Source organism: Oceanobacillus sp. B139/18, from assembly GCF_055524595.1.
On the sequence record NZ_JBVFXI010000005.1, the window covers coordinates 288357 to 346027 of the forward strand.

The window sequence follows — 57671 nt, forward strand, 5'->3', positions numbered from 1 at the left end:
GCCACAGCAATAGCTACGCCTTCCTGGATCAATCGTTTACATAAGTGCTGTATTTTTTCCTCTTCTAAAATAAGCGCTGTATTTCTGCTTAGTGCAGTAACAGAGTTGATTGCGAGATTCACGAGGAGCTTATACCAGACCTCATAACGATAATCCGGGCTTAATCGGATGTCGAGGTCACTTGCGGCAATCACCTCTTTTAATTTTTTCGTCACTGGATTTTCCGGTAAAATCAAGATTCTGTCACGAAAATGCGTAACAACCTGCTCTTTCTTCTGTGCGCTAATATAGACAACCGCCTGGTATGCATTGGGAATGTGAAATTTATCCAACTGTCCATAACCATTTTGACAAAGAATACAGACTGTATTTTCATGCGTCAGCTTATCTAAATAAGGCATAATCCCCTCCAGCTGTGTTCCTTTCACAGTGATAAATAAATAGTCAATCACTGTTTCCGCTTCAGAAATAGCTTCGACAGGAAAAGCAGCCGTTTCCGATGCGGACGCTCTTTCTATATAAACTTCCCCTGCTTTCCTGCCCAAAAAAGTCACCTGATAGCCGCTGATATGTAATGATTCCCCGATAACAGAACCAACGGCACCTGGACCGATAACTCCAAATGTATCCATTTTTAATCCTCCACCTTTTCCTCAAGCTAATAACTTGCCATTGTGAATCTATACAGATAATTTTATAATAAGAAGAACAATAAAAATAGTAGGTGATTTAGAAGTGAAATTCCTTCATGATTTCATGAACATGAAAAGTAACGGAGAAAAAATGACAATGCTTACAGCGTACGACTACCCAAGCGCGAAGCAGGCAGAGCAGGCTGGAATAGAGACGATTCTTGTCGGAGACTCTCTCGGCATGACCGTCCTTGGCTATGAAAGCACAGTCCAGGTGACGATGCAGGACATGAAACACCACGCGAAAGCCGTACGCAGAGGCGCAAGAGATACCTTTATGGTCGTTGATATGCCCTTTGGAACAGTTGGTATAGATGATAAAACAGATATGGAAAATGCGGTGGAATTATATCAAGAAACAAATGCGAATGCATTGAAAATGGAAGGAGCTCATACTGCTCCCTTAATCAAAAGATGCACCCAAAGCGGCATCCCGGTCGTTGCTCATCTCGGACTGACGCCGCAGAGCTTCGGTATCACCGGCTATAAGCTTCAGGCAGCATCCAAAGAAGCAGCTGAGGAGCTTATTGCAGATGCCAAGCTGATGGAACAAAGCGGAGCCGTGATGCTGGTATTAGAAGCTATCCCAAGTGACCTGGCAGCGACCATCACAAAAACGTTATCCATTCCGGTTATCGGCATTGGCGCCGGGGCAGATACAGATGGACAGGTCCTTGTTTATCATGATGTGTTAAACTATGGCGTCGACCGCAAACCAAAATTTGTGAAGCGTTATGGAGACTTTACAACAGGTGTAGATGCATTAAAAGCTTATCATGAAGAAGTAAAAGCAGGATTGTTCCCTTCCCCTGAATTTACGTATAAGAAACAAATTATGGATGAGGTAGACGCATGACGCAACGAATTACAACAATACAAGAAATGAACGCTATCATACGAACATTAAAAAAAGAACAAAAGCAAATCGGTCTGGTACCTACAATGGGCGCCCTACATGATGGCCATTTAACGATGGTAAAAACCTCGTTGAAAAACAATGATGTCACCGTCGTCAGTGTATTTGTAAACCCGCTTCAATTTGGCCCGAATGAAGATTTTGATGCCTATCCCAGAGATATCGAGAGTGACCAGGCAAAACTAGAACCGCTTAGTGTTGATTATGTATTTTATCCAAGTGTAGAGGAGATGTATCCGGACCCGCTGGCTATTTCCTTAAAGGTAAACCGCATGGCTGAAGTGCTGGAAGGAGCAAATCGTCCAGGACATTTCGACGGCGTTGTAACGGTCGTCAATAAGCTGTTCAATATCATTCGTCCCGATTTCGCTTATTTTGGTAAAAAGGATGCCCAGCAGCTTGCCATTATTGAAAAAATGGTTGCCGACTTTAATCACCCCATCGAAGTTATCGGTATTGATACGATACGGGAAGCAGACGGTCTTGCCAAAAGCTCCCGCAATGTCTATTTAACCGAACAGGAACGAAAAGAGGCCGTTCACTTATACCAAAGCTTAATCAAAGCAAAAGAATTGTATGACACCGGCGAAAGAAACAGCGCGGTTTTGATTAATACCATCCAAGCCCATCTAACCAAAAACACTTCTGGGAATGTAGAGGATATTGCTGTCTACAGTTACCCGGAGTTAGTGGAGCAGCCGCAAATCACCGGTCAGATTTTTATATCCCTGGCTGTGAAATTTTCCAAAGCCAGATTGATTGATAACATTATTTTAAAAGGAGACAACCATGATTAGAACAATGATGAATGGCAAGATTCACCGCGCACGCGTGACCGAAGCCAACTTAAATTATGTCGGCAGCATCACGATTGATGCCGACATTTTAGATGCTGTTGATATCCTGCCAAATGAAAAAGTGGCTATTGTAAACAATAACAATGGGGCACGCTTGGAGACCTATGTCATTGCCGGCGAACGCGGGAGCGGAAAAATCTGCTTGAACGGTGCAGCAGCCCGGCTCGTACAGATTGATGATGTGATTATTATTATCTCTTATGTGCAGTTAGATCAGGATGAAGTAAAAACACATACACCTAAAGTGGCTGTGATGAATGAGAAGAATGAAATTGTGGAATTGATTGAAGAGAAGGAAAATCAGCTGGTTTTATAATTGCTGCTTTGAAGGATTTGCCGATTGGTAAGTCCTTTTTTTGCAGTTACTTCACATTTCCCAGAGTCCTCTAGAATCTACACAAATTAGTCATTTTATTTTCCTTCACAGGCAGGAATTATATTGTAAAATAGAAGTAATCTCTTATGAAAAAACGTATTGGCTGCTTTTCTTGGCAGCATTTCATTTAAAGCTGAAGTAGGTGTTATGATGAAAAAAGCATTTTTTGTCAGCTGCGGATCCTTATCACTGGGACTGGGTATCATCGGTATAATTTTACCCCTATTACCTACGACACCATTTTTATTATTATCTGCAGCATGTTACGCGAAAAGCTCAGAAAGATTATATCATTGGCTGCTTGAAAATAAATATTTTGGCTCTTATATCAAAAATTACCGTGCAGGAAAAGGCATCCCATTAAAAATAAAAATCACTGCTGTATCGGTTTTATGGTTATCCTTATCCTTTACCATCGTTTTTGTTGTTCCACTCGTTGCCGTAAAAATCCTGCTTGCACTGATTGGAGCCTACTTTACAGGATTTATCCTGAAACAAAAAACACTTCAAAAGCATGCTGTCTAGAAATGGCGTACCTGTTGCCATAAAGGATGGCATGCTGTTTGTATTTGGAGGTGACGGACAGTATGACATTTTATGAAATACTCGTATTTATACATATCTTTTCTGCCATTTTAGGGATGGGACCTGGTTTTGTGATGACGCCAATTGCTAAAAAGGCTTCTAACATGACAGAACTGCGGCATGCGTATGCCCTCCGTAACAAATTGCATCAATTCGTCATGATTGGCGGTACCTTGTTACTCGTTACCGGATTATGGATGGGGTTTTTAAATACATACCTCTTTCAGCAAGGATGGTTTTGGATCAGCCTCATTCTTTTTTTACTTGCTCTCGTGTCTGGTCCGACGGTATTAGTTTCCAGCTCTAAGCCGATTAAGGCATTGTTGAAGGAGCATAAAGGAGAAGACATTCCAGCAGAATACTTCATTTTGTCTAAACGGCTATTTTTCTATGAGCATCTTATCAATACGCTGTTTTTAATTATTATTGCATTGATGATTACCAAGCCTTTTTGAGTTTTATGGAAAAGGGGGTATTTTTCTATCTGACTGGGATTTCCTCAGTCTTTTTTCATGTTTGAAAAAGGAAAGATGCGGGGTACTTTTATATAAAAGGAGGTATATAGTGGGAAAAAGTATAAAGATAACTCTATCCGCTGTCATTTTAATTGGAATCATCGGCGCCGTTTATTATTTCTTTTACTACACTTCAAACATGACAATGGATGAAGTCATTTATGAAGAAAGCATCGACAGTAATGAAGACGGTCTGGATATGGAAGCAGGATGGTTTGATTAAAAACTTTAAAGCCATGGGGCATAACCGTAGTGCTTTAAATATGTATAACATCAAAAGAAGAAAATAATCTTAAATACTTCTTTTGATTGGGTTTGTATATATTAATAAAGGGAAGTAAATAAAAAGGATTAATTTAAAGAGGGAACATGTATCGCCTATTTAAGGACGCTTGCAAAAATATTATGCGGTGCAATCATAGGATTTACATTACTTCTCATCTATCATTGGTTGACTGACCTGGCGCTTGCTCTTCAAGACACAGTAACGACCGGGATTATTGCTATAGTTTTAATTTCTATTATAGGAATAATTTATACATTTATAAAAAATAAAGTTACTGATTAGCTTTTTTCATGAATTTCCCAATAGTTAATGTAAATGAATAAAAATTTAATTTTAAGACTGTAAACCCCAACTCTATTTACACCTATTCTTTTTAAATCACCAACTATTAAATTTTCATGAATTAAGAAGGAACTGCTACACAATCGGTTACCCTGATTATGCAAAAGCCCCTTCTTCTAAAAATAATTCTACAGTCGCTTTAACAATTCCGCCGGTTCCACCAGTTACAATAGCAATTTTCCCATCTAGTTTACCACTCATTTGGATGCCTCCATAAAATGATTCCTATCGTTTCACCGTAACACTTCACAAATATTCCTACAAATAGTAAGGGTTCTATCAGCTTCATCTTGAGCAAGTATCATCTTGAATGAAATGCAATCAATTTACAGAGAATAATTAGAGGGTATACAATAAAAATAGGAAAACATTTAACTTCTTGGACAAAGTTATAACGAATCACTTGAATAGGAGAGGATTTCACATGAAGTCTACTTCAGAAAATAAATTACAAGGAAGCAACAATCGCTCCTTTCTGCTCTATTTCATCATAACGGGATTTATCACCACCATCTTATCTTTCTTTTTCATGGGGAGAGCTATTGCTGAGGGAGATAATGATTATTTTGGCCTGAATTTCTTTTTACTCATTGCTGTCTGGGGTTTGGGAGCAATTTTATACTATTTATTTAAAATTAAAAGAGTCGGCCTCTTTATTTCAATCCTTCCCATTGTTTTTTATATATGCAGGTTTATACTCTCTTTTTTCATATAAAGTGAAACTGCAATCAGCGGGGTTTTCTTTTCATCCCCCACTGCGATAAAATATACCGTCGACTTTATAAAGGAAAAGCAGCGTACTCTCTATTGGGAGTACGCTGTTTTTCCACAATACTTCTTCTTAAAACAATTCCTGAGAAGATACAGATAAGTGAAGAAGGTTTTATTCTATATTCCTAGCCCTTCACTTGCTTGTTCTCTCTCCGCTTTTCCCGTTCAGATAAAATATACGCACATGCCGCATCTCCAGAGATATTAAGAGATGTTCGCAGCATATCAAGAATACGGTCGATACCAATAATTAATGCGATACCCTCCACAGGCAGACCGACCTGATTCAGCACCATGGCCAGCATGATCAAACCAACTCCCGGCACACCAGCCGTACCGACACTTGCTAAGGTAGCAACAAGCACGACCATTAAAAGATCAATCATCGTAAGCGGCAAATCATATACCTGGGCAATAAATACGGTCGCAACAGCCTGCATAATTGCCGTACCATCCATATTAATGGTTGCTCCCAGCGGCTGGACAAAGCTGCTGATTTCTTTTTTTACACCAAGATTTTCTTGTGCAGCTTTCAACGATACAGGAAGCGTTGCATTGGAACTGGCTGTGCTAAATGCTACTGTCATCGCAGGAAAGAAGCCTTTATAGAATGTAATTGGATTCCTTCGCCCCAAGAACCAGATAGCCAGAGAGTAAATAAGCAACGCATGTAGAAGCAGCCCTGCAATAACGGTTAACATATAACTTAACATGGAATCAACTGCATCCAGGCCGGCACCGCCAATTGCTGATGCAATAAGCGCAAAAGCACCATATGGAGCAAATCGCATTACCAGCATAACAAGCCAGCCTAAAATATCGTTTGCTTGTTCAAATAAGTTAAAAATACCTTTTGTCTTTTCATTTAAATAAGCTAAGGCCACCCCGATAAACACGGCAAAGGCAATAATTTGCAGCATCTCCCCAGCAGACATAGCCGCTATCGGATTAGCCGGAATGATACTAACTAATGTTTCCATAATCGGCGGTGCCTCGCTCGGTGTAAAGTCACCCAGGTTAGATGTTTCAAATATACCCGTTCTCCCTGGCTTTACCAGGTAAGCTAATGCTAAACCGATACTGATGGCAATCGCCGTAGTTGTTAAAAAGAAAGTAATCGTAAAAACACCGATTCTCCCCAATTTTGCCGGCTCGCCAAGACCTGCCGTCCCCAAAACAATGGACACAAATACCAACGGGACAACCAGCATCATAATGAGATTAATAAATATTTGACCAACCGGGTCCAGCACATATCTGTCCAAAGGACCAAAAAAACTTTCAGGAGCAAATGTCAGAGCCATCCCGGCCACGGCACCAGCTACTAATGCGATAAGTATATTTCTGGTTAGGTTGTTAGCTTTCATCATCAGACACCCTCTCTAATCAAATTGAACTCCACAAAAAAGAAAGCGCTATCATAAAATAAAAAGCTAAATGATTCCATTTAAAGCCTATCACCTGAAACGGTCGCTGCCAGGTTCAACTAATAACTACATAAAGTATTAAAATTTGTTTCCATATAACCAAAAAAATGTAGCCCCACTCTAGATGACGAGTGTTTCTACATTTTATGAATATCTTTTGTCATATATTCCGGTTCTAATCATTAACATTTAGAAAATGCTTATCTGCTCTCCAATGGTTTTTATTAATATAAAACATTAACCAATCTGATTCACGAGTTTTTTAAATTATTCAGCTTATACTGGATTGTTACTACTCCAGTTCCCCCCCAAAAAACTACTTAAACCGAATCACATAAGCATCCAGAAATATCCGGGCCAGCACCTGCAGCGGCAGACGCGAACGCACCTCATAGTCCGGGAAAAAGCTCTGCTTCGACTTATAGCCCAGCAAATTAATATCACATAACTGAAACAGACTGCTTTCCTTATTTGTCGTCAGCAAAATCGTTTTTACATTATTTCGCTTGCAAAATTGTGCCGCTTCTACTAATTCTTCTGTTTCCCCATTTAGCGATACAAAGATAACTAAATCATCACGCGTAAACTTTTTTGATTTAATACGAATAATATTCGGGTCGGTATGCTCTTCACAATGCTTTTCCAGCAGCTGCAGTTTCACCGCCATCTCATTGGAGATATGCTCCGAGAAGCCTCTGGCAAATATCGTAATTTTTTTACTATATTTCACTGCAACTAAAGCATCTTCGATAATGGAGGAATCCAGATAATTAATGGTATTCGTTACTTCCTCCTGATTCTTGAAAATAGCAGATTGGATTTGAGAATCAATATTTTTTATTTTCTCCAATGCTCCCGGGAATTGCTGTGACTTCTCAGAAACAAATTGAAATTTAAAATCTGTAAACCCCCGGTAGTGGAGTTTTTTCATGCATCGGACAATCGTGGATGTGGAAACATTTGCTTTCTCACTTAACTGGGTGATGGAAATCTCCCCCATTGTCGCATGATGTGATTCAATATAATCCAATAAATGCTTGTCACTGCTGCTTAATTCATTGTAATAATGCTGAATCCGCTGTTGGAAATTCACGCTTAACACCCGCCCTTTTCGAATATCCTTTTGAAATCTTTTTCATCTATTTTCTAACTATACCACATATAATGCAAACATTTTCATTTCATGACGTGTCATACTTTAAGTAAGGAAGGATGATGAACCATGATTTATACATGCACGTTAAATACAGCGATTGACATGTTCATCGAAATGGAAGATTTTCTTCCGGATAAGGTGAACCGAAGCATATACGATGAATTCCAGCCAAATGGCAAAGGAGTCAATATATCCATTATTTTAAAAAAGCTTGGCGTCCCCTCGACAGCTATCGGTTATATAGCAGGGTTCAGCGGGCATTATATTCAGGATGAACTAAACCAAATGAATATCGACACTGATTTTACGGAAGTTGATGGTGTCACAAGAATTAATGCATTTGTAAAATCCAATCAGGGTGAGTACAAAATTGTTAATGGCGGTCCGGAAATTACAGATGTAAAAATTGATGAATTAATAACTAAAATTGCCGGATTTACAAAGGATGACGTGTTATTTGTGTCAGGCAGCCTGCCGAAGGGCGTAAATCCATCCATTCTGGTTTCCATCGCAAAGCATGCTTCTGATATTGGATTTCGATTGATTTTAGATATAAGTCATCCGATCTTAAGTGAATTAGTTCACTACCGGCCTTACTTGATCAAACCGAATGACGAAGAGCTGCAGGCCTTGTTTCCAGAGGAGGAACTCGACTCAGAACAAGCAATATTGAGAGCAGCTCAAAAATTAGTAGATCAAGGCTGTCAAAATATATTAGTTTCTCTGGGAGGCGAAGGTGCTTACTTTGTTAATAAAGACACAATGCTCTACTGTCCAGCACCAAAAGGGGAGGTCGTGAATACCGCCTGCTCTGGCGATACGATGCTGGCTACCTTTTACAGCACCTTACAGACCAGTTCCCCCGAAGCAGCATTGAAAAAAGCTGTAGCGGCAGGTTCTTCAACGGCTTTCCGCTCTGGATTAACCGATTTTGAGGATGTCGATCAATTGATGCAAAACTTAAAAGTACAAGTAGTAACCATTTAAAAGAAAGGATGAACATCATGACATATCGTTTTTTAGGCGTTACTGGCTGTCCAACAGGAATTGCGCATACGTTTATGGCTGCAGAAGCACTTGAAAAAACAGCAGCAGAAAAAGGCGTTTCCATCAAAGTCGAAACACATGGACAAAGAGGAACAGAAAATCAGTTTACTGCTCAAGAAATCAAAGACGCAGAAGTCATTATTATTGCTGCAGATAAAAACGTGGATATCGACCGTTTTCATGGCAAAAAAGTAATCAATGTTTCCGTTTCAAAAGGTATTAAAAACCCTGAGGAATTAATAGATAGAGCTATATCAGGGAATGTAGCGGTCTATAAAGGTTCGGGTGAAGCGGCGCAATCGAATGACGACAGCAATCAAGAATCAGCCAGCATATGGCATCAGCTTTATGTACATCTGATGAATGGTGTCAGCCATATGCTTCCTTTAGTTGTTGCCGGCGGGGTGATGATTGCTGTTTCCTTTATGTTTGGAATTTATTCAGCTGACCCTGAATCGTCTCAATATAATGTTATTGCCGAACAAATGAATACCATCGGCGGATTAGCAATGGGATTGATGGTTCCTGTTTTAAGTGCTTATATTGCACAATCCATTGGTAATCGACCCGGCCTTATTATTGGTTTTATTGTCGGTATGATTGCTGATACAAACGGCACCGGATTTTTAGGAGGAATTGTTGGCGGCTTCTTAGCTGGAGGCCTTGTTTTACTGCTTATGAAAGCACTAAAGAACCTGCCAAAATCATTAGATGGTTTAAAAGCTATTTTTTTAATTCCGGTTCTCGGTATCTTTATCGGCGGATTTGCGATGTGGTATCTGTCTGTTCCGATGGAAGCAATCAACCAGGGAATGATGGACTTCCTAAGCAGTTTCCAGGATTCTAACCCGATCTTATTAGGGTTGATTGTAGGTATTATGAGTGCATTTGATATGGGCGGCCCCGTCAACAAAGCGGCCTATGTAACAGGTACAGCACTTCTGGCACAAGGTAATTTCTTATTTATGGCAGGTGTTTCTGCGGCGTGTATCGTTCCGCCGCTCGCAACCGGATTCTCGGTATTATTTGCGAGACGCAGCTATAACCAGGCAGAAGCAAGTGCCGGCTATGTCAACTTTCTATTAGGTTCAACGCATATTACAGAAGGCGCGATACCTTTTGCAGCAAAACGTCCGTTTACCATTATCCCAATTATCATGGTAGGTTCTTCTATCGCTGCCATGCTGACGTATATGTTTAAAGTAGAAGTCCCTGCACCGCATGGCGGATTTATCGTTCTGCCTGTGGTCACTCATGCCTTCTTATGGGTCTTGGCAATTCTGATTGGTGCGCTGATTTCCGGATTCTTAATGGCATTAGAACAAAAAAGACATCAACGAAAAAGCAATCCTGAGCAAGCGGCTGCGCCAGTACAACAAGAAACACCTGCGCCACGTGAACAGGGGGAGCTTTTAGAAACAAACCAAATTTATCTGCAGCAAAAGCTTCACTCAAAAGAGGAGGTTCTGGCGTTTATAGCAGATAAAGCTGCAGCATTAAATATTGCAACAGATGCAGAAAAAGTAGCAAGCGGTCTGCAAAAAAGAGAAGCAGAAGGCTCGACAGGTATGGAAAACGGAATCGCTATTCCTCATGTAAAAAGTGAAGTAATCCAACAAGCAAAATTAATGGTCGTTCAATTGACAGAAGGCATTGATTGGCCTGCAATGGACGGAAAACCAACAGACTTTGTTATCAGTATTCTCGTACCAGATGGAAGCAGCAACGAACATTTAGATATCTTATCGGCTCTTTCCAGAAAACTGATGAATCAAGATTTTATTAACCAGCTAAAAGCTTCTCAATCCGAAGCGGAGATAAAAGAATTATTACTTGGAGGCGTTAAAAAATGAAAAATTTAAAAAAACTCATAAATGATCAGGGGATTATTTCTGCACTTGCTATTGACCAGCGTGGTGCACTAAGAAGAATGATGGGCGAGGATATTTCCGGCGAGCAGATTTCAGCCTTCAAACAGATTGTTTCTGAAGAACTGACTCCTTACGCTTCTTCTATCCTGCTTGACCCTGAATATGGATTAGCAGCAGCAAGGAAAAGAGATGAAAATTGCGGATTAATATTGGCTTATGAACAAACAGGCTACGACAAACAAGAGCCTGGACGTTTTCCGGATTTAATTCCGAATTGCTCTGTCAAAAACCTGAAAGCTGCAGGCGCTGACGCAATTAAATTATTGATCTATGTGGATGTAGATGAAAGTAAAGAAATCAATGAAGCTAAAGAAGCTTTTGTAGAACGCGTCGGCAGTGAATGTGTCGCAGAGGAGATTCCATTTTTCTTAGAAATTCTTACCTATGATGATTCGATTGGCAATGAAAAGGGATTGGAATTTGCTAAAGTAAAACCGAAAAAAGTGATTGAAGCAATGAAACGCTATAGCGAGTCAAGATTTAACGTGGATGTGTTAAAAGTAGAGGTTCCTGTCAATATGAACTTTGTGGAAGGCTATGCAGAAGGAGATACAGCTCAAACCCAAGCGGAAGCAAAAGCTGTTTTCAAAGAACAGTCTGAAGCGACCAGCCTGCCATTCATCTTTTTAAGTGCAGGCGTTACACCGGAATTATTCCAGGAAACATTGCGTTTTGCCAAAGAAGCGGAATCTGCCTTTAACGGTGTTCTATGCGGCAGAGCAACTTGGAGCGGCGCAACATCTGAATTCAAAAACGTGGATGGAGAAGCTGCTGCGAAATGGCTGCAGACAGAAGGCATTAAAAATATTCAGGAACTGGATAAAGTGGTTCAAGAAACAGCTACATCTATTTCCTAACAAAGGTAGAAAAAGCTCAGTGTGCACACTGGGTTTTTTCGTCATATCCTTTCTGTTTCTTATTGATAGTATGTTATTATTCAGTTTGTTGCATGCTACTAACGATGGAACGATATTATCGCACGTGTTAAACGGATCATTTTGATTTTTGAACTTCCTATTATAAGGAGCGGAATCCATGCCTAAAAAATACATTATTATCAGCAGCATCCTTGCTGTTATCATCATTATCCTGCTTGCACTTATTTTCTTCTTTAAAATATCCTTTACTTCCCTGCCAACAAATCTGCCCGTTGTTTTAACAGAAGTTCTGACCACGGAAGGGGAACGGAGACATGTTGATTCGATTCGTCTTACAAAATCGGACTCCAGTCACTTAGATAGCGATGAGCCTGTACAATCAGAGAATGAGAAAGAAATTGTATTGGATCAATCAAATGATATCACCCGAATGCTGATTGAAGATGTCCATATTTATCAGGGCGGACGGATTACAAGCGACAGCCCGGAATATACCGCAGAAATGAACCTGTCTGATGGAGATACGCTCTATCTATACCTCTCCAATGAATACATACGGGTTGTTCCGTCAGATCAGGAAGGAAGGCTATACAAAGTATTGGATACGGAAAATGCTGTTTATGCCTATTTTCACGCTTTCTTTGAAGAAGACGAAGGCTAGTTTGCTCGGCTGCGGCATAATCGATGTCTTCTTTTCTGTGACCAGTCTTATTGAATATATCGAATGAAGGTCCCTGCATAAGCAAATAATGATATGTTTATACAGGTTTCCCCTCTTTGTACGAGGTAATTATAATGTTATTTTAATTACCTCGTACACCATTACTTGCAGAAAAAACAAATATATTACCCTTCATTTAATTGATAATATTTTCTTTTCTTCTTTCCTTGCACCAGCATATTGGAGAATAGACCCAGACCTAAAAACAAGAACGAGCCCACAATATAAACCAATCTAATGTCCATCATTTCAGCTGCTATTCCAATGATTAATGTCAACAAAATAATGCATACCGCTTCGATTAGTCCAAAAATCATTGAAAAACGCCCCATAATCTCTACAGGTATATTATTTTGATAAAAGGTCAGGAAGCCCGTGTTGGCGAAAGAAAGCGCACATGTCAGCAGGAAGAAACCGATTGCCGCTGCTGTAAAATCTGTTGAGAAAGCAAAAACCAAATAACCAGCAGGCGTACCTATTACCCCGAGCCCCATCAGCATATTAATTTTTAAGTACTTCGCAAACATCGCATTTATCAAAGAACCAGCTATAATCCCTGCTCCTGCAATACTAACTAAAAAGCCATAGGTGCTTTCATCCAACAATAGCACCTCTATTGCAAAAGCTGCCTCTAACGAGTCCAGCCCTGTCATAAAAACTGTTACACCCCCAAACAGAATATAAATCAAGGTAATATATTTATGATTGCCGCTATATGCAAGAATCTTCTTCCAATCATGAATGACAGAATGGATATCGATTCTATCACTTATTTTCCCCTGTTCATGCAAATTGGGAAGGAAAAGGATTATCATGGCAGAAATACATAATGCAGCAGCATTTATAAATATAGCAAAGGAAGGACTGCCGACCATAAACAATGCCCCTGCAATCGACGGTCCTAAAATAAACCCGCAGGAATTAATAAAGTTACGAAGGGCATTGAACCGCTGACGGTCTCCTTTTGGAACCAATTTGGTCATGTAGACAATAGAGGCCGGCTCAAACACCGCACTGGCTACATTAATTCCAAATACCAACACATAGATGAGCAATAAGGAATCTAAAAAAGGAAGTATACCTATAAGGCCTGCCCGAAATACATCTAATCCGATCATCATGTTCTTTTGATTCCAACGGTCAATCATGGTACCGGCCCAAAAATTGGTGAACATTGCTGCCAACGGTATCAAAATATATAACACAGAAACCGCAAGCGGAGAGCCCGTCATTTCCAAAACAATTAAATTTAATGCAATCAGGTATATCCATGCTCCCAGATTAGATACACCAATTCCCGTTAACAATAATGAGGTGTTTTTCCACCTTTCCCAAGTCCCTTCCATTCCATCTCTCCTTTTTTAAGCTTTTTTATAAAATAAAAAAAGCCCGCGCCCTCAAAGTTATCTCAACTTTGAGGACGGGACTTCTTATATCACAGAAGATCGTGGTGCCACCTCATTCTGTTTCTGCATCGCTGCAGAAACCTCCATAAGCAACAGCAAATCATTGCTTTTCTCGATAACGGGAGCACCGGCACATCATCATATAACAATCCAATGTGCAGCTACGAGGCTTGCTTCAATATAGTTCCGCATCCTCCTTTTCAGCTTCCGGAGTTCTCTGTTATGCTTCCCTTATATTTACTCTTCTCTTCAACGCTTTTGATAGGATGTATCTCGAGTTTAGAAATATTATACATGGTTCCATAAAAATGACAAGTGTTATTTTATCACAGAGAAGAACAAAAACTCCGACTGAACGAAGTTTCGTTTCAAACTTCTATTTCCGAAATATTATAAAACTATTGACTTAAATTGTGTAATGGCTCACTGTTTAAGTATAGAATGATTCGTATACTACTTTAAAGGATGTGTTAAAAATGACAGCAAATCATGGAAAAGTAAATCGCGTTGTATTGATTGGAGCCGGGTCTGTCGGTGTCAGTTATGCATTTTCACTTATAAACCAGGGTATTACAGAGGAATTAGCTATTATTGATTTATTCGCAGATAAAGCGCTTGGAGATGTGTGGGATCTCAACCACGGGAAAGCGTTCGCCCCATCTCCAACCAATGTTTGGCTGGGAGAATATCAAGACTGTAAAGATGCAGATATTGTTTGTATTTGTGCAGGAGCAAACCAAAAACCGGGTGAAACACGCTTAGACCTCGTTGAAAAAAACATGAAGATATTTAAAGGGATTGTGGATGATGTGATGGAGAGCGGCTTCGACGGTATTTTCCTCATTGCAACCAATCCTGTAGATGTCTTAACGCAAGCAGTTATTGAATTCAGCGGTTTCCCTGCTCACCGTGTTGTCGGAAGCGGAACAACCTTAGACTCTTCCCGTCTTCGTTATAAGCTTGGAGAGTATTTCGATATTTCTCCGAAAGCAGTTCATGCCTATATTGTCGGTGAACACGGGGATACAGAGCTCCCGCTTTGGAGCAGAGTAACCATTGGTCCTGTTCCCCTGCAAACGTATTTAGATAATCATGACGATTATAACGCAGAAGACCTTGACCAGATTTTTGTAGAGGTTCGGGATGCAGCTTATCACATTATTGAGAAAAAAGGCGCTACCTTCTATGGTATTGCCATGAGCTTAGCACGAATTACCGAAGCCATTCTAAGAAACGAAAATATCGTGTTGACAACAAGCAGTTATTTACAAGGTCAATATGGTGCAGAAGACGTATGCATCGGTGTTCCATCTATCATTAACCGTTCTGGCATCCGTGAAATTATTGAAGTGCCAATGAATGAAGAAGAACAGGAAAAATTTGCTCATAGTGTTCAAACGTTGAAATCTATTTATGAGCCTGCGATTAAGCGCATATAAAGTTTAAAAAACGTAATGTGAGAAAGGTTTTCCCGCCTCACATTACGTTTTTTATTTACTCATCATCTACATCAGCAACAACAGTTTGCTGATAATCAATTAAAATAACAGAACGTACTCCAGCTTCTTCCGCGTCCCCTTTTTCAATCGGGCTGACATAATGCGAAACTGCCGAATCCTCCACACCATAAGATTCCAAAGGCTTGGTAATCTCAAAAATCTCTATCACATCATCCTGATTGACTGTATCAAACGTTTCTCCTGCCGCTTTAGGAATACCAATAGCGTTCGTACCGCCTTTGACATTTTCTCTTTTAATTAAATGGGCAAAGGTAAATGGTTCTCCGTCCTGATGAAAGCAGTTCGGGGAAGAAACAGCCTTATCCGTATCATTTTGTACGTACAGCTTTACAAAATGTACGCCGGCATGAATCGGCATAATCCGGTCTTCTTCCTTCCAAAACGTTTCATGATAATCAAACAGAATAATTTTTTCCAATAGCTTATTATTCTGTATTTCCTTATCTATACAAGGGAATTCCCGATAGGAACCCGGATATTCCGGATTAAATTTCCCTTGGAAGTACGCAGAGTATTCCTCCCCATCCTTCGTCAGCGTTGGCAGCCATTCAATCTGACCAGAAGTTGGCAATACCAAAGCGCGTGAATATCTTCTATAACGATTTAAGTCTTTTGCATATTCATCGATAGGCAGATCCTCGAAATAATCCAATAAAGCTTGGTAATCTGCTTCTATTCCTTCATAGTCTAATTGCTGCATTAAATCATACCGCGCATAGCCATTCTTTTTTAAATTGCTCATCTATATTACTCCTTTTATCTTCATCGGTTTGCTTAAAAAATGGAATCCAAGTTATTATTTTAGATGATTTGAGTTGAAAAGACAAATGGAGCAAGGGGTATGTAGATGATGTAACCATATTAGCAATTACCGAATCGGTACTGCAGAAATCTCTTTTCAAACTTAGCGTTTGTTAAATGAAACCAAAAAGCGAAAAACCCCACAGATTGAAACTAGTTTGTGAGGTCTTGTCAGCATTAAAATCATAATTCACTTAGCATTACTGCGGTTTTTCTAGCGGATGAGTGGTAGGCAGCCATAGCTACTTCCAAAGCTCTTAATCCATCTTCTCCTGTAATAAATGGATCTTTGTTTTCTTTGACAGCCTGGATAAAATTCTCTATCAATCCCTCATCCATATCATCTCCCCAGAAATTCCATTTAACGCCCTCTGAACTATATACATCCAGCTTCTGGGCAAAAGCATCCACAGAGAGCGTTCCTTTCGTTCCTATTATTTCTAAGGTAACGTCTCCCCAAGTTGGATAATCCTTATTACGAGACCAGCTGCAATCCAATGTCGCAAACATACCGTTATCAAATTCCATGGTTAACAGCCCAGTATCATCTATCTCCCCCTCGGATAGTTTATCATCTATTTCAGCGTATACCTCTGTTACTTCTGCGTTAGTAAACCAACGAATAAGGTCGACTACATGAACAGTATGATCGATAACTGCCCCTCCGCCAGATTTCTCTTTCTGCACAAACCATCCTCCAGGATTAGTCCCTCTATTTGTACCTTTAACAGCAATAATATTCCCTAAATCCCCCGTGTCTATCGTTTGTTTCGCATTTTGCACAGGTTTATTAAACCTTACCGGAAATGCAGTTTGTAAAATCACGCCTTTTTCCCGGCAAATCTTAATCATTTCTTCCGCATCCTTCACATTAGAAGACAAAGGTTTTTCGCATAGTACATGCTTATCATGATTCGCTGCAGCTTTGACGTGTTCAAAATGCTTTTGATTCTCTGATGTAATAATCACAGCATCAATCGGTTCCTTTAATAAGTCATGATAATCCGAAAAGTATTTGGTATTAAACTGTTCCGCTGCGTCTTTCCCTCTCACTTCCTCTTCATCAGCAATACCATGTAACTCTATCTCCGGCAAATTGTTTAAAGCATTTGCATAGCTATACGCATGTCCATGAGCAAAACTAATAATACCTACCTTCATTTTACCCCCTCCAAACTGGAAAATTGTTTAAGATAAACCGGCTCTCCCGACTCAATCGATTGTAAAGCAGCTAATGAAATCTCTAGCGCTTTATAGGCGTCTTCTGCGGTCACTCTCGCTTCCTTTCCTTCTTTAATACAAGAAATAAAATGCTCTATTTCAAGATAATATGGACTATACTGCGTTGGACTGGACGGAACCGCTACCCCTACAACCTCATCAACTGATGCGCTTTTTTCTACTACGACAGGGCTCACCGAAGTACTATCATGTTGAATTATCCCTTCCTTCCCTGCAATTTCTAACTTCGTATGGAAGTTCTGATGTGCCCAGGTACCTTCTACATGAGCAATTACTCCGTTTTCAAATCGAAGTGTGACTAAGGAATATTCTAATTTCCCAGCCGCTCTTCCTCTGCTTGTTTTTGCATATACACGCTCTACTTCTCCAAAGCACCATCTTAAAAAATCAAAATCATGAATAACTGTGTCTAAAATCAAACCTCCGCTTTTAATAAAGTTTGCATACCAGTCATTAGAGGCATTTGGAAATGCTCCTCCTCTCGTTGTTCTTGCAATTACCGGCTGGCCTATTTTTTGTGAATCTACTACTTCTTTCGCCTGTACATATTCTGGAAAAAAGCGTACCACATGGCCTACGAATAAGCGAACTCCCTGCTGTTCACAGAAATCGATCATCTCTCTGGCATCAGCCAGATGGCGGGCCAAAGGCTTCTCGCAAATAACGTGAAATTTATCTCTCGCCGCTTGCAAGACTGTCTCTTTGTGTAAAGGAGTAGGCAAACAAACAGATACGACATCAATATCCACAATCTGCTGCTTCGCTTCTTCATAAGAAGAAAATGCTTTAGTCCCACACTTGTCAGCCAATTGAGCAGCCTTTTCAAAATTCACATCAACAATTCCACATAATGTTACATCTTTCATTTCTGTATAAGCAGCAGCGTGGGCATTTCCCATTGTCCCTGCACCTAAAACTAAAATATTCATTTTTGTGCACCTCTTTCTATTAATTATCTTCTAACGCCTTGTAAAGCAATTCCTGAAACTAGATGTTTCTGTAAAAGAACAAACATAATCAGCATCGGAATAGTAGATAGTACAGCACTCGCCATCAGCAATGGATAATCCGTCGAATATTGCCCCTGAAATGCTGCAATACCTACTGACAGCATTCTCGTTTCTTCTGAATTCGTCATAACTAAAGGCCAAAGAAAATCATTCCAAGAAGCGAGGACCGTAAATATACCTAATGCAATTAATCCTGGTGTCGCGTTCGGCAAAATAATGCGCCAATAGATTCCAAAAAAGGAACACCCATCAATCGTTGCCGCCTCATCCAGCTCTTTCGGTATTCCTAAGAAAAATTGTCTTAACAGGAAGACGCCGAATGCGCTGAACATACCAGGAACAATCAAAGCATAAAAGGTGTCAATCCAGCCCAGAGACGTTAAAATTCCATAGTTTGGAATTAGAATAATTTGCATTGGCACCATCAAAACAGATAGGACTACAATAAATATGACATTTTTTCCCGGAAAATCCATTCTTGCAAAGGCAAATGCAGCCAATGAGCACAAAATTAACTGTCCCAATGTTCTTCCTAAGGTGACCATCAGCGTATTAAAGTAATATCTCATCATATCGATACTTGCAAAAACGTCAAGGTAATTCTCTACTAGCCACTCTTCAGGAAAAATGGTAATCGGCACTTGCATTGCTTCTCCAAATGATTTTAGAGAAGTTAACACCATCCAAAGAAATGGTGTTACCATAATCACTGCACCAATAATCAGCACCAAATGAATCAACCACTTCTTATTCATACGCTTCCTCCTTATTATCCGTCATAATGCACCCATTTCTTTTGGAACGCGAACTGGAAAATAGTAATGAGTAGTATCATTAAAAACAGCAAAAATGCTTGTGCAGAAGCATAGCCCATTTGCGAATACTCAAACCCTGACTCATAAACTCCATATACAAGTGTACGCAATGGTTCTAATAAGACATGGCTGTCGCCGATCATGATGAATATCAGATCAAACACTTGTAAAGAGCTGATTATTCCAGTGATAAACACGAAGAACAATGTCGGTGTTAACAGAGGAATGGTTATCGTAAATAATTGTTTTAATTTTGAAGCGCCATCCATTTCGGCAGCTTCATAATAGGTTTCTGAAATCCCCTGCAAACCTGCCAGGATTAAAATAATGTTGTTTCCTACTGTCATCCAAACATACACAACAATAACCGATATTAACGCAATATTAGGATTGAACAGCCATGCAGGCTGCGGTAAATGGAGTAAGCCTAGTATATAATTAAGCAATCCATAATCTGTGTTGTATAACCACTTCCAGACCATCCCAACAGCAACCGGCATCGTTACCACCGGCAGAAAATAAAGGGTTCTATAGACGATCATTCCTTTAATCTTTTGATTCAGCAATATGGCAATCCCCGTGGCCAGCATCACCGCTAACGGCACGGAAACCAGCGTAAATACGAGTGTGTTAACCATGCTTCTGATAAAAGAATCTGTTTGAACCAGCCTTATCAGGTTGTCCAAACCAATAAACTCGGGAGGGTTAATCCCATTCCAGCTAGTGAAAGACAAGCCAAAAGAAGCAAGAGCCGGCATCAAATAAAATAGGAAGAGCCCTAGTACAACAGGAGCGATAAATAGATAAGCCCACATCGCTTCCTTACGCTTACGCCTGCTTCTTTTCGGTTTCATAAGCACGTTTGAATCACTCATTCATTAGAAACTCCCTTCTTACAGAAAGATTTTTATTCATTTATCTGTTCTGATTCCAAGATGATATCCATCTCTCTGGCAACATTGTCCAAAGCTTCCTTCATTGATTTATAGCCCAAAAATGCTCCTTGAACTTCTGCCTGCTCAATATCCTGCCACTGTATTGTGTTTTGGGAGACAGGGTAGGGAAATGAAACTTCCTGTGCGTCGATAAATACCTGTAAATCCAATTCAGGCATGGAATCTACCCATAAATCACTCATGGATTCCTGAGCTGGGATACTAAAGCCTGATTCAGCAATAAACTGATTCCCTTTTTCGCCAGTCAAATGCTTGATTAAATCCCAAGACAATTCTTCTTTCTCGGTGTCCCCATTCATAGCCCAGCCAATCCCATGTGCAATAGAGCCCTCTTCCTTTCCTGCCGGTAATGGAGCTACTCCTAAATCATCCCCAAGCTCACTGTAAAACATCTCCGCGTTCACAGAGATTTCAGGATGCATTGCTATCATTCCTGACATAAACATATCGCGGGGATGGTTTTCAATTTGTGTCTGTACAGATGGTGAAATCCCCTTATCTATCAAATCCTGTGTAAAAGTAAGCGCTTCTTGCGCTTCTGGTGAATTAAAACCTGAATGGGTCTTGTCTTCATCAATCATGTAGCCGCCAGCCTGTGGAATTAAGTTATAATAGCCAGCCTGGTTACTTACAACATAGGCTGTATATCCATAAACTCCCTCCTCCTGATCAGCCAAGATATCTCCCTTTTCTTCAATATCCTCCCATGTCCAGGTTTCATCCGGATATTCCAAACCAGCCTCATCAAATAGTCTTTTATTATAAAACAAACCTACAATATCCGAGAAATATGGTGCAGCGTATAAGTGATCTTCATGAGAATATAAATCTATCATAGAATCGAAATAGGCATCCTTGGAAAAATCACTATCTTCTTCAATAAATGGCTCCAAATCTTTGATTAGCCCATAAGAGGCATATTCAGAAAAATTAGGTCCATTCATCCAAAAGACATCTGGTCCGCTCCCTCCCCCTATACTGGTTCGTAATTTCGTGAAATAGTTGGCATAAGGTGTATAGGTTACGTTCACCTCAACATCTGGATGCTCCTTATTAAATTCTTCAATAGAGGCATCCACTGCACCGCTTATGTTTTCATCCCACAAGGCTACTTCCAGCGTTTTTTTACTGCCGCCTTCTGTATCATTTCCACAACCTGTTAAGATACCGACTAATGTAATCATTAGAAATATGGTGCATACTCTTTTCCCCATTCTATCTCCTCCAAAAGGGTTTAATAATGTTTTGCCAGGTATATAATGAGCCACAACTTGTTTGACAGCATTTTCAAATCACAGCCTTCGACAGAAAAAAATGAATGTCCTCCTTCATAGCAAATTCACACGCTTTCGTGAAGCGCTTTCAAAATCTTTTAACATGGTGACAGCCTCTATTGATTATCACTTCGATAAAACAGAATTACTTATTCAGCTTCCTGTTTTAGTGATTAGAATTACATTGTCTGTTTTTTGAGATTCATTAGCCGCCAGAGTTGCCTCTAAAGTTTTCAAGCCATTCGTATAATCTGATAGAATGTTTTCTGTCCTTCCAGTCAAAATCGCTTCAATAAACGCATTATCTTGTTCTTCATAGAAATCAACTTCTGAACTATAGGTGATTACATTCTCCTCTTCAAAGATAGTAAGCTTTGTTCCATCAATCATTACGCGAAAATTCTTCCCTAATAATTCTACGCCCATACGATGATCCTTTTGAGTGAAGGAACAGTCTAAATGTCCAATAGCACCATTTTCGAATGTAAAGTTGACGGAACTCACATCTGGAATATCAATATCCTCAATATCCTCTGATACTCTTAATGCCATATTGGCATAAACCTTCTTAAAATCTCCGTTTAAGTAACGAATAAGGTCCACGATATGCGTAGCCTGCTCTACCAATTGTCCTCCTGACTTTGACATCGTACGGTACCAGGGAGTTTCCACAAAAGAAGATAGGTAATACCCGCGTACCATAGCTATTTCTTTACCTGCTAAATATTCTTTGGCCTTCTGCACAGTATCCAAGTATCGTAAGCAATAACCAGTAGCGCAAATAACACCTGATTTCCGAATAACCTCCTGTTTCGCGTACACCTCTTTCATATTTAGCCCGACAGGTTTCTCAACCATTAAATGAATTCCTTTTCTCACTATTTTTTGCTCCAAGTCTTTGTGGGCAAATGGTGGAACACAAAGGAAAACAACATCCAGCGTTTCTTTTTCTAACATATCATCCGCATCCGTATAAGCTCTTGCTCCTATTTCTTCAGCTGCCCTAACTGCATTTACTTCGGCAATATCACAGACTGAAATAACATCTACACTTTTGTGCTTTTTCAAAATATTTAAATGAGTAGCTGCAACTCCTCCTATTCCAATAAACCCTGCTTTTAATTTCTTTATTTTCATCTCCTCCTATCAACCTGCGTCAATAATTAATTCAATATGTTTGGCAGTATCGGCTGCTAATGCTTTCGTATCCAGCTTATATGGAGATAATTCTGCGGTAAGCGGACCCTTATAACCTAAATCTTTTAATGCTTTGCTAACTGCCTGCCAGTTAACATCTCCAGCTAATAACGGAACAAATCCTGTAATATTTCCCACGCTTGTATTGAAATCTTTGACATGAACTTTACAGATGCGGCTGCCTAAAATTCGTATCCACTGCTCTGGATAACCAAACTGAAGAACATTTCCTATATCAAAATATACGCCAGCATATTCAGAATCTAATTCATCCACATAACGGGACATCTCTAGCGGAGAAAGTAAAAATTTATTCCACACATTTTCAATCCCTATATGTACCTGGTGCTTTTCTGCCAGCGGCAACACTTTCCGCAGCTCCTTTTGACTGCGTTGATAGCATTGATCATAAGTAACTTCCTCAGATACAATGCCTGGTACAACAAGTACTGTATCCACATCCATTGCAGCTGCTAATTCAATTTGCTTTTCAACGATGGCTCTACCCTGTGCTCTGACAGCCTCATCTGGTGAAGATAACGGAAACTGCCATAATAATGCTGTAGATATACTTTTAATTTCCAAATCATATGTTTCTATGAGACTTTTAATTTTTTTGGCATCATCTGACCTTGAGTCCACCGTTAAACCAATTCCGCCTGAGGGATTCACATTTAATTCAACTGTTTCAAAACCAGCTTCTTTGCTATATTCCAGTACTTTCTCCAAACTAGTCTCTTCCGGATAACACCATTGATTAATACCCTTTAACATACGATTCCTCCTACAAATTTGTTTTTAATCCACGATTGTCATGTGTAAGCTTAAATTGAAATTTATCTTGAAGTAAAACAGAAGCAGCACCAACCATTTCAAATTCTTTTCCTAATGATGATGTGGTAATATCCACATCTTGATAAAGCGTTTTTAACGTTTTGTCTTTGATTTTTTGCTGTACAGCGTCTATCAATATTTGATTTTGGTTGGTAACATCTCCACCTAATATAATTACTTCCGGATTAAAGAGGTGAACTAAATTAACTACTCCCGCTGATAAGTATTCAGCAATTTCATCATTAATTGCAACAGCCAAGTTATCCCCAGTATTCACTGCTTCAACAAATTCAGACGGGGTAATAAACAGCTTGTCACTTGTTAAATAAGTTGTTAAAATAGTTTCTTTTCCTGCCTCAATCTCTTTCATTATTTTCTTCGATGTAGCTGGCCAGCTTATATAATTTTCGATGCATCCTTTATTTCCACAACTGCAAAGCTCACCATGATAATCAATACTGGTATGGCCAAATTCACCAGCTCCTCCACTTTCACCGCGGGACAGCATGTTGTTTACAATAACGCCGGAACCAACACCTTCGCCAATCGTTATATAAATGAGATTCTCCACCTCTTGAAAATGACCAAAATTCTTCTCAGCTAAAACGTATGCATTTGTATCATTATCAAGCCAAGTTGGCAGATTAAAATGCGCTTCAACCGAATCCCGCAGGTAAACATCCTCTAATAACAAAACTGGATTATAATGGACTACACCTTTTTTAGAATCAACAATTCCTTGAATAATCAGCGAAATACCAATACATTGTCTATCGTCCTGCTGTGCAGCGTAGAAATCCTCCAATAATTGAAGCAGATAATTTATTAAATCTGCACCTGTATAACCGTTAGTAGGATATACCTTTTTCATATTTATCTTTGCTTCCAAATTCATATCCGCAATTGTTATTTTAGAATAAGAAATAGATACACCGATTAAATAGTGGTTATCTGGTGAAAAGTTCAAAAGAATCGGCTTTCTCCCACCACTGGACGTTCCTGTGCCACCTTCTACTACATAGCCTTCATTGATGAGCTCAGCTACAGCAGATGTGACAGTGGTAGGGCTGAGCTCATTCTTTTTAGCAATTTCACTTCTCGATATAGAGCCATATTTTCGAATTGTTTCTAAGATGATAGAACGATTTAATTCTTGTATCAGCTTCAGATCTCCAGTCCTCTTCATAGTTATTCACATTCCTATCTATATTGAAATAATCACTTTTATAAATTTGAATTCCCCCAAGATTCATCTAAGCTAAATGCTATTGTTTTATAAACCCTTAAGAATAAATTCACTTTAAATATATGAACAAACATTACTTTTTCCAATGGAATTATTAAGTATAGAAACTATAGCATTTAATTGTAAGCGTTGTCAATTAATTTTTAGAATTTTTTAATCAGTCAATTATTTGAGTTAATTAATGCCTGCTATAGTAGCAGATCAGAGAAGGATATAGCAGCATCATAATGAGGTTGAGATTCTGAGCAATAAAATACTAAAACAACTCCATCTGTTCCGAATCATTTTCCCCATCTTTTTTTACTCAATCTTTTTTAAAACGATAGGTGTAGACAAAAATGGTATAAAATCATTAAAAACTACCTCTATACTTGGTAAATCCAAGTATAGAGGTAGTTCAGGAAAAATACTGTATATTCTATTTTTCTTAGCTCGTCATTCAACACTTTGATAAAACTTAAATCTATTACTTATCTTTTAAAGTGATACAATAATTACCATTTCACAATTTTTGAATACTAGGATATATTTTTTAATGCTCTTTCTATAAAATTTTTACTTTCTTGATTCAGACTTTCATACGGTCCGAGAGAATCACTCTGTATATCAAAACCTTTGAGTTTAAGGCCTTCTTTTATCACAGATAGTATTTGATAATCCTGATTGTATATCTTAGTCAGTTGAATAATCTGCTGACTATAAATCTTTATTTTTTCTAAATCATTAGATTTAAAAGCCTCGTATAATCCAACAAATAATTCTGGGGCTATATTTCCGGTACCAATAATTCCACCATCTCCTCCAAAAAATAACGTACTAGTTAAATGCTCATCATACCCGCATAGAACAGAGAAATATGGGAACTCATTCTTAACTTGAGTGATAACATCTTTTATATGTGTTATCGAGTTAACAGTTTCTTTTATTCCAACGATATTAGAATTCCTCTTTACTAACGTCTTTATTAAAGAAGGGGAAAGATCCTGACCAGTTCTATCAGGGAAATTATATAATATCATAGGAATAGAAATACTATCAGCTATAGATTCAAAATAATTTAAGAGCTCTACATTATTCAATTTAAAATAGTATGGATTAATAGATACAACACCATCTCCTCCAACTTTTTCCACAAACTTGCTTAAGTGAATTGATTCAGTAATTGTATTGCTTCCTGTACCAATTAATACAGGCACTCTTTTATTTACGTAATTCACAACAAAATCTGTAATTTCTTCTTTCATTTTTAAACTCATTTGGCTAAACTCGCCAATACTTCCCAGAAAGAACAGACTATCTACATTAGAATCAATTAAATAGTCAATTATTAGCTTGGCTACATCTTGGTCAAAGTTTCCTTCCTTACTAATTGGCGTTACTACTGGAGGAATAATCCCGGAGAACTTATCCATTTTCTCAACTCCTCAAACAAAATAGAAGTTTATTAAATCGCTAAATTCTTTACATAGGTTTTCTACAATCTTTTTACCAGTTTCTTTATTTGCTACAGAAGGTTTTCCAATTTGTCCGCCTTTACTATAACTTTCAAAGGGCTTGTATATACTAATTTTATTTGGAGCAAACATATCTACATTATGAAACGGCTGAACAGGCAACATCACATCTTGAATAGAATCCCTTCTCACATCATCTTCATTAAAGTAATACTTTAATGAAGTTTCCAGTTCTCCTGCATGCGCCATTCCATTTACTGGCGACTGTCTTATTTCATCTATCTTATCACTAAGCAAATCCCAATAAGTAAAATACACCATCTGAAGATTTTTATACTTTAATTGGATTTCATCTAGAATAGTTTTCAAAATTGAAATATTTCCACCATGACCATTGAGTAATATAATCTTATTTATTTTATGTTTCAATAAACTTTCAACAATATCAGTAATAACGTATACCATTGTTTTTTGTCTAATACTTATGGTACCGCAAAAATCCAAATGATGGTGAGAAAACCCGGTCCATACAGTTGGCGTAACTATTATATCTTGTATACAATTTTCCGCTAAAGATTTTGCAACTTTTTCTACCAAGTCCATATCTGTGTCCAAAGGTAAATGGGCGCCATGCTGTTCCAGTGCACCAACTGGAATAATTATTATGGGGTCTTTTTTATTAATAACATTCTGTAGCTCATATGTGGTATAGTCACTTAATAAGTACTTATCCAAGATTATCACCCCCTAATTTAGTAAAGCTTTAAAACGCTGCTCATCAATATTGGAGCCACTTCCTATCAAAACGGTTTTTTTCTCTATATTGATTTTACTTTCTATTATGCTAGCTAAAGTAACTGCTCCCGCTCCTTCAACTAATAGTTTTCCTAAAAATAAAAATTCCTTTATTGCCTTCTCAATTGTATCTTCTTTCACAGTTACAATATCATCTACCCAATGTTTCATCATATTGAATAGATATTTTTCAGGTTGTTTTAATGAAAGCCCATCTGCAATCGTATTGGGCTTCTCTATGTTAACAAGATAGCTTCTTTTCCAACTTTTGTAATAAGCGTTCGATTTTTCGGGCTGTACACCTATAACTTTCATTTCTGGTTTTAATGATTTAAGAGCAATAGCTATTCCAGATATAAGGCCTCCACCGCCAATTGGTACAATCACTTGATCTATATCTGGCATCTCTTCCAATATCTCCAAGCCAATTGTACCTTGACCTGCAACAATTTCACAATCTGCGACAGGGTGTATATAATAATAGTTTTTTTCACTAGATATTTTCTGAGCCTCTTTGTAAGCTTCATCATAATTTTCCCCATGAATAATAACCTCTGCGCCTAGTCTTTCACAAGTCAAAATTTTAATTTGTGGCGTTTGTTCTGACATTACTACCGTGGATTTTAAGCCTAACAGCAAGCTGGAAGATGCCAGACTAATGGCATGGTTCCCAGCTGAAGCGGTAATACAATGGCTAACCTGTCCATCTTCTTTTGCCTTTAAAATCTTGTTTAATGCCCCTCTTATTTTAAAAGAACCAGTAGGCTGTAATCCTTCTGGTTTTATATAAATAGGAAAGCCATACTTCATATTTAATATTTCTGAAGTTATCACTTTTGTAGACACATCCACATATTTTTTTATCCTTGTTTCTGCTTTCTTAATATCATTAATTGTAGGATTTTCTAAGCTCTGACCTAGCACGTTAAGCATCCTCCTAAATCAATCGGTTAAGTTCTTCCATAACTGGTTCAATAATCGGAATGGTATAACTTTCATTAATAGTATTCATATCCTTTAGCCCATTTCCAGTTAACAGCAATGTTACTGAAGCATTTTTTATATTTTCCAATTTTGAAAATTTTTCAAACCCAGCAAGTGCAGCTGCTCCAGATGGTTCAACAAATATCCCTTCATCCTTAGCAAGATTTTCTTGTGCCCTTATGATTTCTTCATCCGTAATACTTAAACATGCCCCATTGGATTTACGAATCGTATTCAACGTATAAGTCCCATCCTTCGCATATCCTCTTAAACCGTCTCCAATCCCGCCAGCAATAGTTTTAGGATCTGGTTCAGAAATTACATATACTTCATTATTTTCAAAAGCTCTTGAAATTGGTGAACATCCTTCTGCTTGGATACCAACCATTTTGGGGATGGGGTCATTTTTTCCATATATCTCTTTTAACTCCTTAAAACCTTTATAAATACCGACTAACAGTGGTCCGGCACCGATAGGAACAATAACATAATCAGGCCAATTATCTGATTGTTGATTAATTTCATAAGCTACACCTTTATCTCCCTCCCACGTATAAGGATTGATAAAAGTTGTTGTTAAATTATATACTTTTTCTTCCTCACTGTATTTCAGAGCCAATTCAAAACTATTACTATATGGTCCTTTAACTTTAATAATATTAGCTCCGTAAAACTGAGATTGTTTTACTTTCTCATCAGGTGTACCCTCCGGGACTAAAATAGTGGAGCTCAAACCGAATTTAGCAGAATAGGCAGCAACAGATGCTGCACCGTTTCCACTTGATGCAACAATTACTTTTTTATAACCAAAATCTAAAGCTTTCTGTATGCCTGCCGCAACAGGCCTGTCTTTAAAAGACCCTGTCGGGTTCATAAATTCACACTTGCCAAAAATCTTATTTTCTCTTAATCGATTAGAAGTCTTACTAAGCTCTAACAGGGGAGTATTTCCTTCTCCAAGAAGACTTTCAATTTTTTCATCGTGAAAAATATATTCTTGTTTCATTCCAGCTATAGACTTTGTCAGGTTTTTGTATTGAACTTCCAGAATTCCATTGCATGACAGACAATTATAAATAGGTCTTGGATTAAATTCTCTTTTACATTCAGTACAGCTTAAAAAGTAATTCAAAGACATATAATCATCCCTTATTGTTTAATAGACTTATACAAATCTCAATAAATAGTTTCCCAGCCTTGATTACCTCTGATTTGTGAACACGTTCATTAACAACATGAGCTTGACTTAAAGAGCCAGGCCCAAATATAATTGTAGGTATTCCTTTATTTATGGAAAAAAAAGGCGCTTCACATGTTGCTTCAAATGATTTAATTTTAACTTTTTCATTATATTTTTTTGTAGTATCATAAATAAATTTCACAAAATGATGATCTTTTTCAATCAGGCTAGCAGGTAAAAAAATATAATTTTCCAGTTCAAAATCTACTTCGCCCTCGTGGGTTAATATTTTCGTATATTCTTCATTTACTTCCTCTATGGTTTCCCCAGGAAGCAATCTTCTGTCTATCTCAACAATACACTCATCGGGTATAATATTACCTGCTGTACCACCATGAATAGTGGTGACATTACTTAATGCGCTCCCTAAAAATTTATTTATCTTCTCTTTCTTTATTCTTCTTCCCCAATCAAATAAAAGAGGCAACAAGCTATTCATTTTTTCGATTGCATTATCTGGATGCGCAACATAACAGGAGTGACCTGCAATTCCTCTCGTTTTTAAATTATATCTTGCTGTTCCTCGGTGTCCAATTGCAATATCAAGGTTAGTCGGTTCACTTATGATTGCATAATCCGCTGAAATATCTTCTTCTAAAAATTGTTTCATTCCTAAATTACTTATTTCTTCGTCTATATTAAAAAAAAGTATTAGTTTTCCTTCTTTTGGATAGCCTGATTTTTTTAAACATATAGCAGCATATAACATGGAAGATACTCCCGCCTTCATATCTGATGCGCCTCTCCCATAAATATACCCTTCTTCATCTTCGTAAGCGCTAAAAGGATTATGCTCCCAACCTTCTCCTATCGGTACTGTATCAATATGGCCGTTATAAATTAAAGTTTTCCCTTCCACTGAACCTTCTAATTCCGCATAAACATTTGGCCTTTTATCATTAATATAAACAAGTTTATTTTTTATTCCCTCATTATTTAATATATTTTGAATTTTTTTCGCTATCCCCTCTTCATAATTCCCTGGATTTTCACTTGGTATTTGAACAAGTTCTTTAAAAATTCTAATCTGTTCCTTTTCATTATAATCGTCTATAAGCTTTTCAATAGTTAGATTCAACACGTATGAAAGACTCCTTTTTAATAATTTCTTCCTCTTGCATCCACTTCTATTGATTTTAATCCTTTTCCATCATCTATAAACACTTGATTAAATAGATTGGGAACAACACAAGCATGATTAGGAATTATTTCGATTTCATCTCCAATTTCCAATTTTTCTTTATTTGAATCATATTCAATAAAACCATGTTCTTCATTTAATTTTAGAAGCTTTAAATTGGGTCTATTATATATATAGCCGTATTCATCACCTTTTAATGGCTGATCAGATGTCAATGCTTTTGATCCTGCATCTATAGTCGCTTTACCGGGTAAAGGCTTGCTAACAACTTTAGCTATAACTTTAAGTGCACACTGTTCTATTTCTACTATTCCTAAATGAACCGCATTCATATCGAAAAAGATATAGTTTCCTGCTCTGGATTCTGTTATACCCTCAAGTTGTTCAGCCTCCATGGATGAGACAGTTGATCCACCTGATAAAACGTCCACTTTTATACCATGTTTTTCTAGCTTTTCTCTTTCACTTATTAGAATAGAAGCTTCTTTTTTGGCATGTTTTGCATGCAAACTATTTTCATATTGATAAATATGACCATAGTAAGTAAAAAGACCTTTAAAAGTTAACCATGGGTTACTGTTTATTTCTTCCACAAAAGATAATACATCTTCCGATTGGATGCCTTCCCGATGACCTCCGCTATCAACATCCACAAGGATATGAAGAGGGCGTTCGAGACGTTCTCCCACCTTCGCTAATCCTTCTATCCCAAGTTTGCTGTCAACAATTGTTATAAACTCAACATCATGGCTATGGAGAACATTGTAAAGCTTTTCCCAATGTTCATCTCCTATTAAAGGCATAGCTAAAAGGATATTCTTTATCCCTCCTTTAACCATGACTTCCATCTCAGATAAAGAAGCACAAGTAACTCCTATCGCTCCCATATCCAGTTGTAATTTAGCTAATTCAATATTTTTGTGTGGCTTTATATGTGGTCTATGATCAATATCATATTTTCTTAATTGATTAATCATAAACTGAATATTGGATTTTACTTTATTTAAATTAATTTTCACATAAGGGGTAATCATATAAAATCCATACTCCTCTCTAGAAGAATAAATTTGGAATCCATAAAGTTAGTTCGGGTATAAAGGTTATCAACATTACTACTGCAATACCTGTTACACCAAAAGGTATTAAATCTTTTATGGTATCTTCCATTTCTACTTTTGCTAAGTGTAATGAAATAAATAGTGTGGTCCCCACAGGAGGTGTAAATAGACCTAATGCTAATGTTACCAACATAACCAACGAGAATTGAATAGGTTCCATCCCCATACCAGTTGCAATCGGAAAAAATATTGGGATAAAAATAAACAAGTTAGGTACTAAATCCATAACCATTCCAAATAAAAACATAATTAACACCATAATTATCAATAAAGTCCAGTTCGGCAACCCAGAATCAAGTAAAGCATTCGATATTAATTGTGGGACTCCTTCATTAATCAATACCCAAGTGAAAATAGAAGCTGCACAAACAATAATCATTACTGACGCCGTAGAATATACACTATCTCTTAATGCAGCTAAAAAATCTCTCCATTTTAATGAACGATAAACAAAAAACGCAATTATAGCTGCATAGATCGCTGCTACTGCAGATGCCTCAGTTGCTGTTGCCACCCCCATCACAATTACTGCTATTAAAACTAGCGGTAACAATAATGCCCATAAAGCATTTACAAATGATAAAACAATTTCCTTAACAGTAGTTTTTTCACCCTTCGGATATCCTCTTCTAATTGCTATAATAATTGTGACGGCTAGGTATGTAAAACCTATTAGAAATCCAGGAATGATACCTGCTAAGAACATTTCTGCTACAGAAAGGTTTGCTAACCATGCAAGAATAATCATTGTACTGCTAGGTGGAATAATAATACCTACAACAGAGCTAGTTGCATTAATAGCCGCTGAAAAAGAAGCAGAATATCCTTTTTTCTTCATTTCTGGAATCAATACACTTCCTACAGAAGCCGCATCAGCTACTGACGAACCTGATACACCGGCCATTCCCATACTTGTCACAACAGATACGCATCCTAGCCCACCCGGGAGTCTTCTAACCAAAGAGTCTGCTACGTTAATTAATTTTTGAGCTATCCCTCCATACACCATCAAATTCCCAGCTAATACAAAAAAGGGTACTGCCAGAAAAGCGAAGGATTGAGTATTAGAAAAGAATCTCTGTGCCACAGTAGAAAGCGGAATCCCTTCAACCAAAATGAAAAAAATCGATGAAGCACCCATTGCAAACGCAATTGGAGTTCCAATTACGATGAGAAGGAAAAAACTAATTATCATTAACCAAATCATCGAGCTCCTCCTCCTTGTCTTTATTCAATATAATTTGAACAATCTGTGCTATTATTACTAAGGAACTACCGGCAAATGATACAACCATGGAAAAGTATAGCCAAAATCTCGAAACATTAATGATTGGTTCCATAATGTTTGCCACATCATTCGATAATCTATAACTTGAAAATAACATCAATACTGAGAAAAAAAGCATCACTAACTTATTAATCAATTTAACACCTTTTTTAGTCTTAGAAGGAAGTTTATTTAACAAGAAATTAACGGAAATATGCTCGTTGTTTCTAGTTGCACCAACAATTGCTAAAAATACCATCCAGGGGAAAACTACTCCTGTTAACGGTGTTACAAAAATTAAAGAAGTATTAAATAAGGCCCTGCTAAGAACTTCAAAAGCTACAAGTAATGTTAAAATCACTAATAATATATTAGAAGCACCGAGCAGAATTTTGAATATTCCATCAATAATTGGTTTCAACTTTGATATCATTTTTAAATCTCTCCTTATTGAAACCCATCTTTGGCCGAATAAGCTATATTCAGCCAAAGTGTGATCAAATTTTAATTAGCTCTATAATCATCTAAAAATTCTTGGGTTCTCTCAATAATATCTCCACCTACAAATTCGTGGAATGCTTCATAATCTATAGCCTCCTGAAAAGCTTCCAGGTCTGGATCTGTAACTATATCTTCAAACTCATCCTCGAGAATAGACAGCATTTCTTCATCTTTTTCCTGTGTATATTCTCTCGATGCTTTCTCAGCCTCTTCCGCTGCGTTTAGAACAATTTCTTGCAGTTCAGAATCTAAACTATTAAATAAATCATTATTCATAATAAAATTAACATGATAATAGAAATGGTTTGTCAAAGTTAAATAATCTTGTACTTCGTGAATATTATTCTCATAAATCGCATCTAAGGGATTAAACTGCCCATCAATAACTCCTTGCTGTAGACCCATATAAACCTCTGTAAATGCCATAGTTGATACATTTGCACCTAATTGCGTGAATGCCTCAATGGAAGTTGGCTCTTCAGGACTTCTGATTTGAACTCCAGCTAAGTCTTCCGGCATACTTATTGGTCTTACATTATTCGTTATTTGCGCAAACCCAAGATCTGTATGAGCAAGTACTTTAAATCCTTGTTCTTCTGCCAATCCCCGTAATTCATCACCTATCTCACCATCAAGGACAGCATATGCTTCATCAAAGTCTTCTACCATAAAAGGCAAAGCTAGTACTGAATATTCTGGAATATAATTCTGCATTCCACCTCCACCAGCCAACTGCATTGCTAATGCACCTGAATTAACTTGTTCCAACATTTCTGCTTCCGAACCAAGTGTTTCCCCAGCATAAATACTTATTGAAACTCTCCCATCTGTTTCTTCCTCAACAATTTCCTTAAAGGTTTCTGCAGCTACTCCTCTAACAGAATCTTCAGCTGTGTTAAATCCTAAATTCCACTCATAAGTTTCATCATTATCTCCTGAACCTTCTGCATCCCCATTAGTATCATTTCCGCATGCGACCAAGACAAGTGTTAACAGTGTAAATAACAAAATCTTTACAGTTTTTTTCATCTGGACCCTCCTAAGTTCCATAATAAAGAACACCATTCTATTAAATATGTTTAAATTGCTCACTTAAGTGATTAAAAATAATTAATCTTCCAATTCGACAATCATTTCAATTTCAACTGGTGTATTAAATGGAAGTTCATTAGAAGCTAACGCACTCCTAGCATGTTTTCCTTTTTCTCCAAACACATCAACCAAAAATTCAGAAGCGCCATTAATAACATAAGGCTGCTCAACAAAACCTGGTGCAGAATTAACAAAAGCTAGTAATTTTACAACTTGCTTGATCTTGTTTAAGTCTCCTATTTCTTCTTGCAAGACGGCCAAACAGTTAATCATTACTTGTCTTGACGCCTCATATCCCTGCTCTATCGATAGATCAGTTCCTATTTTCCCTTCATATATTAGTTTTCCCTCCTTTCTGCAATCTTGTCCGGAAGTATATACTAAATTACCAAACCTTTTAGCAGGAACATAAACCGCAGCAGGTTTAGGCGCATCAGGCAATTCAATTCCTAATTTCTCTAATTTTTTATAAACACTCATTTAATCTGCCTCCTGTAAAGAAAATTTTAATAATAGTGCTTCCTTTAAACTCAAGAACCATTTTCTTGAAAATATCATGATTTATTCGTCGTTGCGCATATATATTTGATCAATGCTTTCTTTACCCGGTATATCCCATTTTCCAAGATATGTTTTTACTAGTTTCTAATACTAAATCTACCAGTTCAGATTTTATACGTTCTAATCGCATCCTATTTTCAGGACCCGAAACACTAAATGCAGCAATCATTTTCCCTCTGTAATCATATATTGGAGCTGCTACACAACGTATTCCATCTTCATTTTCAATATCATCAATCTCATATCCCAACTCTCTAATCTTATTTAATCTTTTAATTAATATTTCTTCATCTGTAATCGTGCGATGTGTTTTAGCAGGCATCCCTTTTGCTGTGATAATATTTCGTACTTGCTCATCTGTCATGCCAGATAAAATAACCTTACCTACCCCTGTGCTATGCATCATTCCTCTATTTCCAATTTTTGAATGCATTCTTATCGTCTGGTCGCTCTCAAATTTATCAATGTAAACAACTTCTCCATTTTCATGAATGCACAAATGAACTACTTCATTAATTTTTTGCCCTAATTCTTCAAGGTCTTTTTTTGCGATAGATCTTATATTCATATCCTCCAGCATTAAACTTGATAATTCTATAATTTTCATTCCTAATATATAGTTCTTTGTTTCTTCGTCTTGTATAACAAATCCTTTGTTCATAAGCGTAGTCAATAGCCTGTGTGTTGTGCTTTTAGCTACATCCAACTGATTCGCTAGTTCTGTTATTCCCATACCTTTAGGGTTCTTTGATAACTTTTCTAAAATGATAAGTGAACGTTCTACTGATTGAATTATTGCCAAATTGATCCCCTCCTAAATACATACTATCTTTAATTTATCATACAATAATCAGCTTATTATTAACTAAAGGGGATATTTATAAGATTTTCAAATTAATAATTGTTCACTATATATCGTTCTAAACGATATATAGCTTTTTCTAATTCCTCTTCTCCACATGCAAAGGATAATCTCAAATACCCTTCACCCATGCTTCCAAATGCTGAACCAGGAACCACAGCTACACCTGCATTTTTAAGTAATTTTATCGCAAAACACTCAGATGATTCAGAAAACTGTTTTGTATTTGCAAATGCATAGAAAGCACCTTCAGTTTTTATACAGGAAATACCCGGAATATGATTTAAACTCTCATAAACGAGCTGACGTTTCCATGAATATTCTTTAACCATCTTCTCTATAATCGTTTGGGAACCTGTCATTGCTTCTATTGCAGCCATTTGTATAAATTCTGGAATACAAGAAACTATACCTTCTTGTAATTTTGGCATAACAGATATCACTTCTTCGTTTCCTATCACAAACCCAACTCTCCAGCCTGTCATTGCATATGTTTTAGACAAGCTGTTTACCACAATAACTTGATTCTTTACTTCTTTTATTTCTGCCATACTAAAGTGAAGCTTTCCATCATATATTATTTTGTCATAGACTTCATCTGAAATAACATATAGGTTATATTTTTTTACTATTTTTGCTAGTTCTCTTATTTCCTTCTCTTCCAACACTGTTCCTAAAGGATTACTTGGCGAATTTAAAATAAGTACTTTAGTATTGATAGTAATTGCTTTTTCTACATCTTTTGCTTGTAATTTAAATTTATTTTCTTCTAAAACCTTTACAGGTACAGCTTTAGCACCAAGCATTTCGATTTGTCCTATATAATTTGGGTAACCGGGATTGGTTATTAGAACTTCATCTCCTGGATTAACTGTGGCATATAAAGCTAATAAAATCCCCTCCATCCCTCCAGTTGTAACCATTACTTGGTCTTTACTTATATTTCTTTTTAAACTCTCTGTATATTTTTCTGCAATTACTTCCCTTAATTGGGCTAAACCTGCATTCGAAGTGTATTTAGTATATCCTTTGTCAATAGCAACTTTCGCCGCTTTTTTAATATGATCAGGAGTCTCAAAGTTTGGTTCCCCAACTGTAAGTTTAATTACTCCTTCATAGTCATTAGCTAATTCAAACATTTTGCGAATCACAGAAGCAGGATAATTTTTAGATGTGTCTGATAATTCCAAACCCATCACTCACTTTCTTTATTTTTAAAATTACGAAAGTTATGAACGAAATCTTTCGCCTTCATCTCAATATTCTTAAAAAAAACGGGTTCATTTTTCAAACGTAAATCAACCAATGAACTTCCAACTCCAACAGCTACCGCACCAGCTTCGAAATATTCTTGAATATTATGAATGTCTATGCCTCCAGTAGGAACAAGAGGAATATGGGGCAATGGTCCTTTTATATCTTTTAAATAACTTGGGCCAAGCGTTCTCACAGGAAAAACCTTTACTGCATCTGCCCCATTCTCATATGCTTCTAAAATTTCTGTAGGAGTTAGGGCTCCTGGTATACTAACCAGTCCATACCTCTTTGTCATCCGAATCGTCTCTATGTTGACAGTAGGTGAAAATATAAACTGCGCTCCTGCGATAATTGCTGTTCGTGCTGTCTCAGTGTCTAAAACTGTCCCCGCTCCTACTACAGCAGTCTTTTGAAATTCTGAATTTATACTCTCAATGATGGAAATAGCATTAGGAGTTTCCATTGTTATTTCTAATACATTTACACCGTTATTAACCAATGTTTTGGCTACTTCAATTGCATTATCTGGATCTAAATTTCTTAATACTGCTATAATTCCAGTGTCTTTTATTTTTTCAAATGTATTCAACTCTAGCCCTCCTCTTATGATCACCTTCTCACATCTTCTTCCTTATCTGAAAGGAAATCATGTATTTCTTGTTTATCAGGTAAGCCTTCCACATCTCCATGTTGAGTTATAACAAAAGCACCAATCACATTACCTCTTTTAACAGCTTCCTCTGTAGAAAGTTTATCAATTAAACCAGATAGGAACCCTGCGGCAAATCCATCACCTGCCCCTACAGGGTCAACTTCATCATCAACTTTAATACCCTTTATATGCTTAAAAACTTTATCGCACATCAAGTAAGCTCCATCTTTTCCTGCTTTAACTACCACTGTAGATACACCTAAATTTGTAAAATACTCACAGATATCTTTAGGATTTTCATATCCTGTTAGGAACTTTCCTTCGTTTAAACCAGGTAAAAATATATCTGATTGTAATGCAATTTCTAGTAAAATCTTTTTTGCTCTATCTTCTTTCCATAATTGCTTTCTTAAGTTGGGATCAAATACAACGCTAACTCCATGAAGTTTAGCAATTGAAATTGCTTCTAAAATCATTTTGTAACAGTTATCACTTAAGGCTGGGGTAATACCTGTTATGTGAAGGTATGTGGCACGTTTAATATAGTTCTTATCGAGATCATTTTTATCCATCTTACTTGCAGCAGAACCTTTTCGATAATATTGAATTCGTACATCATTAGGTTTTCTTAATTCTTTGAAATAAATTCCAGTAGGTGCCTGGTTATCAAATTGAACTTTGCTAATATCTACCCCTTCCCCACGAATAACAGAAAGAATATATTTACCAAACTCGTCATTACCTAAACGACTAATCCAACCGACTTTATGATTTAATCGTGCTAACCCGATAGCTACATTGCTTTCAGCCCCCCCTATTCCCATTGAAAAATTATTAGCATACCTTAATCTTGTATTAGTTGAAAGTAAAATCATTGTTTCACCAATTGTTACAACATCCAATTAATATCCACCTTCCTCTAAACACTCCTCGTTCCTTATTGAGGAACGATGTTCCTCAATAAGGGTAAAAAATATATAATTATCAAATTTTCTTAAATTTCTTTTTATTAATGTAAGCGATATCATTGGAGTTGTCAACCCTTTTTTAAGTTTTATTTCCTGTTTTGTAGTAAATCTTTTCTCAATATTCAAGAACTCTTCCGTGTGAAATGTATTAAATTTCTTACTAAAACAATCGGCGTCCTTCAGCAATGGTTCTGTCATCAGTATCTTGGGTGAATGCCAAATGCCAGCTGTTATATTAGTGGAAATATTAGACGCTCAGTTGTTTCAAAAATAATAATCTAAAGCTGAAACTGCACTATTTTACACAATAGTCCTCTAACGTTAAGATTTAAAATCATTGCATGATGACGTATATCTTTTTATCGCAAAGGGAAACTTAATCTTGGAATCAAACTATATGAGCTCATTTAAAAGAGGTGACAACATGAATAAAGCAAAAGTAATAAAAGAAATTCAAAAGATTTTAGATATTTCAAAGGTCGGCGTTCTATCTACTTCCCATAATAATGTACCAAACAGCCGATATATGGTCTTTTACCATGATGAAGCGGTATTATACACAAAAACAGATGAGGATTCTCCAAAGGTAGAAGAAGTGGAAAGCAACCCACAGGCGCATATTTTACTGGGATACGAAGAAACAAAAAATAAAAGCTTCTTAGAAATCAGAGCCAAGGTCGAGGTTATTAATAATCAAGAAACCATTGACTGGTTATGGGAAACACAGGATAAAGCGTACTTTGATTCTAAAAATGACCCTGATTTAACTGTTCTCAAACTCATCCCTGAACAAATTAAAATCATGAATAGTGATAACTTTGATACGCCTGAAATAATTAACATGGAAGATATTTAAGAGTTATCACATAGAAAAGTCCTTCTTTAAAACACCAAAATCCGGACCCCTCCCTTTTCCATAGAGATTAGGATTGGTCCGGATTTATGCTTAACTGCTTCGTTTATTGTGGCTTACAGTTAACCCACAATACTTTTCGCTGATTCATCTTTTACAATTAAAAAGACTTTTCCTTCATCCATATCTTCTTCATATTCATGGGCATCTGCATCAGCAACTCCCAGTTCACGGAGTTTTTCTCTTAACTCATCACCTGGTTTTTCAAAATCTCCTCCGATATCCTGCTTATTGTAATCAATACCGGATGCTTCCGTATTATTTACAATGCGTGCAGTGCGATCATCATCGTGAGAGAGGATGAAAATATTATTGGAGCTGATGTTATTATCCTTTAGCTTGTTCACATCTTTTTCTAACATTTCATCGTTTGTATAAGATTTTACGAATGTCATATCTTAACTACCTCCTATAAAATGCTACATTAGATGTCTTCCCGACTCACATAAAACTAATCATTTTTTTTGAAAAAAATTTAAAGCCTACATCATTTCTAGTGACATTTTCCGCTTCAGCAAAGGTTTTTAATCAGCTGCAATGCTCTTGAAATACTTTTTACTATGTTATTTAAAAACTTGCCTCTCTGCCCTTCAACTGAATGTTTAGTCGCTCCCATTGACTATCACATTGCGTTCACTGTTTCAATTAAAATATGATTTACCTAAAATAATTAATAAATATTCAAAAAATAAACACTATACAATCAATTACGCCTCCTATATAATTATAAAATATACGCTTTGGGGAACGGAGAATGAAGAAAGATTATCAGCAGGCACATAAATGAAATGCTTACTTTTGATTAAAATCTGGTTGAAGTGATTATATTATTCTTCCATACCTATCCATATCAAATAACTCTCTTGATTCGCCGAATCGAAAGAATCATGGTCAAAGCTGATTCAAACGCAAGGTTTTGTGCTGATAGATAAAGGTTATAAACTATTATAGAAAATGGAAAACCACATCCGTTCTCTACAAACAGCCAATCGCACAAATAAAGCGCTTACGCCAAACATTTTTCATGTTATATTGGCTGAACTCTCTGGCAGTTGCTTGTTTCACCACTCAATTGAAAGCGCTAATAAACAAAAAGGAGATGGAACATATGGAATATGGTTTTTTATCGCTGTTACCTCCGATACTCGCAATTATTATTGCCATCATAACAAAGCAAACGATTATATCTTTATTTATCGGTGTCTGGCTTGGAGCAACCATCATCAATAGTTGGAATCCGCTTGTGGGTTTTACATATACCATTACAGACACCATGATTCCCTCTATCGCAGATCCATGGAATGCTAGCCTGTTACTGCTAGTTACAACGACAGGAGGATTTGTTAATATCCTTCGCACGACCGGAGCTGCGCAGGCGTTTGCCGAAGCTGCTACGAAAAAAATCAATACCAGAAGGAAGGCTCAAAATTTTGTTTGGGGAAGTTCTTTTCTCTTCTCTTATACAGAACCAGTCCTAATTCTTGGAGCAGTCACCCGGCCCATTACCGATAAAATAAAAATTTCGAGAGTAAAGCTGGCATACATACTCGATTCCATGGGAAGCCCGATGGCCGCCATGTCTCCCATCAGCAGTTACGGACCTTTTATTACAGGATTAATCGCCACACAATTAGCTGCACTAAGCTTGAGCGATAATCCATGGGGGATGTTCATACAGATGATTCCTTTTAATTTATATGGCGTTTTTGCGATGATTGGCGTGCTGTTCGTCATTAACTTAAATTTAGATATCGGCCCCATGTATCAAGCAGAGAAAAAAGCAATAACAACCGGGAAATTGTATGGAGATCATGATAAATTGATGATGGATGAAGACGAAGGAACAGAAAAGGGGAATAAAAGGAACGATGCAGATATATTCAGCTTTTTGATTCCGATGATACTGTTGCTGGGAACCATATTTTCAGTTATTTTCTGGACAGGCAATATTGGAGAAAATGGGTTTAGAGGCGCCTTTTTAAATGCAGATATTGTACTTGGTATCATTAGCGGATTTATTTGCGGTTCTGCTGGCGGCATTATCTATGCAAGACTGCGTTACGGCAAATCCTTAGTGAATTTATTTGAAGATTTCACCAATGGCCTTTTAAAATTAATGATTGTAACATTAATTCTTATTATGGCTTGGTCGATTGGTTCCATAGCCACTACGATGGGATTAGGAGAATATATCGCTCATATTACCGGCAGCTACCTGCCATCCTTTATCGTCCCGGCAATTATCTTTCTGGTTGGAGCTTTCATTGCTTTCGCTACCGGAAGTTCTTGGGGAGTATTCTCTATTATGATGCCAATTGCCCTGCCAATGGCTGCTGCGATAGACATCAGTTTGCCAATAGCTATTGGTGCGGTTATAAGCGGCGGACTAATGGGAGATCATTGCTCTCCCATATCAGATACAACTATCATGGCTTCAACGGGAGCTGCGGCAGACCATATTGAACATGTAAAAACCCAGTTACCATATGCTATTATTATTGGAATCTCAGCTGCAACCGGTTTTCTTTCTGCAGGATTAACACAAAATGCCATTGTAAGCATGGTTATTACGGCAGCAGTATTATTATCCATTCTATATTTCTTAAATCGGAAAGCGAAGAAAGAGAATTTGAAAGTTTCCTTAGAGAAGACCTCCTAAGGCATAAAATCATACGGTACAAGGAGTTGCTCACATGAAAGTCGATATTATCATTCACAATGGACACCTGATGACAATGGAAGGAAAAGGAGTCGGCTATATTGCGGACGGAGCAGTTGCCATAAAACATAATAAAATCGAAGCAGTCGGACAAACACAGGAAATTTTACGGGAATATACAGCTGAAAGACATATTGATGCTGCAAACAAGTTAATTATGCCAGGCTTTATTGATGCGCATATCCATACAGGCATTGCTATCTTTAGAGGAGTCGCACAGGATATGTCAAACTGGATGCAGAAGGGCCTGTGGCCATTCCAAAAACACCTCCGCCCTGACGAAAGTGCTATCGGTTCTATGGTGAATATTATCGAGGGGATAAAAGCAGGCACCACAACATTTTGTGACTATGACGGAAGAATGGACCTCATCGTAAACAACTATAAAAAAATCGGCGCCCGTGCCCGAGTCGCTGAGCTGGTCAATGAAATCCCGGATAACATCGGCGACCTCCCAGTAGGAGAATTATATACATTTGAGTCGTCTATTGGGGAGACAAAATTAAATCGAAACCTTGAATTATATGAGAAACACCATGATACAGAAGACGGACGCATTACGGTTATTCTTGGCCCGCATGGTCCGGATATGATGAGCTTAGAGTTGTTGAAGGAAGTAAAAAATCACGCAGAGAAATTAGACACCAAGCTGCACATGCATGTAGCCCAGGGTGACCGGGAAATCAATCAGATGGAAAAACGTTATGGAAAAAGAAGTATTGAATTTCTGGATGAGCATGATTTCTTAAATGAGCGATTAATTGCGGTACATCTTACCGAGGCCACAGACGAAGAGACTGCATTTATAGCCAAAAGCGGTGCCAGTATGATTTACTGTGCTGGAAGTATTGGCATCATCGATGGAATGGTCCCGCCCGTACAGCATTTTCTAGATGCCGGAGGAACAGCTTGCTTAGGATCAGATCAAGCACCAGGAAACAACAGCAATAACATGTTCAACGAAATGAAATTTGCAGCCATATTGAACAAAGTAAAATATAAAAATCCGCAAGCCTTCCATGCCACACAAGCACTTCGGATGGCTACCATTGAAGCTGCTAAAGTCATGGGCATCGATCATGAAGTGGGAAGTCTGCGCAGCGGGAAAAAAGCAGATATCATCTTAGTAGATTTAACTGCTCCTGCCTTCTATCCTGTGCTAACCAAGCCCATTCGTAATATCGTTCCAAACCTGGTATATTCCGCAAGAGGAGACGAAGTAGATACAGCCATCATTGATGGGAAAGTAATTATGGAAAATAAACAAATCTTAACCATCCATGAAAAAGAGGAAATCTCGAAGGCGCAACAAACAGCAGAGAATATCGCCTCCCGCGCAGAAGAAGATATACTTAAAGCAGACAGCGACATCTTACAAATGGTCAGAGATGGATTATTATAGTGAAAATAGAAACCAATGAAAAAATCCGAACTTATCCGGGTTTTTCATTGGTTTCTTTTCCTATCATCATTAAAGAACGGGCAGCCGGCCTCAGATAATATCTAACGGCATCTTCCGCTTCGGCGCAGGAAATTCTTTTTCAATGAGCTGCAGCTCTTCTTCAGAAAGCTTTATCGATGCGGCATCTATATTTTCCTGAATATGCTTTTTATCACTGGATTGCGGGATAGCCAGTACATCATCGTGACGAATCGTCCATGCCAGCATCACCTGAAATACAGTTGCATCATGATGCTTTGCTATCTTTTGCAGGACTTTGTTCGATGTGATTTTATCGCCTCTCGTATCCCCTTGCGCAGTTGGGGAATAGGCAATGGTTGGCAATCCCTTTTCTCTCTGCATCGGCAGTAAACCATATTCAATCCCTCTGCTCGCTATATTATATAATACTTGATTCGCAGTACTGTTTTCCCCGCCAGCAGTCTGCCTCATTTCTTCAACGTCTTTTGTATCGAAATTGGAAACACCCCACGCACGAATGCGCCCGTCCTTTACATACTTTTCAAGCGATTCGATTGTTTCCTCCAGTGGTGTACTGCTTTTCCAATGCAATAAATATAAATCCAGATAATCTGTACCTAGCCGTTTCAATGAATTCTCCAGCGAGCGCTCCAAATCCGGCTCCTGTGCATGAAACGGATAGAACTTGGAAATCAGGTAAATATCCTCCCTCTTTACATCTTGAATCGCCTCGCCAATAAGGTTTTCTGAATTTCCTTCCCCGTACATTTCCGCCGTATCAATTACTTCAATGCCGCTTTCCATTCCGTATCTTAGGGCTTCTATTTCTTGCTTCCTTTTTTCTGGATAATCTCCCATATGCCAGGTTCCCATTCCAATTGGAAACAATTCTTTTTTTCCTAATTGAACCATTCAGCAGCACCTCTTTTCGCTTTCGTTTATTTTTAATATTCCCTTATGAAAATGCAAATAAACGACGAAGCATCTTGCTTCCGCCGAGAGTTATCAGACTTACAGTTTTTTATACTATTCCTTATTAAAAATATAACCATTCTATCTGTTAGATAATTAATTTGTGTTATAATAGTTGCATCAATAAGCTGGCTTCACATGAGGGTTATGGTAGCACTTGTCGTCCTGTCGGTAGTCTTTATTAGGAGACTTCCTAGGGAGGGAGGTGTTTGCCTATGGATCTAGAAAGCGTGTTAACGCTAATGATATCTTTTGGGATGTTAATAGCGTTCATCATGTCTGATAAAGACCATAAAAAATAATCCCTCATGCCTTGTCGTAGGAAAGTGAGGGATTATTTTTCCCGCTACCTAGCCCCTCTTGATGGGGTTCAGTCTATTGTGACCGTTTCATGTACCAGCATGGAACGGTCTTTTAATTATATGTCTTTCTACTGATAGTATACCCTATTTACATATTTAAAAACAAGTCATTTTCACATGAATAACCTTATTACTATGGAAGCGAAATAAATTCAGTTCTTCGGGTTAAAATGAATCTATCGCTCAAAGTTAGACGTGATTATCCTTATATTTATCTTCCAACACCCAACGCTTCCTTCGCCATCTGCTCATATTCCTCCACACCAGAAACAATCGCAAACTCCGCAATCGCTACAGCATACGCAGCATCCAGCTCTATGATATGCTCCTTCATTCTTGGCCAGTAAATACCTCCAGCTTCTTTATAGTGATGAAGAAGCTTCTCCAGCGCATCTTCTCCAAATGCTTTATATTGGAAGACAAAATCATTGGAAACATCTGTTACTTTCGCTTCTGTCCAGTCAATTAAACCAATAACCCTTGAATCGTTATCGATCATCATATGGCCGGCATGCATATCACCATGCATCAATCCTGTTTGCTTTGGCCATACTTCATCATTATTCAACCAGTCCTGCCAGCGATTCCAAAGGGCATCAGCCACGCCAAAATGTTTCTTTACCTTTTCCATTCGTTCTTTCATGGAGGCCTTTGCTTCCTCTGCCGTTTGGACAGGAATTCCAGCTTTTTCTGCGTCTTTTACAGGAACTGTGTGTAAAGATGCTAAAACCGCTCCCTGGCTCTGGTGAAAGGCTTCAGGTATGTTTTCAATATCCATTTCCCAGACATAGTTTTGAATTTCTGGATCAATCGTGCCTGCTGGAACCCCGCTCAATTTTTTATAGGCGATTACATCCTCTTCATAAATGGACCAGACAGGAACCTGAAAGGATACATGCTGATGAACGAACGCTAACACTTTCCCTTCATCGACTGTTCTTCCCATCACATCATCGCGTCTCGGTATTCTTAAGACCCATTCCGCTCCATCTGAATCCTCTGCAAAAGCAGCGAGAAAATCCAATCCGGATTCATTAAAGCGGATAGAATCCTCTTTCAATTCTAACCCGTATTTGTGAGCTAATTCTGATACAGTTTGTTTATCCACATCTGCCACATCCTTCTTTTTATTCTACTTTTATACATGCCCGTCAGTGAAGAATACTCTTAAAACTAAAAAAGCAGGGGCAGACAGATTCCACCCCTACACTTACCTTTAACCGTATAGGGATTCTAAAAAAAGATAGACCAATCCTTCATCTGGGCACATATCGTGTCTCGAGTCTGAAGCTTCTGCATTAGCGATGCAAAGATTGGTTATCGATCAAAAGAATCCCTCCTCCCTATTAATTACATTCATCCTAGCATAACGATGGTTGATTCGCAACATCCTCCCTGACGTATTGATTTATGCTTGCATAGCAAAAGCGAGCTGCCATAACTTCCATGGACAGCCCGCTTTTCATTTAAATAATTTTATCAATCAAACCGTATTCTTTTGCCTCTTCTGCACTTAAGAAATAATCTCTTTCTGTATCCGCCTCCACCTTCTCCACAGGCTGGCCGGAATGCTGCGCAATAATATGATTCAATTTTTCCCGGAGCTTGATAATCCGCTTCGCTGAAATATCAATTTCGGTCGCTTGCCCGCGCGCTCCTCCAAGCGGCTGATGAAGCATAATTTCACTGTTTGGAAGTGCAAAACGTTTCACTTTCGTTCCAGACAGCAATAGCAATGCTCCCATCGAAGCAGCTAAACCTGTGCAGATCGTACGCACATCTGGTTTTATAAACTGCATCGTATCAAAAATGGCAAAGCCTGCAGAAGTAGAGCCTCCTGGACTGTTGATATACACAGAAATATCCTTTTCTGCATCCTCCGCAGCTAAAAATAACAGCTGTGCAACAATACTGTTTGCCATCTGGTCATTCACTTCATCACTAATCATAATAATCCGGTCCTTTAACAACCTGGAAAAGATATCATAAGACCGCTCACTACGGCCTGACTGTTCAATAACATAAAGAACTGTATTCATCTGCATCCTCCCTGTAAACGCATGAATAATGACAGACTACGCTGCCAACGAGAGAGCGCAAGAAGAAGGGCGATGTGTTTGATGACGCAATTTATGTGCCGGATAACCTGACATAAAGATGCCTGGAATCAACTCCATTAATTTAGCAGGATCATTTGCTTTAATAACATAAACAACTACTTGAACAAAGCTTTCTGCGGTATTCTCATAAGCGATTTCATCGGCGGAAACCAACGCTTCTTCCTCTTTCATGTTCTGTATCTGTTTTCTAGCCCTGTTCAACATCGCCTTTACTGCTGTATCAGACATACCGCAATTCTCAGCAATTTCGTTGATCTGATATTGGAAGACATCCTTCAACAGAAACACCATACATTGTTTCACTGTCATGAAAGAAAGCAGTTTTGTCACCAACGCCTCGATTTCCTCATAATGACTTTCTTGTTCTGATTTCTCTTTCACGACATGCTCTGTTTCAGCTGTTTTCCTTCGCTTTGTATCAATCCAGACATGATAAGCTATTTTCTTCAGCAACGTAACATTCCAGGAACTCGGGTCTCCATAGCTTATCAGTGCTTTCTTCAGACTTTCCTGCACTAATTCTTCTCCATCCCACTTGTTTGGAGACAGGAAAAAGCAGTAATGGGAAAGCTGAGGATACACCGTGTGAACGATTATATCTTCTTCATTTCGATTTGTGCTAGGCCTAGCGCACATGCCACTCACTCCTTTTACGCTTCTCAATAATATAAACGATTTTCTACGGTAAAAAGATACGGGGGATTTAAATTTTTTTCTTCTCTAACTAATCTTATTCTATATTTTTGTGATGAAATGTAAAACTTCAATCTATTTCCCATAAAAAAGCCTTTGACATTCTTATCATATTGAGGTAAGTTACTAATACACGAACATTAAACAAAGAAAACAATTTAACATTCGTATTTTGATTATCCATATAAAGTTGGAAATATGGTCCAAAAGTTTCTACCAAACTACCGTAAATGGTTTGACTATGGAAAATCACAAATGATCAATCAGATAAGAATTATCTTTTTCATCTAACAGGTAGTCGTTGCTGATAAAATAATGGATGCTTTTCATTCTTTTTCAGCATCGGAAGCGTCCCCTTCTCAGGAAATCTGCCGAAGTGCGTGTTCTAACCTGTTTACGTTGGTCTTTTTTGTGTTTTTCATATGCCAAACTGGAACGCTAGTAGAAGAAGCTTACTAGCGTTTTTTTATTTGCATCAGCATTGATTTGGCATTACATCTAAGGAGGAAAACACACTATGGAGAAAGCACCTCAAAAAACAACGATCATTGGACATCTCAAGGAAAATTACCGGCTCTATGCGATTGCATTTGGCATAGTCCTTATCGCTGAACTTATCGGGACAATCCAATTTAATGTCGGTTCAGCATTAATCGTGCTTTATCCCATGTTATTCGCCATTATTATCAGTATCCTATTCGGTAAAGATGTACTCAAATTCCTTAAAAAGAAAGAAGCAAAAAAAGCATCGCAGCTCGTTCTTGTTGCCATCTCTCCATTTATGGCAAAAATCGGGGTCATGGCAGGGTCTAACCTCCCTGAGCTTGTTAACGTTGGCCCGGCACTCGTTTTTCAGGAATTCGGAACCATTGGAACGATGTTATTTGCTCTTCCAATTGCGCTGCTCCTTGGTCTTAAAAGAGAATCCATCGGCGCAACAAGCTCTACCAACCGTGATAAGGATTATGGACTGATTTGCAGTAAGTATGGAGCAAACTCTCCCGAAGCCCGCGGCTCCCTTTCTATCTATATTATTGGATTTCTGATTGGTACAACCTATCTTGGTTTATTAGCAAGTATTGTTGCATCATTTGATTTCTTCCACCCATTAGCCTTGGCAATGGCATGCGGTATCGGCAGCGGTGTAATGATGGCCGCCGCCTCCAGTACGCTGGCGACCATTTATCCGGCCTATGCGGATCAAATCATCATGCTGGCCGGGATGAGTGATATGCTATCAGCAATTACCGGAATTTACTTTACGCTGTTTATTTCCTTGCCGCTTGTCAACAAAATGTATGGCTGGTTAGAGCCTAAAATTGGACGTCGAAATAAAAATCACAGCCCTAAAACATCTGTAGAAAGCAGGATTTCACAATGAATATGAGCATGAAAGACTGGACGATTTCCCTTTTATTCACATCCGTCCTGACAACCATTATTGCGAACTTTTTTCAAAATGATATTTCCATTTTAGAGTCCATTCCTGGTGTATTGATTTTATCCAGCATTGCATTTATCGGTATATTCATCGCCAAGCTCATTCCTTTAAAAATACCTGCCGTGGTGTACGTTGCTTTAACTGGTTTACTGTTAGCCAGCCCGATTTCACCGATTTCGGACCCGATTATTTACTATACCTCTTTAATTTCTTTTACAGCACCCATCACTGTTGTGGGTACACTGGCTGGAATCGGACTTGATTTCAAAGCATTTATGAGTCAAAGCTGGAAAATGGTCATTATCGCCGTATTTGTATTTACTGGAACTTTCCTGCTTCAAGCAGTCTTTGCTCAAGTATTTTTAACAGTTACAAACGCTTTTTAAGCTAAAAGAAAACTTAAAAATCTATTTACACTTATACTAACAATGTTGAGAAGGCTGTTCACACAGTCTTTTTCAACGTGTCCTAAAGGAGAAATAACAATGCATGCAGATATACTGATTAAAAACTGTTCTATGTTAACCCCCAATTTTGAAGTAATTCACGAGCAACATATCGTTATCAAGGATCAAAAGATTATTGCTATCGAAAAAGAACTTACACAAACCTATGATGCGAAAGAAACCATAGACGGAAAAGGTAAACTTGTCATGCCAGGTTTGATTGATGCACATACGCATACAAATCAACAGCTTCTGCGGGGCAGAATTTCAGATGAATATCCAATGATTTGGACACGTATCATGGTTCCATTTGAAAGTAACCTCCGGGAAGAAGATGTAGCAATCAGCGCAGAACTGAGCTGCTTAGAAATGCTGAAGGCTGGTACGACAGGCTTTGTTGATGCAGGCGGAAGCTATATGCACAAGGTGGCAGAAGCTGTGGAAGCCTCTGGATTACGCGGTGTGCTTACCTGCTCTACAATGGATACAGGCGCCGCCATTCCAGAATCGATGAAAACAACGATGGAACATAATATTCAAAGAAATACAGACCTGTTTGATGCTTATCATGGAAAAGCAGATGGACGAATCCACGTGTGGTATTCTTTACGATCGCTTATTACCTGTACACCTGAATTAATTCAGAAGGTCTATGAAACAGCAAATGCAGCCGGAACAGGCATGCAGACACATATGAATGAATATCCAAATGAAATCAGCTATTGCTTAGAAAACTTTCAAATGCGTCCATATGAATATTTAGAATCATTAGGCGTGCTGGACGAAAATTTCTTAGGTGCGCACAGTATCCTCTTATCCGAGAATGAGATGGATCTCATTCAGAAATACGACAGTAAGGTAGCTCACAGCCCTATCAGTAATGCAGGAAAAGGATTTACCAAGTCTCCAAGCCTCATGCAAAAGGGCGTAAGTATTGGCTTAGGAACAGACGGCTCTGCCCATTCCGGATTAAGCTTATTCGATCAAATGAAGGTTTTCAAATCCCTCATGCGCGCTTTTTGGGGCGTTCCGATTTTTGATCCGGTTGTGATGCCATCTAAAAATATTCTGGAGATGGCGACACTTGGCGGTGCAAAAGCCATGCTGCAGGAGGAACAGTTTGGAAGTATTGAAGTCGGCAAAAAAGCGGATATGATTTTAATCAATACCGATCAGCCACATATCGAACCGACCCACCAGCTGACAAATACATTAATTGAATCCGCGAACAGCAATGACGTTGCAGATGTGATTGTAAATGGGCGTATTTTAATGAAAAATAGAGAAGTATTGACTCTGGATGAAGAAAGAATAAAATATGAAAGTAAAAAAGCTATGGACGATCTCATCGTTCGTGCTAAAATTTAGATATTGTACCAAAGCATACGAGCGGTTTAACAGCGTCATGTTGAAGCGCTCTTCTCCTTGTTTGTATGAGGAGCTCCCTCCCGCATTCAGGAAGAAAAGTTATTAGAGAGTTGAGGTCACTTCCATGTTAACGTTTTTTATTGTATTTATAGCAAATTTAATTATCGGCGTATTAGTAGGCCTCTCCGGCGTTTCCGGTTTTCTGCTGCCAATTATTTATGTCGGTTTGTTAGGTCTTCCCGTATATGACTCCCTGGCGCTCAGCTTTCTGGCATTTCTCGTCGCAGGCGTTATCGGGGCCTATTCCTACTGGAAGCTGAAATATATGGATTTTAAATTAGCACTTTATTTGAGCATCGGTAGCCTCCCTGGGGCCTTCCTCGGTGTACAAATCAATGTGCTTATTTCCGAAACCCTGGCGAAGCTGCTGCTTTACTTGTTTGTTCTGTTCGCCGGCCTTTCGATTATACTTAAGAAAAACAAAGCTGCCTCTGCCAACGAAGCAGACGACAGCAAATCACTTATTTTACGGCAGCCAGTGTGGATTATACTGCTCGGGATTCTGACCGCAGCCATTTGCGCTTTAACAGGTGCAGGCGGTCCGATTTTAGTTGTACCATTGCTCGCAAGCCTTGGTGTAAATATCCGGACAGCAGTCGGCGTAGGACTGTTAAACTCCGTTATCATTGCTATTCCATCTATATTTGGCTATTTCACATATGCAAGTATCGATAAGATGCATTTGTTCATTATCTTTAGTCTAATTGGGACAACGATTGGTATCTTAGCCGGGTCCCGCCTTACCAACAAGGTTCCTGTGGACCAATTGAAAATCTTTATCGCTGTGATTACCATTATTTCTTCTGTTTATATGCTTGGCAGTTTAGCATTTGGAGGCTAAAAAAGCGAACCTGCGCGAGGTTCGCTTTTTTATATTTTAAAATAAAATTATTCATGGGGTGCTTGCAACACCAATCGAGCATTCCTTGTCTCCAAGGATGCATAATCTCGGGGATACCTTACCAGAGAAGCCATGCAAGGGAAGCAATTAAAGAGATGATGTTTGGGGACTTTGATTGGGTAGAAGAAGAGACCTTTGGTGAGGAGGTCCCTTCTTCTATGTATTTAAAGACGGAGAGACATTTCTTCTTTTTACTACTTTTATTATCTCTTATCCCAATTTCATTCTTTTCAAACCATGCATCACGCTACTATTCTCTTTTCCAAAATAATCATGCACATCAAGATAGTATTGGTAAAGTTCATCATAAAGCTGTACGTTTTCTGGAATTGGCGTAAACACTTCTTCTTTTACTTTCGCCATTTTTTCAGCAGCTTCAAAAATGGTATCATAGCCGCCATTCTCCCCTCCGGCTGCAACACTTGCATACATAGCTGCTCCAAGCGCAGTAGTTTGACTGGAATCTGGTATTTTAATTTCTCTATTAATTACATCCGCATAGATTTGCATGAGCAATCTATTTCTTTGCGGCAATCCGCCACTTGCAAAAATTTCATTTACTTTAATACCGGCTTGGAGATACCCTTCAATAATTCTCTTTGTTCCAAAGGCCGTAGATTCCAATAAGGACCGGTATATTTCTTCTGGTTTGGTGGCTAGTGTCAAACCGACAATTATCCCAGATAAATGAGCATCGACCAAAACAGAACGGTTCCCATTCCACCAGTCCAAAGCTATCAGACCAGATTGCCCCGGTTTATAAATTGACGCTTTTTCCTCCAATAATGCATGTACATTCGTTTCCTGTTCCTTTGCCTCTTGTAAAATATAGCTTGGAACTGCATGGTCCACATACCAGGCAAATGAATCTCCTACAGCCACCTGCCCTGTCTCATAACTAACGTAACCTGGAATAATCCCGTCTTCTACAATCCCGCATACACCTTCGATTTTCTCTTCTTTATCAGCAATCAACATATGACAAGTAGACGTCCCCATTGCCATCACAAACTGTCCAGGATGCACCGCACCAACTGCAGCTACGCCGGCATGCGCATCAATAATTCCTACGGCAATAGAAGTTCCTGGGAGGAGACCGATTTTCTCTGCCATTTCTTCTGTCAGTGCTCCTGCTTTTCCTCCAATGGATTGAACTTCCCCCCGCATTTTTGTTTCTAAAACACCTTCCAATCTAGCATCTAACATGCTAAAAAAAGATGCTTCCGGATAACCATTTTTCTTGCTCCAGAATCCTTTATAACCACAGGTATTACTGCTTCGTATTAGTTTTCCTGTTAATTTAGAAGTAATCCAATCGCATGCTTCCATAAATAAATCTGTTTTTTCATAGATTTCAGGAGCCTCTTTAACAATTTGCAATATTTTAGGAAACATCCATTCCGAAGAAATTTTTCCGCCATATAAGCTTAAGAAATCTTCATCTTGCTCTTTTGCAAGCTGTGTTATTTCATCTGCTTCTTTTTGCGCCGCATGATGCTTCCATAACTTCACCCAGCTATGCGGGTTACTTTCCCACTCCTGTTGAAAACATAACGGTTCCCCTGCTTGATCTAATGGTAAGATAGTAGATGATGTAAAATCTATTCCTACCCCAATAATATCTCTTTTTTCAATCTGCGCCTTTTCAATTACTTGCGGTATAGATTGATAGAGCACATCTAAATAATCTCCAGGATGCTGCAATGCCCAGTCCTGCGGAAGCATTTTCCCATTTGGCAGACTTTCATCTAAAACACCATGTTTATAATGCGTAACATGTGTGGCAATCTCTTCTCCGTTCTGTACATCCACTAAGAGAACTCTGCCTGATTCTGTCCCAAAATCAACACCGATGGTATATTTTCGTGACAAGCCTTTCCCCTCCTTCATCGCTGCATTAAGCTTAAAATGATTTATCATTACTTATATAAAGGTCCATAAGTTTGACAAGCGCGATAATCGGCTCCTGTAAAGTCTCCACTCCCAAACGCACCCCAAACACTAGGACGGAAAATACGACTTTCATCTACATTATGCATCGAAACTGGAATCCGAAGCATTGAAGCTAACGTGATGAAATCATCGCCAATATGTCCGTAGCTTACTGCACAGTGATTGGACCCCCAATTGTACATAACGGAATAAACATCTTTAAATGCACCTTCTCCTGTTAGTTTAGGAACAAACCAGGTCGTTGGCCAAGTAGAATCTGTTCTTTGATCTAACACATCATGTACATCTTGTTCTAGCTCTACACTATAACCTTCCGCAAGTTGTAGAACAGGTCCAAGCCCATCAATGATATTGATTCGTGCAATCGTTACAGGCATACCGCCTTTAGTTGTGTAATCCGTCGAAAAACCTCCTCCGGGGAAGAAATCAACGGCTTGGCACCATTTTGTTGCATCCAGACATTTATTGACCTCTTCCTCTGAAATTTCCCAAAATGGTTTCATGGCAGGTGTACCATCTTTTTCTTGCTGTCCTGTTCCGTCCAAAGCTGCTGGTCCAGAGTTCAGCAAATGTATGATTCCATTTGATGCTGCCCCTGTTAATTCTTTACCCGTTACACGTTGAACAGCCTCCGGACTCCAATAAGTGCGAACATCCGCAAATATTTGTGCTGCATTTGTCAACAAATGTCCAAACAGCATCGTAATTCCATTTAATGTATCATTTTCCGTTGCCATCATAAATGGCTCTCTTATTCCATTCCAATCGAAGGACGAATTTAAAATTGCCTCCATAAAGTCGCCAGTTGGCATAAAATCTGTCCATGCCCGCTGTCCCTGGAAACCGGCTGCAATCGCATTATGTCCTAATGCAGCTTCCCCAAAGCCCTTCTCGGCTAGTTTTGGGTTTCCAACCATAAGGTCTCTTGCAATAAGTGCCATTTTGACAACGGTTTTCCAATCCTCTTCTTTTTGTTCTTCCGTTCGTTGTGCCTCTGGTAAATTCGTATTTTCTCCTTCTTGACAATTTTCCCGTACCCACGTATAAGCTAACTCATATTCTTCTTCATCATAAATTTCATTCTGTAATCTTCTTATGATTTCACTCATATCTACGTATTCATTTCTCATTCCTAGATATTCCTGGAAAAAGTCTTCGATGACGATACTGCTTGCTATCCCCATTGATACCGAACCGATGGAAAGATATGATTTATCCCGAATCGTTGTGACTGCAAGCGCAGCTTTGGAAAACTGTAATAATTTCGTTTGTACATCTTCAGGAACGGAAGAATCACTCATCTCTTGTACATCTCGGCCATAAATATTGAATACTGGCAAGCCCTTTTGATTATGCGCAGAAGAGGCAGCCGCTAAATAGACAGCTCCTGGTCTTTCCGTACCATTAAATCCCCATATTGCTTTAATCGTATGAGGGTCTTGATCCATTGTTTCTGTTGGATAACACCAGGAGGGAGAAACGGTAATCGTTACGGCAACCCCTTCTTTCTTAAACTTTTCTTGTGCTTGAGCTGCTTCTACAACGCCGCCAATGGTCGTATCTGCAATGACACATTCTACCGGAGATCCATCTGGATAACGTAACTGCTCCTTTAGAAGACTTGCCACACTTGTTGCCATTTTCATTGTAACCTCTTCTAAAGATTCTCGAATTCCACCTTGCCGACCATCAATGACAGGACGAATCCCAATTTTGGGAAATTCTCCCACCCATCTTTTTCCGGTGCTTTTAGAAAGATTGTCTTTGTTTGTTAACATGTTCATTCCTCCCGTTTTTCTTCTTTTTTGAACCTGATTACTTTAAGAAAATGATTAAATCACTCAACCTGCCAAATCCTTTATATTTTGAGAGAATAAAGTATTTTTAAATCTAAATGGAATCTTACCATTACCTATTTTGTATAAAATCCATTTGATATTCAGAGGATAAAGATCGAAGTTGCTGGACTTCCAGTTTATCCGTAGGTGTAAGTGACACAAGACTTGTACGTGTTGTAGTTGTCCATGAAAGTCCCTCTAATTGCAGAAAATACTTTGCATTTTTTGGATAATTTTTACTTTCTATCAAAGCAGACATACTCAGGAAATTCTGTAATGTTTCTGCTCTCTGAGGCTCTTGTTTAAACTTAGATACTAGCCATGCATATAAATCAGGCTGAAAGTTCGCCATTACGCCACTATATCCAGCCACTCCTGCCTGCAGCGTTTCTAATAATGTAGCCGTATTCGCATTATAGATTTTTAATTTTGTATTCCTTACAGCTTTCAGTTTTTCTTCTATTTGTTCTCGATCACAGCAGGTATCTTTTAAGAAATAAAAACGCCCAGTAAGTGCAAGCTCTCTCAAAAGATTTGGTGAAATTAAACGTTTATATGGTTTGGGGCATTCGTAAAATCCTAATGGGATATCCGCAGGTACTTGTTCTATTAATTTATAAATGTTTTCACGGAATACATCTTCATCATCATGTTCATCAACAAGCCTGTTTGTAATCAAAATGACTGCATCTACTCCAGTTGCAGCCATCTTATTGATTTGTATTACTTGCTCTTCCAATGCAGATGCAGTGTGACCAGAGGCAATAACAGGAACTCTGCCAGCAGCTTTTTCTTTAACAAAAGAAGCAATCTGTAAACTTTCTTCTTCAGTTAAAAAAAACATTTCACTAGATTGACAAACTGCAAATAAACCATCAACTCCTTTTTTTATATACCAATTAACTAATTCTTCAAGCGCAGGATAATCAATCTGATTATCTTTCGTAAAGGGGGTAAGCATTACTGGCCATACACCACCTGGAAATTGTTCACTCATTCTTCCTATTCCTCCAATTCCTCTTCTTCAAATTGCCAAACAGCAACTCTTTTTCTATTCCATGTATACGATAAATAAATCGCTTGATCTTTTCTTGTTATCGACGGGTAGGAATACTCTCCTTCTCCCTCTTCAAGCGTATAAATGTCCTTCCACGTATTACCATTATCTTTTGAATTTGCTAATCGTAAAGGCGTCCTTTCTCCCCAGTTTTCTGCTACTGGGTTATAGCAAAGCACCAGTGAACCGTTTGATAAACGAACAACATCAATCCCACTGTTATTATTAGGTAACGACGTTGCGTAAGTAGGAGACCATGTTTTTCCATAGTCAGTTGAATCAGCTCGATATATTCGACCTTCTGAAGAACGCATAAGCATATGAACATGCCCTGACTTTGATTCCCATAGCGTTGGTTGGATAATTCCTCTACCATAAAAAGATTGTTCTGAAACTTCAATATCTGTATGTGAAACGGTTTTTTCTCCATGATAGGAAATACCGTCCAAAGCAATAGGTTCACTTCGTACCCAACTTTTCCCTCCATCAATGGAACGGTCAGTAAAAGTAGTCCACACTCCTTGCTCACTAGAACTTCCAGCCAATAACGAATTATCTGAAAGTGTTAAAACTTTTGTTCTTACTGGCCCTCTTCCTCCTTTATCTCCAGGTACCAACTCTCTCGGTTCAGACCACGTCTTTCCTCGATCATCAGAGATACGAATCATTGTTCTCCAAGAATGTATATCTCTTCCAACTTTATAAAAAAGAA

At 38.3% G+C, this 57671-nt stretch carries 54 protein-coding genes, 1 riboswitch and 1 other annotated feature (2 of these 56 cut by a window edge); of the genes, 18 read left to right on the forward strand and 36 right to left on the reverse strand.

The window, feature by feature from the left end:
* On the reverse strand, positions 1–632 hold the 5' portion of the coding sequence (locus ACZSMY_RS16265) for an oxidoreductase (protein ID WP_465147981.1). Its footprint begins 229 nt before the window's first position; only the first 632 of its 861 coding nucleotides appear in the window; the start codon lies at positions 630–632; the stop codon falls past the left edge of the window.
* Positions 633–735: 103 nt separating this feature from the next.
* Here ACZSMY_RS16265 and panB point away from each other — a divergent pair, with 103 nt between their 5' ends.
* The 6 genes from panB to ACZSMY_RS16295 all read left to right on the forward strand — a co-directional run bounded on the left by panB (position 736) and on the right by ACZSMY_RS16295 (position 4164).
* Positions 736–1548: a 3-methyl-2-oxobutanoate hydroxymethyltransferase gene (gene panB, locus ACZSMY_RS16270; protein WP_425313013.1), complete on the forward strand. Its 813-nt coding sequence runs from the start codon at positions 736–738 to the stop codon at positions 1546–1548.
* Positions 1545–2405, forward strand: a complete 861-nt coding sequence (panC, locus tag ACZSMY_RS16275) for a pantoate--beta-alanine ligase (protein WP_042529040.1) — start codon at positions 1545–1547, stop codon at positions 2403–2405. The genes panB and panC overlap by 4 nt, the downstream gene beginning before the upstream one ends.
* The gene (panD, locus tag ACZSMY_RS16280) at positions 2398–2781 is read left to right on the forward strand and encodes an aspartate 1-decarboxylase (protein ID WP_193064459.1); all 384 of its coding nucleotides are present in this window, start codon (positions 2398–2400) and stop codon (positions 2779–2781) included. The genes panC and panD overlap by 8 nt, the downstream gene beginning before the upstream one ends.
* Before the next feature lie 207 nt (positions 2782–2988).
* The gene (locus ACZSMY_RS16285; protein WP_455725719.1) at positions 2989–3366 is read left to right on the forward strand and encodes a YbaN family protein; all 378 of its coding nucleotides are present in this window, start codon (positions 2989–2991) and stop codon (positions 3364–3366) included.
* Between the two features lie 62 nt (positions 3367–3428).
* Positions 3429–3881, forward strand: coding sequence for a DUF2269 family protein (locus ACZSMY_RS16290; protein ID WP_042529036.1), 453 nt, complete (start codon positions 3429–3431; stop codon positions 3879–3881).
* A gap of 109 nt (positions 3882–3990) precedes the next feature.
* On the forward strand, positions 3991–4164 hold the full coding sequence (locus tag ACZSMY_RS16295) for a hypothetical protein (RefSeq protein WP_175296991.1): 174 nt from the start codon (positions 3991–3993) through the stop codon (positions 4162–4164).
* Positions 4165–5465: 1301 nt separating this feature from the next.
* Here ACZSMY_RS16295 and ACZSMY_RS16300 read toward each other — a convergent pair.
* Both ACZSMY_RS16300 and ACZSMY_RS16305 read right to left on the reverse strand, forming a co-directional pair.
* A complete protein-coding gene (locus ACZSMY_RS16300) occupies positions 5466–6710 on the reverse strand; it encodes a dicarboxylate/amino acid:cation symporter (RefSeq protein WP_435891028.1) in 1245 nt (414 codons plus the stop codon).
* Between the two features lie 373 nt (positions 6711–7083).
* Complete coding sequence (locus ACZSMY_RS16305; protein ID WP_042529032.1) at positions 7084–7860, reverse strand: MurR/RpiR family transcriptional regulator; 777 nt, start codon at positions 7858–7860, stop codon at positions 7084–7086.
* A gap of 129 nt (positions 7861–7989) precedes the next feature.
* Between ACZSMY_RS16305 and pfkB the strand changes: the two genes are divergently transcribed.
* From pfkB to ACZSMY_RS16325, 4 genes are all read left to right on the forward strand, one after another.
* A complete protein-coding gene (gene pfkB / locus ACZSMY_RS16310; RefSeq protein WP_042529030.1) occupies positions 7990–8910 on the forward strand; it encodes a 1-phosphofructokinase in 921 nt (306 codons plus the stop codon).
* A 17-nt stretch (positions 8911–8927) separates the two neighbouring features.
* On the forward strand, positions 8928–10823 hold the full coding sequence (locus ACZSMY_RS16315; RefSeq protein ID WP_193064457.1) for a fructose-specific PTS transporter subunit EIIC: 1896 nt from the start codon (positions 8928–8930) through the stop codon (positions 10821–10823).
* The gene (lacD, locus tag ACZSMY_RS16320) at positions 10820–11758 is read left to right on the forward strand and encodes a tagatose-bisphosphate aldolase (protein ID WP_042529025.1); all 939 of its coding nucleotides are present in this window, start codon (positions 10820–10822) and stop codon (positions 11756–11758) included. Before ACZSMY_RS16315 ends, lacD begins: the two co-directional genes overlap by 4 nt.
* A 178-nt stretch (positions 11759–11936) precedes the next feature.
* Positions 11937–12440, forward strand: coding sequence for a hypothetical protein (locus ACZSMY_RS16325; RefSeq protein ID WP_042529022.1), 504 nt, complete (start codon positions 11937–11939; stop codon positions 12438–12440).
* 185 nt (positions 12441–12625) lie between these two features.
* On the opposite strand, the gene ACZSMY_RS16330 is transcribed toward ACZSMY_RS16325, so the two are convergent.
* On the reverse strand, positions 12626–13846 hold the full coding sequence (locus tag ACZSMY_RS16330) for an MFS transporter (protein WP_332094060.1): 1221 nt from the start codon (positions 13844–13846) through the stop codon (positions 12626–12628).
* 67 nt (positions 13847–13913) lie between these two features.
* Positions 13914–14168: a binding site (T-box leader), on the reverse strand.
* 214 nt (positions 14169–14382) lie between these two features.
* On the opposite strand from ACZSMY_RS16330, the gene ACZSMY_RS16335 reads away from it, so the two are divergent.
* On the forward strand, positions 14383–15345 hold the full coding sequence (locus ACZSMY_RS16335; protein WP_332094059.1) for an L-lactate dehydrogenase: 963 nt from the start codon (positions 14383–14385) through the stop codon (positions 15343–15345).
* Between the two features lie 55 nt (positions 15346–15400).
* Here ACZSMY_RS16335 and ACZSMY_RS16340 read toward each other — a convergent pair whose 3' ends face one another.
* From ACZSMY_RS16340 to ACZSMY_RS16450, 23 genes are all read right to left on the reverse strand, one after another.
* Entirely contained in the window at positions 15401–16168 is a 768-nt protein-coding gene (locus ACZSMY_RS16340; protein WP_341173400.1) for a 2OG-Fe dioxygenase family protein, read from the reverse strand.
* A 242-nt stretch (positions 16169–16410) separates the two neighbouring features.
* Positions 16411–17388: a Gfo/Idh/MocA family protein gene (locus ACZSMY_RS16345; protein WP_341173401.1), complete on the reverse strand. Its 978-nt coding sequence runs from the start codon at positions 17386–17388 to the stop codon at positions 16411–16413.
* A complete protein-coding gene (locus ACZSMY_RS16350) occupies positions 17385–18398 on the reverse strand; it encodes a Gfo/Idh/MocA family protein (protein ID WP_193064452.1) in 1014 nt (337 codons plus the stop codon). The genes ACZSMY_RS16345 and ACZSMY_RS16350 overlap by 4 nt, the downstream gene beginning before the upstream one ends.
* A gap of 23 nt (positions 18399–18421) precedes the next feature.
* A complete protein-coding gene (locus tag ACZSMY_RS16355; RefSeq protein ID WP_042529005.1) occupies positions 18422–19234 on the reverse strand; it encodes a carbohydrate ABC transporter permease in 813 nt (270 codons plus the stop codon).
* 14 nt (positions 19235–19248) lie between these two features.
* Positions 19249–20169: a carbohydrate ABC transporter permease gene (locus ACZSMY_RS16360; RefSeq protein WP_256705315.1), complete on the reverse strand. Its 921-nt coding sequence runs from the start codon at positions 20167–20169 to the stop codon at positions 19249–19251.
* Between the two features lie 32 nt (positions 20170–20201).
* Complete coding sequence (locus ACZSMY_RS16365) at positions 20202–21464, reverse strand: ABC transporter substrate-binding protein (RefSeq protein ID WP_465147982.1); 1263 nt, start codon at positions 21462–21464, stop codon at positions 20202–20204.
* 213 nt (positions 21465–21677) lie between these two features.
* A complete protein-coding gene (locus tag ACZSMY_RS16370) occupies positions 21678–22661 on the reverse strand; it encodes a Gfo/Idh/MocA family protein (protein ID WP_368901020.1) in 984 nt (327 codons plus the stop codon).
* A 9-nt stretch (positions 22662–22670) separates the two neighbouring features.
* The gene (locus ACZSMY_RS16375) at positions 22671–23495 is read right to left on the reverse strand and encodes a sugar phosphate isomerase/epimerase family protein (protein ID WP_256705318.1); all 825 of its coding nucleotides are present in this window, start codon (positions 23493–23495) and stop codon (positions 22671–22673) included.
* 10 nt (positions 23496–23505) lie between these two features.
* Positions 23506–24741, reverse strand: a complete 1236-nt coding sequence (locus tag ACZSMY_RS16380; RefSeq protein ID WP_256705319.1) for an ROK family transcriptional regulator — start codon at positions 24739–24741, stop codon at positions 23506–23508.
* A 578-nt stretch (positions 24742–25319) separates the two neighbouring features.
* Positions 25320–26213, reverse strand: a complete 894-nt coding sequence (locus ACZSMY_RS16385) for a dihydrodipicolinate synthase family protein (RefSeq protein ID WP_042528991.1) — start codon at positions 26211–26213, stop codon at positions 25320–25322.
* 12 nt (positions 26214–26225) lie between these two features.
* Positions 26226–26990, reverse strand: coding sequence for a creatininase family protein (locus ACZSMY_RS16390; protein ID WP_341173402.1), 765 nt, complete (start codon positions 26988–26990; stop codon positions 26226–26228).
* 12 nt (positions 26991–27002) lie between these two features.
* Positions 27003–27974, reverse strand: a complete 972-nt coding sequence (locus tag ACZSMY_RS16395) for a threonine ammonia-lyase (protein WP_212929205.1) — start codon at positions 27972–27974, stop codon at positions 27003–27005.
* A 13-nt stretch (positions 27975–27987) separates the two neighbouring features.
* A complete protein-coding gene (gene thrC / locus ACZSMY_RS16400) occupies positions 27988–29172 on the reverse strand; it encodes a threonine synthase (RefSeq protein ID WP_042528986.1) in 1185 nt (394 codons plus the stop codon).
* Positions 29173–29176: 4 nt separating this feature from the next.
* Entirely contained in the window at positions 29177–30355 is a 1179-nt protein-coding gene (locus ACZSMY_RS16405; RefSeq protein WP_212929206.1) for a M20 family metallopeptidase, read from the reverse strand.
* Between the two features lie 17 nt (positions 30356–30372).
* Entirely contained in the window at positions 30373–31449 is a 1077-nt protein-coding gene (locus ACZSMY_RS16410; RefSeq protein WP_465147983.1) for an alanine racemase, read from the reverse strand.
* Between the two features lie 19 nt (positions 31450–31468).
* The gene (locus ACZSMY_RS16415; RefSeq protein ID WP_212929207.1) at positions 31469–32740 is read right to left on the reverse strand and encodes a TRAP transporter large permease; all 1272 of its coding nucleotides are present in this window, start codon (positions 32738–32740) and stop codon (positions 31469–31471) included.
* The gene (locus ACZSMY_RS16420; RefSeq protein WP_052484858.1) at positions 32718–33233 is read right to left on the reverse strand and encodes a TRAP transporter small permease; all 516 of its coding nucleotides are present in this window, start codon (positions 33231–33233) and stop codon (positions 32718–32720) included. Before ACZSMY_RS16420 ends, ACZSMY_RS16415 begins: the two co-directional genes overlap by 23 nt.
* A 71-nt stretch (positions 33234–33304) precedes the next feature.
* Positions 33305–34330 (reverse strand): TRAP transporter substrate-binding protein, encoded by a 1026-nt coding sequence (locus tag ACZSMY_RS16425; RefSeq protein ID WP_042528980.1) that lies wholly within the window; start codon positions 34328–34330, stop codon positions 33305–33307.
* Between the two features lie 81 nt (positions 34331–34411).
* Positions 34412–34873, reverse strand: a complete 462-nt coding sequence (locus ACZSMY_RS16430; protein ID WP_042528979.1) for a RidA family protein — start codon at positions 34871–34873, stop codon at positions 34412–34414.
* A 121-nt stretch (positions 34874–34994) separates the two neighbouring features.
* Complete coding sequence (locus tag ACZSMY_RS16435; RefSeq protein WP_212929208.1) at positions 34995–35756, reverse strand: IclR family transcriptional regulator; 762 nt, start codon at positions 35754–35756, stop codon at positions 34995–34997.
* A gap of 92 nt (positions 35757–35848) precedes the next feature.
* Entirely contained in the window at positions 35849–37012 is a 1164-nt protein-coding gene (locus ACZSMY_RS16440; protein WP_212929209.1) for a pyridoxal phosphate-dependent aminotransferase, read from the reverse strand.
* The gene (locus ACZSMY_RS16445) at positions 37012–37662 is read right to left on the reverse strand and encodes a bifunctional 4-hydroxy-2-oxoglutarate aldolase/2-dehydro-3-deoxy-phosphogluconate aldolase (protein WP_212929210.1); all 651 of its coding nucleotides are present in this window, start codon (positions 37660–37662) and stop codon (positions 37012–37014) included. Before ACZSMY_RS16445 ends, ACZSMY_RS16440 begins: the two co-directional genes overlap by 1 nt.
* A gap of 20 nt (positions 37663–37682) precedes the next feature.
* On the reverse strand, positions 37683–38627 hold the full coding sequence (locus ACZSMY_RS16450; protein ID WP_042528972.1) for a sugar kinase: 945 nt from the start codon (positions 38625–38627) through the stop codon (positions 37683–37685).
* Between the two features lie 490 nt (positions 38628–39117).
* Between ACZSMY_RS16450 and ACZSMY_RS16455 the strand changes: the two genes are divergently transcribed.
* The gene (locus ACZSMY_RS16455) at positions 39118–39549 is read left to right on the forward strand and encodes a pyridoxamine 5'-phosphate oxidase family protein (RefSeq protein ID WP_193064447.1); all 432 of its coding nucleotides are present in this window, start codon (positions 39118–39120) and stop codon (positions 39547–39549) included.
* Positions 39550–39668: 119 nt separating this feature from the next.
* Here ACZSMY_RS16455 and ACZSMY_RS16460 read toward each other — a convergent pair whose 3' ends face one another.
* Positions 39669–40001 (reverse strand): YflT domain-containing protein, encoded by a 333-nt coding sequence (locus ACZSMY_RS16460; protein WP_042528966.1) that lies wholly within the window; start codon positions 39999–40001, stop codon positions 39669–39671.
* Positions 40002–40714: 713 nt separating this feature from the next.
* Here ACZSMY_RS16460 and ACZSMY_RS16465 point away from each other — a divergent pair.
* Both ACZSMY_RS16465 and ACZSMY_RS16470 read left to right on the forward strand, forming a co-directional pair.
* Positions 40715–42265 (forward strand): Na+/H+ antiporter NhaC family protein, encoded by a 1551-nt coding sequence (locus ACZSMY_RS16465; RefSeq protein ID WP_193064446.1) that lies wholly within the window; start codon positions 40715–40717, stop codon positions 42263–42265.
* 34 nt (positions 42266–42299) lie between these two features.
* The gene (locus tag ACZSMY_RS16470; protein ID WP_212929212.1) at positions 42300–43727 is read left to right on the forward strand and encodes an amidohydrolase family protein; all 1428 of its coding nucleotides are present in this window, start codon (positions 42300–42302) and stop codon (positions 43725–43727) included.
* A gap of 90 nt (positions 43728–43817) precedes the next feature.
* Here the strand turns inward: ACZSMY_RS16470 and ACZSMY_RS16475 are convergent, their stop codons facing one another.
* The 4 genes from ACZSMY_RS16475 to ACZSMY_RS16490 all read right to left on the reverse strand — a co-directional run bounded on the left by ACZSMY_RS16475 (position 43818) and on the right by ACZSMY_RS16490 (position 47838).
* A complete protein-coding gene (locus ACZSMY_RS16475) occupies positions 43818–44660 on the reverse strand; it encodes an aldo/keto reductase (protein ID WP_193064444.1) in 843 nt (280 codons plus the stop codon).
* 633 nt (positions 44661–45293) lie between these two features.
* Positions 45294–46190, reverse strand: coding sequence for a macrolide 2'-phosphotransferase (locus ACZSMY_RS16480; protein WP_368901025.1), 897 nt, complete (start codon positions 46188–46190; stop codon positions 45294–45296).
* A gap of 358 nt (positions 46191–46548) precedes the next feature.
* A complete protein-coding gene (clpP, locus tag ACZSMY_RS16485; RefSeq protein WP_465147984.1) occupies positions 46549–47121 on the reverse strand; it encodes an ATP-dependent Clp endopeptidase proteolytic subunit ClpP in 573 nt (190 codons plus the stop codon).
* A 36-nt stretch (positions 47122–47157) separates the two neighbouring features.
* The gene (locus ACZSMY_RS16490; protein ID WP_256705323.1) at positions 47158–47838 is read right to left on the reverse strand and encodes a sigma factor-like helix-turn-helix DNA-binding protein; all 681 of its coding nucleotides are present in this window, start codon (positions 47836–47838) and stop codon (positions 47158–47160) included.
* 217 nt (positions 47839–48055) lie between these two features.
* Positions 48056–48157, forward strand: a riboswitch (purine riboswitch).
* A 255-nt stretch (positions 48158–48412) separates the two neighbouring features.
* On the opposite strand from ACZSMY_RS16490, the gene ACZSMY_RS16495 reads away from it, so the two are divergent.
* From ACZSMY_RS16495 to ACZSMY_RS16510, 4 genes are all read left to right on the forward strand, one after another.
* On the forward strand, positions 48413–49276 hold the full coding sequence (locus tag ACZSMY_RS16495; RefSeq protein ID WP_332094048.1) for a DUF3100 domain-containing protein: 864 nt from the start codon (positions 48413–48415) through the stop codon (positions 49274–49276).
* Positions 49273–49722 (forward strand): hypothetical protein, encoded by a 450-nt coding sequence (locus ACZSMY_RS16500; RefSeq protein ID WP_332094047.1) that lies wholly within the window; start codon positions 49273–49275, stop codon positions 49720–49722. The genes ACZSMY_RS16495 and ACZSMY_RS16500 overlap by 4 nt, the downstream gene beginning before the upstream one ends.
* Before the next feature lie 99 nt (positions 49723–49821).
* Positions 49822–51150: an amidohydrolase family protein gene (locus ACZSMY_RS16505; protein WP_465147985.1), complete on the forward strand. Its 1329-nt coding sequence runs from the start codon at positions 49822–49824 to the stop codon at positions 51148–51150.
* Positions 51151–51274: 124 nt separating this feature from the next.
* On the forward strand, positions 51275–52051 hold the full coding sequence (locus ACZSMY_RS16510; protein ID WP_465147986.1) for a sulfite exporter TauE/SafE family protein: 777 nt from the start codon (positions 51275–51277) through the stop codon (positions 52049–52051).
* A 270-nt stretch (positions 52052–52321) separates the two neighbouring features.
* Here the strand turns inward: ACZSMY_RS16510 and ACZSMY_RS16515 are convergent, their stop codons facing one another.
* The 4 genes from ACZSMY_RS16515 to ACZSMY_RS16530 all read right to left on the reverse strand — a co-directional run.
* Positions 52322–53983: a ribulokinase gene (locus ACZSMY_RS16515; RefSeq protein WP_465147987.1), complete on the reverse strand. Its 1662-nt coding sequence runs from the start codon at positions 53981–53983 to the stop codon at positions 52322–52324.
* A gap of 47 nt (positions 53984–54030) precedes the next feature.
* The gene (locus ACZSMY_RS16520; protein ID WP_368901027.1) at positions 54031–55842 is read right to left on the reverse strand and encodes an L-fucose isomerase; all 1812 of its coding nucleotides are present in this window, start codon (positions 55840–55842) and stop codon (positions 54031–54033) included.
* A 130-nt stretch (positions 55843–55972) separates the two neighbouring features.
* A complete protein-coding gene (locus ACZSMY_RS16525; protein ID WP_465147988.1) occupies positions 55973–56899 on the reverse strand; it encodes a dihydrodipicolinate synthase family protein in 927 nt (308 codons plus the stop codon).
* Positions 56900–56904: 5 nt separating this feature from the next.
* On the reverse strand, positions 56905–57671 hold the 3' portion of the coding sequence (locus ACZSMY_RS16530) for a sialidase family protein (RefSeq protein ID WP_465147989.1). 259 nt of this gene lie beyond the right edge of the window; the window shows 767 of its 1026 coding nt (coding positions 260–1026); its start codon lies beyond the right edge, outside the window; it ends in the stop codon at positions 56905–56907.

Excerpts from the sequence above, each read along its gene's own strand:
- panC (WP_042529040.1), top strand. The coding sequence starts at position 1,545 with ATGACGCAACGAATTACAACAATACAAGAAATGAACGCTATCATACGA.
- panD (WP_193064459.1), top strand. The coding sequence starts at position 2,398 with ATGATTAGAACAATGATGAATGGCAAGATTCACCGCGCACGCGTGACC.
- ACZSMY_RS16285 (WP_455725719.1), top strand. The coding sequence starts at position 2,989 with ATGATGAAAAAAGCATTTTTTGTCAGCTGCGGATCCTTATCACTGGGA.
- ACZSMY_RS16290 (WP_042529036.1), top strand. The coding sequence starts at position 3,429 with ATGACATTTTATGAAATACTCGTATTTATACATATCTTTTCTGCCATT.
- ACZSMY_RS16300 (WP_435891028.1), bottom strand. The coding sequence starts at position 6,710 with ATGATGAAAGCTAACAACCTAACCAGAAATATACTTATCGCATTAGTA.
- pfkB (WP_042529030.1), top strand. The coding sequence starts at position 7,990 with ATGATTTATACATGCACGTTAAATACAGCGATTGACATGTTCATCGAA.
- ACZSMY_RS16315 (WP_193064457.1), top strand. The coding sequence starts at position 8,928 with ATGACATATCGTTTTTTAGGCGTTACTGGCTGTCCAACAGGAATTGCG.
- lacD (WP_042529025.1), top strand. The coding sequence starts at position 10,820 with ATGAAAAATTTAAAAAAACTCATAAATGATCAGGGGATTATTTCTGCA.
- ACZSMY_RS16325 (WP_042529022.1), top strand. The coding sequence starts at position 11,937 with ATGCCTAAAAAATACATTATTATCAGCAGCATCCTTGCTGTTATCATC.
- ACZSMY_RS16330 (WP_332094060.1), bottom strand. The coding sequence starts at position 13,846 with ATGGAAGGGACTTGGGAAAGGTGGAAAAACACCTCATTATTGTTAACG.
- ACZSMY_RS16335 (WP_332094059.1), top strand. The coding sequence starts at position 14,383 with ATGACAGCAAATCATGGAAAAGTAAATCGCGTTGTATTGATTGGAGCC.
- ACZSMY_RS16340 (WP_341173400.1), bottom strand. The coding sequence starts at position 16,168 with ATGAGCAATTTAAAAAAGAATGGCTATGCGCGGTATGATTTAATGCAG.
- ACZSMY_RS16345 (WP_341173401.1), bottom strand. The coding sequence starts at position 17,388 with ATGAAGGTAGGTATTATTAGTTTTGCTCATGGACATGCGTATAGCTAT.
- ACZSMY_RS16350 (WP_193064452.1), bottom strand. The coding sequence starts at position 18,398 with ATGAATATTTTAGTTTTAGGTGCAGGGACAATGGGAAATGCCCACGCT.
- ACZSMY_RS16355 (WP_042529005.1), bottom strand. The coding sequence starts at position 19,234 with ATGAATAAGAAGTGGTTGATTCATTTGGTGCTGATTATTGGTGCAGTG.
- ACZSMY_RS16360 (WP_256705315.1), bottom strand. The coding sequence starts at position 20,169 with ATGAGTGATTCAAACGTGCTTATGAAACCGAAAAGAAGCAGGCGTAAG.
- ACZSMY_RS16365 (WP_465147982.1), bottom strand. The coding sequence starts at position 21,464 with ATGGGGAAAAGAGTATGCACCATATTTCTAATGATTACATTAGTCGGT.
- ACZSMY_RS16370 (WP_368901020.1), bottom strand. The coding sequence starts at position 22,661 with ATGAAAATAAAGAAATTAAAAGCAGGGTTTATTGGAATAGGAGGAGTT.
- ACZSMY_RS16375 (WP_256705318.1), bottom strand. The coding sequence starts at position 23,495 with ATGTTAAAGGGTATTAATCAATGGTGTTATCCGGAAGAGACTAGTTTG.
- ACZSMY_RS16380 (WP_256705319.1), bottom strand. The coding sequence starts at position 24,741 with ATGAAGAGGACTGGAGATCTGAAGCTGATACAAGAATTAAATCGTTCT.
- ACZSMY_RS16385 (WP_042528991.1), bottom strand. The coding sequence starts at position 26,213 with ATGGATAAGTTCTCCGGGATTATTCCTCCAGTAGTAACGCCAATTAGT.
- thrC (WP_042528986.1), bottom strand. The coding sequence starts at position 29,172 with ATGTCTTTGAATTACTTTTTAAGCTGTACTGAATGTAAAAGAGAATTT.
- ACZSMY_RS16410 (WP_465147983.1), bottom strand. The coding sequence starts at position 31,449 with ATGATTACCCCTTATGTGAAAATTAATTTAAATAAAGTAAAATCCAAT.
- ACZSMY_RS16415 (WP_212929207.1), bottom strand. The coding sequence starts at position 32,740 with ATGATTTGGTTAATGATAATTAGTTTTTTCCTTCTCATCGTAATTGGA.
- ACZSMY_RS16420 (WP_052484858.1), bottom strand. The coding sequence starts at position 33,233 with ATGATATCAAAGTTGAAACCAATTATTGATGGAATATTCAAAATTCTG.
- ACZSMY_RS16425 (WP_042528980.1), bottom strand. The coding sequence starts at position 34,330 with ATGAAAAAAACTGTAAAGATTTTGTTATTTACACTGTTAACACTTGTC.
- ACZSMY_RS16430 (WP_042528979.1), bottom strand. The coding sequence starts at position 34,873 with ATGAGTGTTTATAAAAAATTAGAGAAATTAGGAATTGAATTGCCTGAT.
- ACZSMY_RS16440 (WP_212929209.1), bottom strand. The coding sequence starts at position 37,012 with ATGGGTTTGGAATTATCAGACACATCTAAAAATTATCCTGCTTCTGTG.
- ACZSMY_RS16455 (WP_193064447.1), top strand. The coding sequence starts at position 39,118 with ATGAATAAAGCAAAAGTAATAAAAGAAATTCAAAAGATTTTAGATATT.
- ACZSMY_RS16460 (WP_042528966.1), bottom strand. The coding sequence starts at position 40,001 with ATGACATTCGTAAAATCTTATACAAACGATGAAATGTTAGAAAAAGAT.
- ACZSMY_RS16465 (WP_193064446.1), top strand. The coding sequence starts at position 40,715 with ATGGAATATGGTTTTTTATCGCTGTTACCTCCGATACTCGCAATTATT.
- ACZSMY_RS16470 (WP_212929212.1), top strand. The coding sequence starts at position 42,300 with ATGAAAGTCGATATTATCATTCACAATGGACACCTGATGACAATGGAA.
- ACZSMY_RS16475 (WP_193064444.1), bottom strand. The coding sequence starts at position 44,660 with ATGGTTCAATTAGGAAAAAAAGAATTGTTTCCAATTGGAATGGGAACC.
- clpP (WP_465147984.1), bottom strand. The coding sequence starts at position 47,121 with ATGAATACAGTTCTTTATGTTATTGAACAGTCAGGCCGTAGTGAGCGG.
- ACZSMY_RS16490 (WP_256705323.1), bottom strand. The coding sequence starts at position 47,838 with ATGTGCGCTAGGCCTAGCACAAATCGAAATGAAGAAGATATAATCGTT.
- ACZSMY_RS16495 (WP_332094048.1), top strand. The coding sequence starts at position 48,413 with ATGGAGAAAGCACCTCAAAAAACAACGATCATTGGACATCTCAAGGAA.
- ACZSMY_RS16500 (WP_332094047.1), top strand. The coding sequence starts at position 49,273 with ATGAATATGAGCATGAAAGACTGGACGATTTCCCTTTTATTCACATCC.
- ACZSMY_RS16505 (WP_465147985.1), top strand. The coding sequence starts at position 49,822 with ATGCATGCAGATATACTGATTAAAAACTGTTCTATGTTAACCCCCAAT.
- ACZSMY_RS16510 (WP_465147986.1), top strand. The coding sequence starts at position 51,275 with ATGTTAACGTTTTTTATTGTATTTATAGCAAATTTAATTATCGGCGTA.
- ACZSMY_RS16520 (WP_368901027.1), bottom strand. The coding sequence starts at position 55,842 with ATGTTAACAAACAAAGACAATCTTTCTAAAAGCACCGGAAAAAGATGG.
- ACZSMY_RS16525 (WP_465147988.1), bottom strand. The coding sequence starts at position 56,899 with ATGAGTGAACAATTTCCAGGTGGTGTATGGCCAGTAATGCTTACCCCC.